The organism is Streptomyces sp. NPDC039424 (genome assembly GCF_055639495.1).
In genome coordinates this window covers 112,613-167,774 of the sequence record NZ_JBVKAI010000018.1, presented here as the reverse complement: position 1 = coordinate 167,774, position 55,162 = coordinate 112,613, and the positions used below count along the sequence as shown (strand labels likewise).

Below are 55,162 nucleotides of genomic sequence, written 5' to 3'. Positions count from 1 at the left end.
CAGGCGGTGGTTCACCCGGTGAACCACCGCCTGCCGCCTTATGCGGGCAAGGGACGGTCCTTCACCACGTGCTTCATCACGAGCGTGGACGTCAGCCGCTGCACGCCCGGCAGGGTGGCCAGCCGCTCGTCGTACAGCCGCTGGAAGGCGGCGAGGTCGGCGGTGGCGACCCGCAGCAGATAGTCGGGGTCGCCGAAGAGGCGCTGGGCGTCCAGGACGTACTCCACCTCGCTCACCGCCCGCTCGAACTCGGCCACGGTGTCCCGGTCCTCCTGCCGCATGGACACGAAGACCAGCGCCTCGAAGGTCAGCCCGAGGGCCGCCGGGTCCACCACCGCGCGGTACCCCCGGATGGCGCCGGACCGCTCCAGCTCGCGCAGCCGCCGGTGGCACGGCGAGACGCTGAGGCGCACCCGCGCGGCCAGCTCGGTCACGGTCAGCCGCCCGTCCTGCTGGAGCTCGGCAAGAATCTTCTGGTCCAGATCGTCCATGAAGAAGATATTTGCTCAGGAAAGACGATCATGGGCAAATTTCGGGAACACATTCGGGCCATTCACGCCTAATGTCCCCAGCATGGACTCCGCAACCCTCCTCTCCTTCCTCGCCGTGGACCTGCTGCTGGTGTGCGTACCGGGCGCCGACTGGGCGTACACGATCGCGGCCGGGCTGCGCGGCCGGTCCGTACTCACCGCCGTCGCCGGTCTGGTCGCGGGGTACGCGCTGCACACGGCGCTGGCGGTGGCGGGTCTGGCGGTCCTGGTCGCGGGCTCGCCCCGGCTGCTCACCGCGCTGACGGTGGCGGGCGCCGGATACCTGGTGTGGCTGGGGTGGGGCGTGCTGCGCCGGCCGGGCGTGCCGGGGGCGGGCGAGGCCCTCGACAGCAGCGGGCCGCGCGTCTTCCTGCGCGGGGCCACGATCAGCGGCCTGAACCCCAAGGGCCTGCTGCTCTACCTCTCCGTCCTCCCCCAGTTCCTCACCGTCCGGGGCGCCCACCTGCCCATACCGGTCCAGACGGCCACCCTCGGCCTGCTCCACATGGCGTGCTGCGCGGCCGTCTACCTCACCGTCGGCGCCCTCTCCCGCGCCCTGCTGACCGCCCGCCCGGTGGCGGCCCGGGCGGTCACCCGGACGTCGGGGGCGGCGATGCTGGGTGTCGGCGCGTTGCTGCTGGTGGAGCGGCTGGCGACGCTGTAGCGGTCACTTCCGTACGATCCTGAACACCCGTATCTCCCGCTCCACCCGCGCCTGGTACGTCGCGTACGGCGGCCAGAACTCCAGCAGCGCCCGCCACGCCGCCGCCCGTTCCTCCCCCGCCAGCAGCCAGGCCGTGACGGGGATGTCCTCGCCCCGCAGGCTGACGGAGGCGTCGGGGTGCGCGAGGAGGTTGGCGGTCCAGGCCGGGTGGCCGGTGCGGCCGAAGTTGGAGCCGACCAGGAGCCAGCTGTTCCCGCCCTTCTCCGGCATACAGGCGAGCGGCGTCCGGCGGGGCAGCCCGCTGCGGGCCCCGGTGGAGGTCAGCACGACGCCGGGCAGCAGCTGGGCGCTGAGCAGCACCCTGCCCCGGGTGAGCCGGTGGACGGCCCGGTCCAGCGCCGGGATCACATGCGGGGCGATCTTGGCGAAGCCCCGGGTGGAGGACACCTTCTGCACCAACCGCACTCCGACGGCCGCCATCAGACCGTCACCTCCCGTCGCCCGAAGAGCCGGGCCGCCTCGGCCGCCCGCGCCCGCAACCGGTGCACCGGCCCGAACAGCAGCTCGTCCCCGGCCGCCCGCTTGAAGTACAGGTGAGCCTCGTGCACCCAGGTGAAACCGATCCCGCCGTGCAGCTGGATCGCCTCGCCCGCCGCGTACCGCAGCGCCTGAAGGGCCTGCGCGAGCGCGAGCCCGCCCACGTTCTCGCCCTGGGTGGTCGCCCAGGCGGCGTAGTAGGCGGCCGACCGGGCCGCCTGCACCTGGACGTACACGTCCGCGAGGCGGTGCTTGACCGCCTGGAAGGAGCCGATCGCCCGCCCGAACTGTTCCCGCTGCCCGACGTACTCCACGGTCCGCTCCAGCACCCGGTCGGCGGCCCCGACGGCCTCGGCGGCGAGCACGGCGGCGGCGGTGTCACCGACGGCGGCGAGGGCGGGCAGTACGCCGGTCTCCTCGTCGCCCAGCAACTCTCCCCGCACCTCGCGCAGTTGGACACGCCCCTGCGGCCGGGTGGCGTCGAGAGCGGTCCGCCGGGCCCGTACGACCCCCGCGGCGCCCCCTTCCACCAGGAAGAGGAGAGTCCGGGACCGCGCGAACCCCCCGGTGTGCGCGGCGACGACCAGCAGCCCGGCGCTGTGCCCGTCCAGCACCTGATCCGCCTCCCCGTACAACCGCCACCCGCCCCCTGTCTTCCGGGCCTGCACACCACCCGCCCGCCCCCCGCCTGCCCACTCGCCGCCGTTGCCGCCGGTGAGGGCGAGGGCGGTGGTGAGGGCGGCGGCGGGGACGGCGAGGGCGGCGGTGAGCGTGCCGGCGGCCAGGCGGGGCAGCAGGGCGGCGCGCTGGGCGTCGGTGCCGAGGGCGAGGATCAGCGGGGCGGCGAGTACGGAGGTGGCGAGCAGCGGGGAGGGGGCGAGGGCGCGTCCGGTCTCCTCGCAGGCGAGGGCGAGTTCGGTGGCCGAGCAGCCGACACCGCCGTAGGTCTCGGGGAGGGCGAGCCCCGGCAGGCCGAGCTGGTCGGCGAGGGCGGCCCACAGGGCGGGGTCGTGCCCGGCTGGAGTGTCGAGCGCGGTCCGCAGCTCCGGCGCCCCGCAGCGTTTGTGCAGCAGCTCGCGCAGCGTGCGGCGGATCTCGTCCTGCTCGGCGGTGAGGCGCGTGTCCATGACCCATCCCTCCGACCTGATCTGACGGTCCGTCATGTTAGGGCGGGAGGGGAGGGAAGCCCAGGGGTGCGACGGCCCCACGACACCTGCCGCCGACCCTCGAATCTGATGTACCGTCAGATTCATGACGCCAGGGAGCCGGAAAGTCGCCGTGGTCGGCGTCGCCCTCTCCGACTGCGGCCGGGTGGACGACGCGACCCCCTACGCCCTGCACGCCCAGGCCGCCCGCCGCGCGCTGGCGGACGCGGGTCTGGACCGCGCCCACGTGGACGGCTTCGCCTCCGCCGGACTGGGCACGCTGGCCCCGGTGGAGGTGGCCGAGTACCTGGGCCTGCGGCCCACCTGGGTCGACTCCACCTCGGTCGGCGGCTCGACCTGGGAGGTCATGGCGGCCCACGCGGCGGACGCGATAGCCGCCGGCCACGCGAACGCGGTGCTGCTGGCCTACGGCTCGACGGCGCGGGCGGACGTCAAGGCGGGCAGACGCACCGGCACCCTCTCCTTCGGCGGCCGGGGCCCGCTCCAGTTCGAGGTGCCGTACGGCCACACGCTGATCGCCAAGTACGCGATGGCGGCCCGCCGGCACATGATCGAACACGGCACGACCGTCGAGCAGTTGGCGCAGGTCGCGGTGCAGGCCCGGGCGAACGCCGCGCTGAACCCCGAGGCGATGTTCCGCGACCCCGTCACGGTCGACGAGGTCCTGTCCGGCCCGATGATCGCCGATCCCTTCACCAAGCTGCACTGCTGCCTGCGCTCCGACGGCGGCGCGGCGGTGGTGCTGGCGGCCGAGGAGTACGTGCGGGACTGCCGCACCGCCCCCGTCTGGATCCTCGGCACCGGTGAGCACGTCTCGCACTCCGCCATGTCCGAGTGGCCCGACTTCACGGTCTCCCCGGCGGCGGTCAGCGGTCGCCTCGCCTTCGCACGGGCCGGGGTGCGCCCCGAGGAGATCGACTTCGCCGAGATCTACGACGCCTTCACCTACATGACGCTGGTGACCCTGGAAGACCTCGGCTTCTGCGGCAAGGGCGAGGGCGGCGCGTTCGTGGAGAAGGGCCGGCTGCTGGTGCGGGGCGGGGAGCTGCCGGTGAACACGGACGGGGGCGGCCTGTCGGCCCAGCACCCCGGGATGCGCGGGCTGTTCCTGCTGGTGGAGGCGGTGCGGCAACTGCGGGGGGAGGGCGGGGAACGCCAGGTGCGGGGCGCGGACGGGGAGCTGCCGCGCCTGGGGGTCGCCTCCGGGACCGGGGGGTGGTTCTGCTCGTCGGGGACGGTGGTGCTGGGGCGGGAGTGAGAGGCGGCCTCACCGGTGCACGTCCCGGACCGCGACCGGGGATACTCGCCCCATGGCACCAACCGATCTCCACGAGCTCCTCAGGTCACTGCGGGTCTGGGACCCCGAGGTCACGGAGCTGCCCCCCTTCGACCCGACGACCGCGCCCCCGACCCCGCTCCCCCTCTTCACCGCCTGGTTCGCCGAGGCGGTGGCCGCCGGGCAGACCGAGCCGCACACCATGTCGCTGGCGACGGCGGACGAGGACGGCCACCCGGACGTGCGGATCGTGATGCTGCACGGCGCCGACGCCGACGGCTGGTCCTTCGCGACCCACGCCACCAGCCGCAAGGGACGGCAGCTCGGCGCCCACCCGCACGCGGCCCTCGCCTTCTACTGGCCGGTGCTCGGCCGCCAGGTCCGGCTCCGGGGGCCGGTCACCTCCGCGCCCTCCGAGGAGAGCCAGGCGGACCTGCACGCCCGCTCGACCGGCGCGCTCGCGGCGGCGCTGACCGGGCGGCAGAGCGAGGTGCTCACGTCGGTGGAGGAGCTGCGGCGCGTCTCGGAGGCGGCCTGGGAGCAGGCGCGGGCCGACCCGGCCGCTCCCTCCCCGACGTGGACGCTGTACCGGATCCGCCCGGAGGAGGTGGAGTTCTTCCAGGGTGATCCGGAGCGGCGGCACGTACGGCTCGCCTACCGGCGCACCGGGTTCGGGTGGGAGCGGACCCTACTGTGGCCGTGACTGCGGCCGTGACGTGAACCGGTACACGGCGAAGTCGGCCACGGGCCGGTAGCCGATCCGCTGGTACAGCCCGTTGCTGGTCGGGTTCGCGAGGTCGGTGAAGAGCAGCACCTCGTCCACCCCGGCCGACCGGGCGGCCCGGCTCACCTCGGCGGTCACGGCACCGGCGTATCCGCGTCCGCGCAGGTGGGCCGGGGTGTACACGGGCGCCACCCGGACCTGCCCGGCGACCGGCGGGGTCACGCCGGCCATGGAGACGGGGGTGCCGTCGGGGGTCTCCCAGAGGGTGACCCCGCCCTGGGCGATGCGGGCGTCGGCCCAGGCTCCGGCGTCGAAGAACCCGCGTGCGTCGGTCGCGTCGGCGAACTCCGCGGCCCAGCGGGCCAGCAGCTCCCGGTCCGCCGCCCCGGCCACCCGCGCCCGGCCGTCGGGCACCGGTGCGGGTACGGTCAAGTCGCCCAGCCGGTAGAGCCGTTGCCGTTGACGCAGCCTGCCCTCGGCTCCCGCGCGCCGCTGCCAGGCGTCCACGAACGCGTCCGCAGAATCCCGCTCGGCGAAGACACCGGGGACGGGGTGACCGAGGGCGAGCAGCCGGGCGGCGAGGGCGTCGGCCTCCTCGGCGGTCACCGGTGTGATGTGCACCGGGTGCGGAGGCGTCTGGAACAGCACCGCGCGTACGGTGCCGTCCGCCTGCGCCAGCGTTCCGAACAGGGGCGCCCCGTCCCCGTAGAAGTGTGGCCCCTGTCTGCGCAGCGTGTCGGTGACGGTCAACGCCACCGTGTGCGGCGCGGGCCGTGAGCGCAGGAAGTCACCGGCGCGGGAGAGAAAGCCGTCCAGGTCTTCGGTGAGGTGCCAGTCGTCGGGACGCATGCCCCCATGATCTCGCCGGCTTCCGGGCCGTGCCCGGGAATTACGGCATGGCCGGCTCCGGGTCCGTAGCGATCCGCGCATGCAGATGCACGTCCCGGAACGCGTCCTGCCGCCCGGCCTCGAACATCGCCCCGCGCAGGGTCCCCTCACCGGGGAACCCGCACCGCTGGGCGATCCGGCAGGACGCGTCATGCCCGACGGCGTGCCCCAACTCCAGCCGGTGGAGGTCGAGTTCCGTGAACGCCCAGCGAGCGGCGAGGGTGAGCGCCCGGGCGGCGACCCCCTGCCCGCGCGCCTCCGGCAGCACCCAGTACCCGACGCGCGCGACACGGAACACCCGGTCCATCGCGTTGATCCCGATGTGGCCGAGCGTCGTACCGCTGCCCGCGTCGGTGACCCGGAAGGGCACGCAGTCGCCGCGAGCGGCGCTCTCCGTCTGCGCCCGCAGGGACTCCCGCGCGCCGTCGAAGCCGGTGACCGCGTTCAGCGGGGTGTTCCACCGCCGGAACTCGGGATCGTCCCGGCCGCGCATCCAGTCCGCCACGTCGGCGTCGGACTCCGCGTCCCAGCGGCGCAGGCGCAGGCCGTGGCCGGTCGGCTCGGGGACGGGGTGGACGGGGGAGTGCTCACGCGTGGAAGCCATGACATCCATTGAATCCCGCGCCCCTGGTCACTCCACCACCGGCCGGAACACCGGCACCCCCGCCCGGAACACCACCTCGACCGCCATCCCCGCGCGGAGCTCCCCCGCCGGGCACTCCACCAGTTCGGTCATCATCCGGGGGCCCTCCGCGAGGTCGACCACGGCGGCGACGTACGGGGTGCGGGTGTCGAAGGGCGGGAGGTCGTTGCGGTGGACGACGGACCAGGTGTAGAGGGTGGCACGGCCGGTGGCGTGGGTCCAGGTGACGTCTTCGCTCCAGCAGTGGGGGCAGAACTCGCGGGGGTAGTGGTGCGCCCGGCCGCACGCATCGCAGCGGCGCAGGAGGAGGCGGCCTTCCGTCGCCGCGTCCCAGTAGGGCCGGGTGAAGGCGTCGGGCTCGGGGACGTCGAACCGGGCCGCGTTCATCAAAGCCACCCCAGCACGTGGTCGACGGACCACACCTGCCAGGACATGGCGAACAGCGCGACCAGCGAGATCAGGGCCATCATCGAGTTCTGCCCCTGCTCGGCCCAGTCGTGGATCATGAGGGTGAGGTAGAGGAGGTTCAGGAGCAGGCCGCCGACCAGCGCGACCGGCGTGAGGAAGCCGGCCACCAGGCCCAGGCCCAGGGCCAGCTCCGCGTACACCACGACGTACGCCATCGTCCGCGGGCGCGGCTTGACCACGGTGTCGAAGCCGGAGCGGACGGCGTTCCAGCGGTGTTTCGCCGCGACGTCCGCCGCCCAGGCGATGCCGGTGCCGCGCTCGAACCAGGCCTTCTTGTCCTTGTGCCGCCAGCTCTCCAGCCACCACAGGCCGAGCCCGATGCGCAGTACGGCCACCCACTCGGCGCCACTGAGCCAGATCGAGTCCATGACATCTGACGGTACGTCAGATCCACGGGTAAGCCGAGAGGCGGTTCGGAAAATCCTGTGCGCCCGCCGTGAAGCTGTGGGTCCCCCTTGAATCCCCGGCAAATTGTTGACGATTTTGTTCACGCACAACTACGTTCGCAAGCGCAAGGCCAAGGCCCCGAAGGACGAGAGGCAGCAAGGTGAAGCACAGGGCAGTCAAGCGCAGGACGGTAGTCATGGGCATCGGCGCCACCGCCGGTGTCGCGGCGGTCGGCGGCATCGCCCTGAACGCGCAGGCGTCGAGCGACTCGTCGGCCTCGTCCGCCTCGGACCCGCTGGTCTTCGATCCGGACGGCTACACGGTGCTGACGGCCACGGTCACGGACACGGACGGCACCGAACACGAGGTGAAGTACCACTTCTGGAAGGCGATCACCTACGTCGCCAAGCCGGTGGACGAGAAGTACCAGAGCCTGAACGTCAGCGTGCCGGTGGAGATCGACGGCGAGGTGATCGACGCGAGCGACGCGCCGATCCTGCTCGCGAACTCCGTTGGCGGGTACATGCCGTCCACGGTGGCGGACGCGACCGGGATCGGCGGCGGCATGGGCGGCGGCCTGCCGGGAGGCCCGCCCTCCGGCAGCGCCGCGCCGAGCGCCTCGGCATCGGCCCCGGGCGCCAACGGCAACACCAACGCCACCGGTGGCGCCCTGGCGAGCAACCAGCTCCTGGCCCTGGCCGCCGGGTACGTCGTCGTCGAGCCGGGCGCCCGCGGCCGTACCCTCAAGGACTCCGACGGCGAGTACTACGGCGTGGCCCCGGCCGCGATCGTCGACCTCAAGGCGGCGGTGCGGTACGTGAAGTTCAACAAGGGCCGCATCCCCGGCAACGTCGACCGGATCGTCTCCGCGGGCACCAGTGCGGGCGGTGCCCTCTCCTCCCTCCTGGGCGCCTCTGGCGACAGCCCCCTCTACGACAGGTACCTCAAGGAGATCGGCGCCGCCGACGCCTCCGACGCGATCTTCGCGACCGGCGCCTGGTGCCCGATCACCGACCTTGAGCACGCCGACGGCGCCTACGAGTGGAACTGGGGCACCAACGCCGTCCAGTCCACCGGCAAGGCCGTCGACCAGACCGTCTCCAAGGAACTCCAGTCGCAGTTCGCCGAGTACCAGGCCGCCCTGAAGCTGAAGGGCCTGGGCGGCTTCGGTCCGCTGACCGCGCGCAACTACGACGCGTACCTGGTCAGGCAGTACCTGGAGCCGTCGGCCACCCGGTACCTCACCGGCCTCTCGGACTCCGCGCGCGAGACCTACCTCGCCGCCAACACCTTCATCACCTGGAAGAACGGCAAGGCCACCTTCTCCTGGGCGGACTTCCTCACCTACGTCGGCGCCCGCAAGAAGACCACCCCTGCCTTCGACGCCTTCGACCTGTCGACGGGCGAGAACAACGAGTTCGGCAAGGGCACCACCGGGACCCGCCACTTCACGGCGTACAGCCTGAAGAACGACACCACCGGCCTCACCGCCAAGCGGCTCGACAGCGACATCTCCGAGCTGCTGCGGCTGATGAACCCGATGCCCTTCCTCACCGGGAAGGCCAACCCCGGGCGCACCAGGCACTGGTGGATCCGCCTCGGCACCAAGGACTCCGACACCTCGCTGACGGTCTCCGCCAACATCGCCGCCGCGGCGGCCGGCCTGGGCGACGACGTCAACCACCTCTACTACTGGGACCAGGGCCACGGCGCCAACACCGACCCGGGCGACTTCATCAAGTGGATCGCCAAGGTGACCGGCCACAAGACAAAGAAGAAGTAGCCCGATCCCCGCCCGCTCTTCGCCCGTTCCCGGGCCGGAGGATCCCCCCAGCCGCGGTGTCCGTTTCCCGTCTGTCCCGGACACCGCCCACCCGCGACGCCGGGCTCCCGCGCACCGGGGCCCGGCGTCGCGGGCCTTCCGCTTCCGATCACCTCGTGCACGTTCCCGATCACTTCGCTCACGACCGGACCGTCTACGACACCGGTTCCCCCCACTCCTCCCACAGCCGTGATCAATCCGCAACCAATTCCGGTCTTGACCGAGACCCATCAACCCGGTGCGTGATTACGCTCGCGCTCATGGCCGACTCTCCCGTGTCCCCGACCCCCGCCGACCGCCCCGTCTACGTCATAGGCGCCGGGCCCGGTGGCCTGGCCGCCGCGTACGCGCTGCGCGCCCGGGGCATACGGGCCGTCGTGCTGGAGAAGTCCGACCGCGTCGGAGCGTCCTGGCGCCGCCACTACGACCGGCTGCACCTGCACACCACGCGCCGCCTGTCGGCGCTGCCCGGGCTGCCGATGCCGCGCCGGTTCGGGCGGTGGGTGTCCCGGGACAACGTGGTGCGCTACCTGGAGAAGTACGCCGAGCACCACGAGCTGGAGATCGTCACCGGTGTGGAGGTCTCCCGGATCGAGCGCCTGGCCGACGGCACGGGCTGGCTGCTGCACGCCTCCGGCGGGCGGGAGCTGACCGGTGGCGCGGTGGTGGTGGCCACCGGCTACAACCACACCCCGCGGGTGCCCGACTGGCCGGGCCTGGAGACGTACGGCGGCGAGTTCCTGCACGCGGGCGAGTACCGCAACGCCGAGCCCTACGCCGGGCGGGACGTGCTGGTCGTCGGTATCGGCAACACCGGTGCCGAGATCGCCGTGGACCTGGCGGAGGGGGGCGCCTCGCGGGTACGGCTGTCGGTGCGGACCGCGCCGCACATCCTGCGCCGGTCGACCGCCGGGTGGGCCGCGCAGTACACGGGCGTGCTGGTACGGCGGCTGCCCGTCGCCCTCGTGGACCGGCTCGCGGGACCGGTGGGCAAACTGAGCGTGCCCGACCTGTCGGCCCATGGACTCCCCCGCCCGGACACCGGGCTGTACAGCAGGGTCCGGGAGGGGTCGATCCCGGTGCAGGACGTCGGTCTGATCGACGCCGTGCGCAAGGGGAAGGTGGAGATCGTGGCCGCCGTCGACGGTTTCGAGGACGGCAAGGTGGTCCTCGCCGACGGCACGCGCCTCTCGCCCGACACCGTGATCGCCGCCACCGGGTACGTCCGCGCGCTGGAGGGCCTGGTCGGCCACCTCGACGTGCTCGACGGCCGCGGCAGACCGGTCGTTAACGGCCCCCGCACCCCGAAGAACGCCCCCGGCCTGTACTTCACCGGTTTCACCAACCCCATCAGCGGCATGTTCCGCGAGCTCGCGATCGACGCGCAGAAGATCGCCAAGGCGGTGGCGAAGCAAGGGGCGGGGCAGCTGTCGGGGCTGCCGGGCTGAGCGCCCGCGAGCCGTTGCGCCCGGAACGCTACCGCGCCACCGCGTAACCGGGCACGGACGGCCATCGAACGGTCAGCACCACCGAGTCCTCCTCGGCGAACCAGGAGTGGTCGACTCCGCGACCCCACAGGACGTAGTCGCCCTGCTGCTCCAGGACCACGCTGCGGCCGGGGAGTTCGACACGGAAGCGGCCGCTGATGAGCACCAGGAAGGCCGTCCGCTCCTCCCCCTCCACCCACCGCGCCCTCTCGTCGCCGCGCGGGTGGACACCCCATTTGATCTCCAGAGCCCCGCTGTGGCGCGGATCGTCGGCGTCCTTGAAGTGCCCGAGCAGCCAGCCTCGGTCCAGCGCCGCGTCCTTGCCCGCGTTGCCCACGTACACAACATCGTCCATCACCTGAACGTACCGCGTCACAAACGCTCCCTCGGCGGCGCCGTTCCCGCAGCGCACGCGCCGTCCGGGAATAGGGCGTGCACGACCATTTCCTGACGCTTCGTCAGTTCAGTAACCTGACAGAGCGTCAGTTTAATGGCTGTCACACAGGAGCGGGCGGACCGATGCTTGGATCAACCCACGGCACTCTCACCACCGACTCCCGCCGGGCCCGGGTCATCGCCTGCGGTGAGCCACGGCCCGGGCCCGCCGTCCACGGCCGGGCGGCCGACGTGGACGAGCTCGATGTCAGCGGGCGTCCGCTGCACAAGGACGTACCCGATCTGGACCGGTTCTTCCGGCCGGAGTCCGTCGCCGTGATCGGCGCCTCGGACGCGGAGGGGAGGCCGAACACCGGCATCACCGGACAGCTGCTCTCCTGGGCCGAGCGGGTGGGGGCGCGGGTGCACCCGGTGCATCCCACCCGGGCGGCCGTCTTCGGCATCCCCTGCGTACCGTCCGTCGCCGACCTGCCCGAGCAGGTCGACCTCGCCGTGCTGCTGGTCGCCGACCCGTTGCCGGTGATCGGGGAACTCGCCGAGGCCAAGGTCAAATTCGCCGTGGCGTTCGCCTCCGGGTTCGCGGAGACCGGTGAGGAGGGCGCCCGCGCCCAGGCCCGGCTCGCGGCGGCCGTCCGGCGGGCCGGGCTCAGGCTGCTCGGGCCGAACACCAACCTCAACGCCTTCGAGCGCTTCCGGGACGACCTGGACGGCCCGGCCATCGCCCTCATCACCCAGTCCGGGCACCAGGGGCGGCCCGTCTTCGCCCTCCAGGAACTCGGCATCCGGCTCTCCCACTGGGCGCCCACCGGCAACGAGGCCGACCTGGAGACCGCCGACTTCATCTCCTACTTCGCCGAGCGGCCGGAGGTCGGCGCCATCGCCGCCTACGTCGAGGGACTCAAGGACGGCCGCTCCTTCCTGCTCGCCGCCGACCGGGCCGCCCGCCGCAAGGTGCCGGTCGTCGCCGTGAAGGTGGGGCGCACCGAGGCCGGGGCCCGTACGGCCGCCTCGCACACCGGCAAGCTGACCGGCGCCGACGAGGTCGTGGACGCGGCCATGCGGCAGTACGGCGTGATCCGGGTCGACGGGCTCGACGAACTCCAGGACACCGCGGCCCTGCTGGCGCGGGCGAAACCGCCGCGCGCCGACGGCGTCGTCGTCTACTCCATCTCGGGCGGCACGGGCGCGCACGTCGCCGACCTGGCCGCCGGTGCGGGCCTGCGGCTGCCCACCCTCTCGGAGGCCCGGCAGACCGAGCTGCACCAGTGGATACCCGAGTACCTGAGCGTGGCCAACCCGGTCGACAACGGCGGCCACCCGGTCGGTGACCGGCGCGGCCGGAAGATCATCGACGCGATCCTGGCCGACCCCGAGGTGGGCGTGCTGGTCTGTCCGATCACCGGCCCCTTCCCGCCCCTGAGCGACAAGCTGGTGCGGGATCTGGTGGACGCGGCGGAGAGCACCGACAAGCTGGTGTGCGTGGTGTGGGGGTCGCCGGTCGGTACCGAGCCCGCGTACCGGGAGGTGCTGCTCGGATCCTCCCGGGTGGCCACCTTCCGTACCGTCGGCAACTGCCTCACCGCCGTCCGCGCCTACCTCGACCACCACCGCTTCGTACGCGCCTACCGCTCCCCCTTCGACGAGGCGCCCCTCACCCCCTCCCCCTCCTTCCGCAAGGCCCGCATGCTGATGCGGCCCGGGCAGCAGCTGAGCGAGCACGCCGCCAAGCAGCTGCTGCGCGCCTACGGGATCCGGGTACCGCGCGAGCAGCTGGTGACCAGCGCGGCGGCGGCCGTACGCGCGGCGGGCCAGGTCGGCTACCCGGTGGTGATGAAGGCGTCCGGCGGCCAGATCGCCCACAAGACAGAGCTCGGACTTGTGAAGATCGGCCTGACCTCGGCCAGCCAGGTCCGGGACGCCTACCGCGAACTGACCGACATCGCCCGCTACGAGGGCGTCTCACTGGACGGTGTCCTGGTGTGCCAGATGGTCGAGCGGGGCGTGGAGATGGTCGTCGGTGTCACCCACGACGAGCTGTTCGGGCCGACCGTGACCGTCGGGCTCGGCGGGGTGCTGGTCGAGGTGCTGCGCGACGCCGCCGTACGCGTGCCGCCCTTCGGTGAGGACCAGGCCCGGGACATGCTCGCCGAACTGCGCGGACGGGCCCTGTTGGACGGGGTCAGGGGCCGGCCGCCGGCCGATCTGGACGCGCTGGTCGAGGTCGTCCTGCGGGTGCAGCGCATGGCGCTGGAGCTCGGGGACGAGCTGGCGGAGCTGGACATCAACCCGCTGGTGGTACTGCCGAGGGGGCAGGGCGCGGTGGCGCTGGACGCGTTGGCGGTGTGCCGGTGACGGCCGCGGTGGAGCATGTGACGTGCGACCACGTCTCGCGCATCGTCCTCAACCGCCCCGAAGCCCTCAACGCCCTCACCCCCGACCAGCGGGACCGCGTCATCGAGCTGCTGTCGTCCGCCTCCGCGGACCCGGACGTACGCGCCGTCGTGCTCACCGGCACGGGGCGCGGTTTCTGCGCGGGCGCGGATCTGCGGGGCGGGTCGGGTACGGGTGAGCGGATCCCCGGTGACGTGGCGCGCACCCTGCGCCTCGGTGCCCAGCGGCTGATCGCGGCGGTGCTGGACTGCGAGAAGCCGGTGATCGCCGCCGTCAACGGTACGGCCGCCGGGCTCGGCGCCCATCTCGCGTTCGCCTGCGATCTCGTACTCGCCGCGGAGTCCGCCCGGTTCATCGAGGTCTTCGTGCGGCGCGGGCTCGTACCGGACGGGGGCGGTGCCTATCTCCTCCCCCGGCTGGTCGGGCCGCAGCGCGCCAAGGAGCTGATGTTCTTCGGGGACGCGGTGGACGCGGCGGACGCCGAGCGGCTCGGGCTGGTCAACCGGGTGGTGCCGGACGGGGAGCTGGACAAGACGGCCCGCGAGTGGGCGGCCCGGCTGGCCGCCGGGCCCACCCGGGCGCTGGCCCTGACCAAGCAGTTGGTGAACGCCTCCCTCGACACCGACCGCACGTCCGCCTTCGCCGCCGAGGCCGCCGCGCAGGAGATCAACATGACGACTCAGGACGCGCGGGAGGGGGTGGCCGCCTTCGTGGAGCGCAGGAGTGCCGGGTTCGAGGGGCGGTGAGTTCGGGGGGGGGGGGCGGTGAGAAGCCTTCCCATCTGACGTACCGTCAGCTTCAATGGAGGTGTGATGGGACACGCAGGGATGGCGGCAGCCGCCGTCCGCTACCTCAGGTCGGAACAGCGGCCCCCTCGGGTCGACCCGCTGCCGCGCCCCGAACTGCGGTGTGTGCGGGAGGACGAGCGGGCGCCGGTCGACCAGGGCGAGTTCCGGCGCGTCCTGGGGAACTTCGCGACCGGCGTGACCGTGGTCACGGCACCCGCCGCCGGCGCCGAGCACTCCCCCGCCGGGTTCGCCTGCCAGTCCTTCTCCTCCCTCTCCCTCGATCCGCCCCTCGTCGCCTTCATGGTTGGCCGTACGTCGACGACGTGGCCGCGCATCGCCCGCGCGGGCGTCTTCTGCGTCAACGTGCTGAGCGCCGGCCAGGACGAGCTGTGCCGCGCCTTCGCGGTGCGCGGCGCGGACAAGTTCGCGGACGTGGCGTACGACGCGGCCCCCGCCTCCGGCTCCCCGCGCCTCGACGGCGCGCTCGCGTGGATCGACTGCACGATCCACGCGGTGCACACCGGCGGCGACCATCTGATCGTGGTGGGGCGGGTGGACGCGCTGGGGACGGGCGACCAGGACGCGGCGCCCCTCCTCTTCCACAAGGGCCGGTTCCTTCAGGACAGGCCCTAGGTGACCGCCACGGCGTCCCGGACCGGGGAGGCCGGCCGCCGCCGGATCACCAGCGCCATCAGGGCCGCCGCCGCGCAGAGGGCGCCGGAGGCGTACCAGACGACGTCGTAGGAGTCGAAGACGTCCCGGGCGACGCCGCCGAGGTAGGCGACGAGGGCCGCGCCGACCTGGTGGGAGGCCAGCACCCAGCCGAAGACGATGGCGCTGTCCTCGCCGTACTGCTCCCGGCACAGGGCGAGGGTGGGCGGGACGGTGGCGACCCAGTCGAGGCCGTAGAAGACGATGAAGAACAGCATCGGCGGGTGCACGCTCGGCGCCAGCAGCACCGGCAGGAACAGCAGGGAGACCCCCCGCAGCGCGTAGTACACGGCGAGCAGCCGGCGCGCGTCGAAGCGGTCGGTGAACCAGCCGGAGGCCACCGTGCCGACCACGTCGAAGACGCCGATGACCGCGAGCAGCGAGGCCGCCGCCGTGACCGGCATGCCGTGGTCGTGGGCGGCGGGCACGAAGTGGGTCTGGACCAGGCCGTTGGTGGAGGCGCCGCAGATCGCGAAGGTGCCGGCGAGCAGCCAGAAGGGGCCGGTGCGCACGGCGGAGGCGAGGACCGTGAGCGTGCGGCGGGCGGCACCGGTGACCGGGGGCGGCTTCGGTACGAACTCCGTGGCGCCGTAGGGCTTCTGGCCCACGTCGGCCGGGTGGTCGCGCAGCAGCAGCCAGACGAAGGGGACGACGGCGAGGGAAGCGAGCGACACCGTGACGGCGGCCGGGCGCCAGTCATGGGTCTCGATGATCCAGGACAGCAGCGGCAGGAAGATCAGCTGGCCGGAGGCGGAGGCGGCGGTGAGGATGCCACTGACCAGGCCGCGGCGTTCGGTGAACCAGCGGTTGGTGACCGTCGCGGCGAAGGCCAGCGCCATGGCGCCGGTGCCGAGACCGACCAGCAGACCCCAGCACAGCAGCAGTTGCCAGGCCGCCGTCATCCACACCGTCAGGCCCGAGCCGAGCGCGATCACGGTCAGCGCGACGGCCACCACCCGGCGAATGCCGAAGCGGTCCATCAGCGCGGCGGCGAACGGCGCGGTGAGCCCGTACAGCGCGAGGTTGACGGAGACGGCCGCGCCGATCGTGCCGCGCGACCAGCCGAACTCCTGGTGGAGCGGGTCGATGAGCAGACCGGGCAGCGAGCGGAAGGCCGCCGCGCCGATGATCGTGACGAAAGTGACGGCGGCGACGAACCATGCCCGGTGCGCCGACATGGTGCGGCGCCGCCGCGGGCTGGGCTTGTCGGCGGACCGGGTTTCCTCTGCGGTGGCCGTGGCCTCGGTTGTCTGGGTCACGCCATAAAGCCTCCGCCGCGGGGCCGCGCCCATCGAGTGGCCCGAAGGACAGCGTTCGCTAGGATCGGGCCATGCCCCGTGTCGAGGAGTTCCGCCCCCACCGCGTCGTCGTCCTCGCCCTGGACGGCCTGCTCCCCTTCGAGCTGGGCATCCCGCACCGCATCTTCGGCCGCCCCAAGGACGCCCGGGGGCGGCATCTGTACGAGGTCGTGACCTGCTCGGTCCGGCCGCCCGGGCCGGTCGACACCGACGCCGACTTCGCCATCCACGTCGCGCACGGCCCGGAGGCGCTGGCCACCGCCGACACGGTGCTCGTCCCGGCCCTCTACGAGCTGGGCCCGCTGTTCGAGGAGGGCGTGCTGACCGAGGAGCTGGCCGCCGCGCTCGCCCATGTCCGCCCCGGCACCCGGCTCGCCTCCATCTGCACCGGCGTCTACGTCCTGGCCGCCGCGGGCCTCCTCGACGGCCGCCCCGCCACCACGCACTGGGCCGACGCCGACCGCTTCCAGCGCCTCTTCCCCCATATCCAGGTGGACGCGGACGTGCTGTTCATCGACGACGGCGACATCCTCACCTCGGCGGGCGTCGCCGCCGGCATCGACCTGTGCCTGCACATGGTGCGCCGCGACCACGGCACGGCCGTCGCCAACGAGGTGGCCCGCCGTACGGTCGTACCGCCGCACCGCGACGGCGGGCAGGCGCAGTACATCGAGCGGCCGGTGCCCGACCCCCAGCAGGCCACCACGACGGGCGCCCGCGCCTGGGCGCTGGGCCGGCTGCACGAGCCGATCCAGCTGCGGGACATGGCCGAGCAGGAGTCCATGTCGGTACGGACCTTCACCCGCCGCTTCCGTGAGGAGGTCGGCGTCAGCCCCGGCCAGTGGCTCACCCAGCAGCGGGTGGAGCGGGCCCGGCATCTGCTGGAGTCCACCGGCCTGTCCGTCGACCAGGTGGCCCGGGACGCGGGCTTCGGCACCGCCCAGTCGATGCGGCAGCACCTCCAGGCGGCGCTGGGCGTGACGCCGACCGCGTACCGGCGGACGTTCCGGGCGAGGGCCGGCACATGAGCCGCGCTCAGAAGGTGAGCACCGCCCGCGCCACCCGCCCCGCCTCCGCGTCGGCCCGTGCCTTCTCGAAGTCCTCCACGGGGTAGGTGGCGGTCACCAGCTCGTCCAGGAGCAGGCGGCCCTGGCGGTACAGCTCGGCGTAGAGCGCGATGTCGTGCTGGGGGCGGGAGGAGCCGTAGCGGCAGCCGAGGATGGACTTGTCCAGGTACATCGAGGAGACCAGGAAGGACGCCTCCGCCGTGGCCGGGGGCACGCCGAGGAGGATCGCCCGCCCCTCCCGGTCGAGCAGGTCGATGGCCTGGCGGATCAGCTCGACCCGGCCGACGCATTCGAAGGCGTGGTCGACGCCGGTGGGCAGCAGGTCCTTGACGCCCTCCGTCGAGGTCAGGAAGTCGGTCGCGCCGAACCGCCGGGCCACCGCCTCCTTCTCCGGGTTGGCGTCCACCGCCACGATCCTGAGGGCGCCCGCGAGCCGCGCGCCCTGGAGGACGTTCAGCCCGATCCCGCCGGTGCCGATCACCAGCACGCTGTCCCCGCGCCCCACCCGGGCCCGGTTGAGCGCCGCCCCCACCCCGGTCAGCACCCCGCAGCCGATCAGCGCGGCGGACGGCAGCGGGATGTCCTTCGGGATGCGGACCGCCTGCACGGCCTTCACCACCGTGCGCTCGGCGAAGGCGGAGTTGGAGGCGAACTGGTAGAGCGCGTCGCCGCCCCGGAGGAACGGCCGCCCCGGCCGCCCGATCGCCTTCCGGCACATGGTCGGGCGGCCCCGGTCGCACTCCGCGCAGGTGCCGCAGTTGGCGAGCGTGGACAGGGCCACGTGGTCGCCGGGCGAGACATGGGCGACACCCGCGCCGACCGCCTCCACCACCCCGGCCCCCTCATGGCCCAGCACCACGGGAACGGGGAAGGGTATGGTCCCGTCTACCACCGACAGGTCGCTGTGGCACAGCCCGGCCGCCGAGATCGCCACCCGCACCTCGCCGGGCCCCGGATCCCGTACGTCCAGATCGTCCACGACCCGTACCCGTTTGCCGTCGAACACCACACCGCGCATGGCTCCAGCCCCCTCAGCCCTTCGGTTCCCTCGGCAGGCCGAGCACGCGCTCGGCGATGATCGTGCGCTGCACCTGGTCCGAGCCGCCGTAGACGGTGTCGGCCCGGGAGAACAGGAACAGGTGCTGCAGCGCGTCCAGTTCGTACGGCGCCGCCGGCGACCAGTCCGCCGGGCCCGCGCTCGCCGCCGCCCCGCGCACCAGCATCGCCAGCTCCCCGAGCCGCTGGTGCCAGCCCGCCCACAGCAGCTTGGCCACGCTCGGGGCGCCCGGGTCTCCCGAACCGCCCAGTGTGCGCAGGGCGTTCCAGCGCATCACGCGCAACTCCGCCCACTGGCCCACCAGACGGTCGCGTACGACGGGATCATCGGCGGCACCCGTGTCGAGCGCCGTCCGCACCACCCGCCCCAACTCCTCGGCGAACCCGATCTGCTGCGCGAGCGTCGACACTCCCCGCTCGAAGCCGAGAAGGCTCATCGCCACCCGCCAGCCGTTCCCCTCACCCCCCACGACGTGCTCCACGCGCGCGCGTGCCCCGTCGAAGAACACCTCGTTGAAGTCGCTCGTGCCCGTCATCTGCCGGATGGGACGCACCTCGATCCGTCCCGGCTGGTCCATGGGCACCAGCAGGAAGCTCAGGCCGTGGTGACGGCGGGAGCCGGGATCGGTGCGCGCGAGCACGAAGCACCAGTCGGCCTCGTGGGCGAGCGAGGTCCAGATCTTCTGGCCCGTGATCCGGTACGACGCCCCCTCCCGCACCGCCGAGGTGCGCACGCCCGCCAGATCCGAACCGGCGCCCGGTTCGCTGTAGCCCTGACACCAGAGTTCCTCACCGGCCGCCACGGGCGGCAGGAACCGGGCCTTCTGCTCCCCGGTGCCATGCGCGATCAGCGTCGGCGCGAGAAGGTTCTCACCGATATGCCCCGACCGCGGGGGCGCCGCGGACCGTGCGTACTCCTCCGCCCAGGCCACCTGCTGAGTGAGAGTCGCGGCCCGGTTGCCGTATCCCGACTCGCCCCAGCCGAGCCCGATCCAGCCGGCCGCACCGAGGGCGCGTTCCCAGGACCGGCGATCCTGGCCGCGATCGGCATGCCGGGCGAGCCAGTCCCTCGCTTCCACCCGGAACGCCTCGTCTTCGGCGGTGAATCCATAATCCACGGGGGGTCTCCTTCAGATGCCGGTCGCGAGCCACCTACCTCAGGGGCGCGGGGAACTGCGCGACCAGCCACAACGAATCCGCAGCCGCCAGACCACGCATCCCCCCGAGCTATTGGGCGTTCGGCCGAGCCCCCTCCCGAGCCGCCCTCTCCATCCCCTCCAGCCGGGACAGCATCGGCATCGGATCCACCCCCACCGACCCCGGCAGAAATTCAGCAAGCCGCTCCGGCGTCCAGTGACCGTCCGTATAAGCCGAGCGCAGCTCCTGCGGCTGCGCCCACACCGCGATCTTCGGCCCCGCGATCGTGTACACCTGCCCGGTGATCCGCTGCTCCCGCGCCCGCTCCGACAGCAGGTAGACGACCAGCGCCGCCACGTCCTCCGGCTCCCCGATCTCCGTAAGCTCCATCGGCACGCCCGCGGACATCCGGGTACGGGCGACCGGCGCCACCGCGTTGGCGGTCACCCCGTACTTGTGCAGGCCGAGGGCGGCGCTGCGGACGAGCGAGATGACGCCGCCCTTCGCGGCGCTGTAGTTGGCCTGCGAGACGGAGCCCTGGTGGTTGCCGCTGGTGAAGCCGATGAGCGTGCCGGACTTCTGCCCCCGCATGACCGCGGAGGCGGCCCGGAAGACGGTGAACGTGCCCTTGAGGTGGGTGGCGACGACCGGGTCCCACTCCTCCTCGGCCATGTTGAACAGCATCCGCTCGCGCAGGATCCCGGCCACACAGACGACCCCGTCGAGGCGCCCGTACGCCGACAGGGCGGTGTCGACCACCCGCTGTCCGCCCGCCATGGTGGAGATGTCGTCGGCGACCGCGACCGCCTCGCCGTCCGCCGCCTCGATCTCCTTGACCACGGCCTCGGCGACCTCGCTGGTGGGTGAGGTGCCGTCGGTGGCGACCCCGTAGTCGTTGACGACGACCTTCGCCCCCTCGGCCGCCGCCGCGAGCGCGACCGCCCGGCCGATGCCCCGCCCGGCGCCGGTCACGGCAACGGTCTTGCCTGCCAAGAAGTTCCCCACGCCCGGCCCCTTCCCGCGGTTTCTGACGGACCGTTAGATTTTATGGCGCGTCGGACGCACGGAGACAAGCCCCGGGGAGGACCGAGATGTCACTGGCCGCACTCCATCCCGAGTTCCACGACATCGCGGGACGCGTGAACAACTGGGGACGCTGGGGGGCCGACGACGAGATCGGCACCCTGAACCTGATCACCGGCGAGGTGGTGCGCGAGGCGGCGGCCACCGTCCGCACCGGGCGCCGCGTCCCCCTCGCGCTGCCGCTCCAGCAGGACGGCGTGCAGACCGGGATGATCCCGGGCCGGGTCAATCCGCTGCACGCCATGGTGCAGGTCAACCAGGAGCTGTTCGGGCCCGGGACGGTCGCGTGCAGCGACGACGCCGTGACGATGGGGCTGCAGGCGGGGACCCACTGGGACGCGCTGACCCATGTCTCGCACTCGGGGAAGCTCTACAACGGCCGCCCGGCCGGCACCGTCACCGCCCACGGCGGCGCCGAGTTCAGCGGGATCGACAAGGCCCGGCACATCGTCTCGCGCGGGGTGCTGCTGGACGTGGCACGCGCGCGGGGCGTGGACCGCCTGGAGGGCGGACACGCGGTCACCCCGGAGGACCTGGAGGCCGCCGAGGAGCTCGCGGGTACGCGGGTGCGGGCGGGGGACATCGTGCTCGTACGGACCGGGCAGGTCCAGGTGTATCTGGCGGGCGACAAGCACGCGTACGCCTATCCGTCCCCGGGTCTGTCGGTGCGCACGCCGGAGTGGTTCCACGCGCGTGATGTCGCCGCGGTCGCCAACGACACCATGACCTTTGAGATATTTCCGCCCGAGATAGAGGATCTGTGGCTGCCCGTGCACGCCCTGGACCTGGTGGAGATGGGGATGCTCCAGGGGCAGAACTGGAATCTCGAAGAGTTGTCCACAGCCTGTGGAGAAGAGCGGCGGTACGCGTTCCTGCTCTCCGCGATGCCCGAGCCGTTCGTGGGCGCGACCGGTACTCCGGTGGCGCCGGTGGCGATCCTGTGACGTCGACGGCATCCGACGACGCCCCGCACCGTCCGGTGGTGTCCGGCTGGCGGCGCGCCGGCACCCGCCCCGAGCACGGTCCCGCACGCCGCCATCCGACTTCGACCCGCACTCGCCAAGGGCTCCGTCCCCCACGGACCCTCGCCGTCCCCTCGCGGCGAATCGTTGAACACCAGAGTGATCAAATGAACACGAGGCGTCAACACCCTTACGGGGATTTGTTGCTTACGCCCGATTCGCGGCGGACGCGCACGGGTGCACATCCCGGCGCACCGATCCGCGGTCGCCATGTCCCGGCGGTCTTCCCTGCGCCCGTGCTCCGGGGCTACACCGCCTCGAACGCCAGCCCCTCGAACGTGGTCACATGGGCCCCGTACGCCCTCGCCGCGCTCTGCCGGGCCTGCGTGCAGCGGTCCAGTTCGCACCAGATGCGCTTGCCCGCGCCCTCGGCGCTCCAGCCCCAGCGGTCGGCGAGACCGTCGACGAGGGCCAGCCCCCGGCCGCCGGTCGCGTCGTCGTCCGCGCACCGGGGCACCGGGGCGCGGGTGCTGGTGTCGGCCACCTCCAGGCGCACGGTGGCCGACTCGGCCGCCACGCCGGGCAGGGAGAGCCGCAGCACGGCCGGACTCCCGGTGTGCACCACGGCATTGGTGACCAGCTCTGAGACGAGCAGAATCAGGGTCTCGGCGAGCGACTCGTCGTCCGCCATCCCGGAACCGGCGAGCCGCGAGCGGGCCCACCTCCTGGCGCGCCCCACCTCCGCGGGGTCGGGCCGGATCTCCAACTGCACTTGAAGCACCTGCACCGCTCACACCATCCGAACCGGCGGACACATGACCCCACGCCATGCGGGGGCCACGATCGTAGCCATTTTCTGCATGGCCAGAACAACGGCCAGAGCAGGGGTCACGGAACGTGATTCCCTTGAAAGACAGCATGGTTGACGTACAGTCACCTCAACAAGCGCTTCAGGCATATTCCAGCGCGAAGGAGTACGTGTACGGCATACTGTGCGACGGTCATCACGGGGAGTCGAACAAGCCGGTTGCGAGGCCGACTCGGGGGCCTCACCGGCGTGGCTCGGGCTCTGGACCACTCGCATCTCACACAAGGTACCGGAGCGTTCACCGACTCCGAGGGGTGACGAGTGAGCCGCGGGACACCATGCGGCACCCACGCTCCGTGATCACGGCGCGCCACGATCCGCGACATCCCCGGCGGGCGGTGCGCCGACCTCCCAGCGCAGGCGCCCTCCGGGCGGTTCAGGCGAGGAGGTCGACGGCGAGCAACTCCTCACTCTCCGTCACTCCACCGGCGCGTTGGGCTCGCACCCACGTTCGCTTCAGATGCAGGTGGACCTCTGCCTCCCAGGTGAAGCCCATTCCGCCGTGCACCTGGAGGCAGTCGCGGGCGCCGCGCACGGCCGCCTCGTCGGCGAGCAGCCGGCCGGCCGCGATGTCCACCGGGTCGCCGGTGACGGCCGCCGCGTAGACGGCGGCCCGGGCGGTCTCGACCCGGACCAGCATCTCGGCACACAGGTGCTTGATCGCCTGGAAAGCCCCGACGGGCTGCCCGAACTGCTCTCGCGCCCGGGCGTGTTGCACCGCCAGCTCGCACACGCGCGCGGCCGTGCCCAGTTGTTCGGCGGCGGTGAGGAGCACGGCGACGGGATCCGGCGCGCGGACCGCGCGGACCCGGTGCAGCGGCGTCAGCGGGTCCACCGACCGCAGGGGCAGGGCCCCGGAGGCGCCCCCGAGCACGGTGTCGGCCTCGGCCAGCCACTCCACCAGACCGCTGTCCACGGCGGTCACCACCGCCTCCCCAGTGGCCGCCCCCGGTACGGTCCCGGCCGCGAGGTGGGTGGCCACCAGCGGGCCCGGCAGCAGTGCCCGCCCCGCCTCCTCGAAGGCCAACACCGCCTCGGGCAACCCGAGTCCGACCCCCCCGTCCGCCTCCGGCAGCCGCAGCGCGAAGAACCCGGCCTCGCCCAGTTCCCGCCACAGCGCCCGGTCGAGGCCGGGGGCCGTGACCGCCGCCCGCAGCGCCTCGCCGTCGAAGCGCCGGGCCAGCAGTTGCCGTACCCCGTCCCGCAGGGCCCGCTGGTCGTCCGTCAGCCGGAAGCGCATACGCCGGCTCACCGCCCTTTCGGCAGGCCGAGGATCCGCTCGCCCACGATGGTGCGCTGGATCTGCGAGGTGCCGGCCGCGATGGTGTACGAGAGGGAGGAGAGCCGGTCGAGGACCCAGGGCCGGTCGAGGTCGAGGCAGTCCGGGCCGAGGACGTCGGCGGCGGTGTCGTACAGCTCCTGCCGCGCGTGCGAGTACCTCAGCTTGAAGACCGAACCCCCGACGCCGGGCACTGCGCCGCTCGACTCGGCCTCGCTGACGTTCCACTGCGTCAGCCGCCACAGCGCGCGGAACTCGGCGTTCAGCCGCCCGAGCCGCCGCCGCACCACCGGATCGTCCCACCGGCCACCGCGCCGGGCCTCGCGGGCCAGCTCCCCCAGGACCCGGCGGCAGGCGACGACCTCGCCGACGAACGCCGTGCCGCGCTCGAAGGACAGCGTCACCATGGTCACGCGCCAGCCGTCGTTCTCGTCCCCGACCCGGTTGGCCACCGGCACCCGCACCTCGTCGAGGAACACCTCGGCGAACTCCGCCGACCCCGCGAGTGTCCTGAGCGGCCGTACGGTCACGCCCGGGGCGTCCATGGGCAGCGCGAGCCAGGTGATGCCCCGGTGCTTGGGCGCCCCGGGGTCCGTGCGCACCAACAGCTCGCACCAGTCGGCGACTTCGGCGTGCGAGGTCCAGATCTTGGACCCGCTCACCACGTAGTCGTCGCCGTCGCGCCGGGCGCGTGTGCGCAGCGAGGCGAGGTCGGACCCGGCGTCCGGTTCGCTGAACCCCTGGCACCACACCTCGTCCCCGCGCAGGATCGGCGGCAGCCAGCGCGCCCGCTGTGCGGCCGTGCCCTCGGCGGCGATCGTCGGCCCCGCGTGCAGCAGCCCCACGAAGTTGGCGCCCACGTAGGGGGCGCCCGCCTTCTCGGTCTCCTCCAGGAAGATCAGCCGCAGGGTCGGGGAGGCGTCCCAGTGGACGTCGGCGTACCCGGCGTCGTACAGCGTCCGCTGCCAGCCGAGGTCGTAGGCGCGGCGTCCCGGCCAGTCGTCCGGGGAGGGCTTCGGGGGCAGCGTGGGCAGCACCTTGCCCAGCCAGTCCCTGAGCCGGGCCCGGAAATCCTCCTCCTCGGGCGTGTACGTCAGGTCCATCAGCGGTCGAGGTCCAGGTCCAGCATGCGGATCGCGTTGCCCCGCATCAGCTTGTGGACCGTCTCGTCGTCGAGGCCCTTGACGTGGTCGAGGGCGACCTCCTTGGTGTGCGGGAAGGTCGAGTCGACGTGCGGGTAGTCGGTCTCGAAGGTGGCGTTGTCGCGGCCGACCACGTCCAGGGACGCGACGCCGTGCTTGTCGCGGAAGAAGCAGCAGAAGATCTGCCGGTAGTAGTACGTCGACGGCGGTTCCGGGATCAGGTCGCGCACCCCGCCCCAGGCCCGGTGCTCCTCCCAGACGTCGTCGGCGCGCTCCAGGGCGTACGGGATCCAGCCCATCTGGCCCTCGGAGTAGGCGAGTTTGAGCGCCGGGAATTTCACCAGCACCCCGCTGAAGAGGAAGTCCATCATCGAGGCCATGGCGTTGTTGAAGGACAGCGAGGCCTGCACGGCCGGGGGCGCGTCGGGGGAGGCGGCGGGCATCTGCGAGCTGCTGCCGATGTGCATGTTGACGACCGTCCCGGTCTCCTGGCAGACCGCGAAGAACGGGTCCCAGTAGCCGGAGTGGATGGAGGGCAGCCCGAGGTAGGTGGGGATCTCGGAGAAGGTCACCGCCCGCACGCCCCGGGCCGCGTTGCGCCGGATCTCCTCGACGGCCAGTTCCACGTCCCACAGCGGGATCAGGCACAGCGGGATCAGCCGGCCGCCGCTGTCCCCGCACCACTCCTGCACCATCCAGTCGTTGTAGGCCCGTACGCAGGCCAGCGCGACCTCCTTGTCGTGCGCCTCGGCGAAGGTCTGTCCGCAAAAGCGCGGGAAGGTGGGAAAGCAGAGGCTGCCCTCGACGTGGTTGAGGTCCATGTCCGCCAGCCGGGCCTTCGGGTCCCAGCAGCCGCGCCGCATCTGCTCCCGGGTGATGCCCTCCAGGGTCATCTCGTCGCGGTCGAAGCCGACGGCGGCGATGTTGCGCTTGTACGGGAACTTCAGGTCCTCGTAGATCCACCAGTCGGTCGGCGGGCCGTCGGGGTCCATCGTGATCTGGTACCGGCCGCCGACGTAGGCGAGTTCCCCGATGCCGGCGGTGAGCGGCTTGGGGCCGCGGTCCCGGTACTTCGCCGGCAGCCAGGTCTCGAAGAGGTGCGCGGGTTCGATCACATGGTCGTCGACGCTGATGATGCGGGGCAGTTCGGTCATGGTCCCCTCCGCCTGGCGGACTTATCTGATGGATCGTCAGATTCTCCTCGGCAAGCAGGCTAGTGGCGCACCCCTGGACCGACAAGGCGCACCGCCCTACGCTCTGCCGCACGATCTGACTGTCCGTCAGTTATTTGGGGGCCGCCGTGAACGACACCGCACACGCGCTCAGCACCTCCCGCACCCTCTGGGAGCTGGTCGCCCGCCGCGCCGAGCTCACCCCCGACCGGCCGGTCCTGCTCCAGGACGACCGCGCCCTGACCTTCGGCGAGCTGCGCGAGGGGTCCGAGCGGGTGGCGGCGGGTCTGTACGGCATGGGCGTACGTCCCGGCACGGTGGTCGCCTGGCAGCTGCCCACCCGGATCGAGACGGCCCTGCTGTCCTTCGCGCTGGCCCGGCTGGGCGCGGTGCAGTCGCCGGTCATCCCCTTCTACCGGGACCGGGAGGTCGGCTTCGCGCTGCGGGAGTCCAGGGCGGAGTTCTTCGCGGTGCCGGGGACCTGGCGGGGGTACGACCACACGGAGATGGCCCGGCGGCTCGGCGCGAAGGGCGTCTTCGAGGCGTACGGCGACCTGCCCGACGGCGACCCCGGGGTGCTCCCCGCCCCGCCCGCCGAGGGCACCTCCGTGCGCTGGATCTACTGGACCTCGGGCACCACCTCCCACCCCAAGGGCGTGCTGCACACCGACCGTTCGCTGATCGCGGGCGGCTCGTGCCTCGCGCACGCGCTGCACCTCACCGCGGACGATGTGGGCTCGATGGCCTTCCCGTACGCGCACATCGCCGGGCCCGACTACACGGTGATGCTGCTGCTGTACGGCTTCCCCGCGGTGATGTTCGAGCAGTTCGCGCTGCCGGAGGCGCTGGAGGGCTACCGCAGGCACGGGGTGACGGTGGCCGGCGGGTCGACGGCGTTCTACTCCATGTTCCTCGCCGAGCAGCGCAAGCGGCCGGGGGCGAAGGTGATCCCCACGCTACGGCTGCTCGCGGGCGGCGGGGCGCCCAAGCCGCCGGAGGTCTACCACGCCGTGGTCCGGGAGATGGGCGTGCAGCTCACCCACGGATACGGCATGACCGAGGTGCCGATGATCACGATGGGCTCGCCCGACGACACGGCCGAGAACCTGGCGACCACGGAGGGACGGCCGCCGCGGGAGATGGAGATACGGATCGTCGACGGGGAGGTCCGGCTGCGCGGGGAGGCCGTGTGCCAGGGCTACCTCGATCCGGCGCAGACGGCGGAGGCCTTCGACGAGGAGGGGTTCCTGCGCACCGGCGACCTCGGCCATCTGACCGGTTCCGGGCACCTGGTGCTCACCGGGCGCCGCAAGGACGTGATCATCCGCAAGGGCGAGAACATCTCGGCGAAGGAGATCGAGGACCTGCTGCACCGGCACCCGGCGGTGGGCGACGTGGCCGTGATCGGACTCCCGGACGCCGAACGCGGGGAGCTGGTCTGCGCGGTGGTGGAGCAGCCCCCCGGCGCCGAGCGACTGACCCTGACCGCCGTCACCTCCCACCTGCGCGCCCAAGGACTGTCCGTACACAAACTGCCCGAACGACTGGAGGTGGTGGACGCCCTTCCGCGGGGCGAGACCCTGCGCAAGGTACTCAAGTACCGGCTCCGCGAACGCTACTCGGGGACCGTGAAGTAACGGGCGAAGGAGGGCACGATGTCCGCCTCGGCCACCTTGCCGTCGCCGTCGGTGTCGAGGGTGGCTGCCACTGCCTGGGCGGTGTCGTCCGGGACGCCGAGGGCTCGCAGCACGCGTGCGGTGTCGGTGACGGTGGCCCTGTCGTCCCCGTCGGTGTCCACGATGTCCAGGGCGGCGTGCAGGAAGGGGCGGGCGATCTCCGCGAACCGCTCGGGGTTGTCGCGCAGCCGCTTGACCGCTCCGGTGACGAACTCCTCGCGGGTGATGCGCTGGTCGCCGTCCCGGTCCGCGATCCCCGCCATGCCCTGCCAGAAGGCCTCGGCACCGGCGTAGAGGGCCTGTCCCTTGTCGGAGCGGGCCGCCACACCGAACTCGGCGAGCAGCGCCTTGGCCGCGCCGCTGAAGTCCAGCCGGTCGATGTAGCCGTTGCCGTCCTGGTCGAAGGTGGCGAACCGGGCGGCGATCCTGCGCTCGTATTCGGTGCTGACCATGTCTTTCGGGCCGCCTTACACGTGGGGGTACGTCCGCACGGAGCGTACGACGCCGCGACCGGTTCGGGGGCGGGAAAGCGGCGCCTGTACCAAGACCGGGGAAATTCTGGTGGAATTCCGCGACAAACGTCACGCGCTGAGCGGGTCGGGCTCGTCGCTCACCGCGCTGTCCACATCGGCGTACACCTCGAACAGGCGCCGGACACCGAGCGCGCCGAGGACCCGGTTGACGTGCGAGCCGTCGACGGCGCCCCGGGCCGGGAGGATCAGCCGCAGCCGACCCTGGCAGGAGCGGATCAGCCGGCGGGCCGCGATGAGCACGCCGACGCCGCTGGAGTCGCAGAAGAAGACCTCCGAGAGGTCGAGGACGAGGCTGTGATGACCCTCGGCCACCATGTCGTGCACCCGCTGGCGCAGCACCGGCGAGGTCATCAGGTCCAGCTCGCCCACCACCCCGAGCACGGCCCACTCACCCCGTTCGACGCCCGTCACCTTGAATGCCACGGCCATGCCCTCCGCTCGCCGGATCTTCCGGAACCGCCCGGACCGCCTGGAAACGGAAGCAGTTCCTACGCTTCTTTCCGCGCAGCTGCCCAGCGGCCGTTCCCGGAAACCCTGAACGGCAAACGACAGGCGATCATCAAGGGACTTGTTTCGGTCACCTCCGATCCTGTTCGATCGGAGATTGTCATGGCGTGCCCGCCCCGTGGTTTCCGAGTGGAGGTCCCGTGAGGTACGGCGAAGGCCCACTACCACTTGGGGGCCGTCAGGGGGCGCGCATTGAGACAAAGGGGCGTGCGTTGTCCGAAGTGCCGACTACATTCGATGACACGGCGGATCCACGCTGGACACGGCACGGAGAGGGGGGAGGGAGCCGGATGGTGAAGAAGGACACACCACCCCGCTGGGACCGCAGGATGCAGCAGCGGCTCGCCCACGGAGAGGCGGCCGCCCTCGGCGAGCTCTACGACCGGTTCGCCTCGCTCGTGCACGGCCTCGCCCACCGCGTCCTCGGAGACGAACGGGCCGCCGACCGCATCACCCGCGAGGTCTTCGCCCACGTCTGGGAACACCCCGACACCTACGACCCCCGGCAGGGCCCCTTGCGCTCCTGGGTCGCCGCGCTGACCCACCGGCTCGCCGTGCAGCGGCTGCGCGCCACCGAGACCGCCGCGCTCACCCAGGGCGGGACCGGTACACCGGAGGACCGCACGGCCGAGCTGGAGCGCAAGGTGCGCCGCGCCTCGGTCGCCGCCCGCGCCGACTACATCGTCCACTCCATGCCCGCCCCGCTGCGCGCCGCCCTCGAACTCGCCTACGTCCAGCGCCGCGACTACCGCCAGACCGCCGCCGACCTGGGCGTCACCGAGGACGAGGCCCGCCGTCGGCTCCGCCTGGGCCTGCAACTGCTGTCCACCGCCCACGACGCGGCGGCACCCGGAGCACCGCCCGGATACGGAGGTGCGGTGTGACGGACTTCGAGAAGGGCGAGCACCCGGAGCACGACGGCACGGGCACCGGCGGCGGCGACGCGCGCCCGCCGGAGCCGGACGGCTCCGACCCCGGCCCGTCGCCGCGCATCCCCCTGCCCCGCGCCTCCGTGGAGGACAGCGGACTGCCGCTGCCCGACCTCGACGACCTCGCGCCCGTACCGCTGGACCTGCCGCACGACGTCCTGAAATCGCTGCTCGGGGCATGGGCGCTGGCCGCCTGTTCGGCCGCGGAGACGGCGGCCGTCGAGGTGCACCTGGGCGAGTGCGGCGACTGCGCGGACGAGGCGCTCCGGCTGCGCGAGGCGGTGGGTCTGCTGCACCAGCCCGAGAGCCTGGACCTGGACCCGGGGCTGCGCACCCGCGTCCTGCGCAACTGCCTCGACCGGCGTCCGCCGCGCATCCCGGTACCCGAGTGGGCGGCGCCGTACGACGCCGAGACCGCGCGCCTGGACGCGCTGCTGCAGGACTTCGGGGACGCGGAGTGGCACGCGCCGGTGCGGCTGCGGTGGTTCGCGCGGGACGCGGCGACCAGCCGCCGCACCACCGTCGCCGGGGTGATCGCGCATCTGCTGTCCGTCGACGGGCTGGTGGCCGTGGCGCTGGGCCTGGACGACCCGCTGGCCGACGCGGGTGCCCCGGGCGAGGAGGCCGCCGGTCCCGCCGCACGGACGGAGGCCTACTGGCGGGCCTCGCACTTCCCGCCGAACCGCGCCGTGCGGGCACCGTGGCGGGAGCAGAGCCACCACCTGGTGCGGACCGTGTCCTTCACCGGGGGCGGCGCCGGGCAGCTGGAGGTGTCCTACGGCGACTTCACGCTGCCGCTGCACCACGCGATGCTGGACCGGGCCTTCGAGTGCTGGGTGCACGCGGAGGACATCGCGGAGGCGGTGGACTACCCCTACGAGCCGCCCGCGGCGCCCCATCTGCACAGCATGATCGACCTGGCGGCCCGCCTGCTGCCCACCGTGCTCGCGGCCCGGCGCCGCTCGGGGCTGGCCTCCCCCGGCCCGACCCGGCACCTGGTCCCGGCGGGCTCACCGGGCCGCAGCCTCCGCCTGGAGATCGAGGGCTCGGGCGGCGGCGAGTGGCTGATCCCCCTGGACTCCCCCGCCGCCGTGGGCTCCGCCGACCACGAGGTGGCCCACGTCGCCCTCGACGGCGTCGAGTTCTGCCGTCTGGCCGCGGGCCATGTGTCTCCGGCGGAAGCGGCGGCGGGCCAACTCGGCGACCGCGACGCCATCAGGGACGTACTGTTCGCGGCGGCGTCGCTGAGCCGGATGTAGGTTTCCGGCACCGGCGGGGGCTACGCGAAGACGACCGTCCGCCGGCCGTTCAGCAGGATCCGGCGCTCCGCATGCCACTTCACGGCCCGCGCCAGCGCCTGGCACTCCACGTCCCGCCCCACGGCGACCAGCTGATCCGGCGTCGCGTCGTGGCCGACCCGCTCGACCTCCTGCTCGATGATCGGCCCCTCGTCGAGGTCGGCCGTCACATAGTGCGCGGTGGCCCCGATCAGCTTCACACCCCGCGCATGCGCCTGGTGGTACGGCTTCGCGCCCTTGAAGCTCGGCAGGAAGGAGTGGTGGATGTTGATGATCCGCCCGCTGAGCTTCTTGCACAGGTCGTCGGAGAGCACCTGCATGTAGCGGGCCAGCACGACCAGTTCGACGTTCTCCTCGCGCACGATCTCCAGGACCCGCGCCTCGGCCTGCGCCTTGGTGTCCTTGGTCACGGGGATGTGATGGAAGGGGACGTTGTAGGACCCCACCAGTTCCTCGAAGTCGGTGTGGTTGGACACCACCGCCGCGATCTCCACCGGCAGGGCCCCGATCCGCGCACGGAAGAGCAGGTCGTTCAGGCAGTGCCCGAACTTGCTGACCATGAGCACGATGCGCATCTTCTCGTCGGCCCGGTTGATCTGCCAGTCCATGTGGAAGGAGTCACCGATCGCCGCGAAGCTCGCGCGCAGCTTGTCCAGCATCACCGGCGCCTCCGCCGAGAAGTGGACCCGCATGAAGAACAGTCCCGTGTCGTGGTCGCCGAACTGCTGGCTGTCCTCGATGTTGCAGCCGGTCATGAACAGAAAGCTCGACACGGCGTGCACGATGCCCTGCTTGTCCGGGCACGAGAGGGTGAGGACGTACTGGTCGGCCGGCGCGGCCACGGCTCGGTTGGACTGCTCGTTCATGCAGGACAGGGTCCCATATCCCCCTCCGCCGCGGCGCGCCGTCCGCTACGCGGACCGCGTCATGATGCGCAGGACCTCCAGCGTCCGCGGGGATGTGTCCGGGTCCTCGCCGTCGCTCGCCGCCATGCGTACGTGGGCGTCCCGTGCCGCCCGTACCGCCTCCGGCCACGCGTGGTGGTCGACGTAGGCGGAGACCGGGGCGTCGGGGCCCACCTGGTGCATGATCCGCAGCACCCGCAGCACGGCCGTGTCGACCAGCGCCGCCTCCTGCGAGTCCCGGAAGATCGTGCCGACGTACTTCTCGGCGGACCAGTTGTCCAGCCAGGTGTCCTCGACCAGCCGGTACACGGCGTCGGTGACGTCGCCGTACCCGTCGACACCCGCCAGCCAGACATCCCGCTGGAAAACCGGATCGGAGAGCATGTGCAGCGCCGAGCGCACATTGCTGCGCCAGCGCCACCACGGCATGTCGTTCAGGGGCATGCCGCCCATGGTGGAGGAGCGACGGCCGCGACGGGAAGAGTTCTCCGAACCTTGCACGGTCACCGATCGTACGTTCCCCGTCCCAGGCGCCTCACCGGCCCCTGCTGTTCACCCGCGCGTCACCGGTCGTTGACCCACGGTCACTCCCAGGTTAGCGGTGTGACGGAATCGTGTGGGTCCATGACCGGCAGGCGACGCTTCCGCAGTTCCCTCTCCCGCTTCCTCCACCGGCCCGCCAGAGCCACCGTCCTGTCCGCCGGCGCGCTGGCCGCGTGTGCGTCGCTCGCCGCCGGATGCGGGGCCGTCCCTGGTGCCGCGGGGGGCTCCGGGGGCGGCCCGATCAAGGTCATGACGTGGGCGCCGGACGGGACCGACGCCACCAACAAACCCGGCATGCCCGCCATGGCGCTGGCCTACGCCCGCTGGATCAACGCCCACGGCGGCATCAACGGCCGCAAGCTCAAGGTCCTGACCTGCAACGACCACAACGACAGCGTGGCCGCCGCGAAGTGCGCCCGGCGCGCGGTCGACGAGGACGTGGTGGCGGTCGTCGGCTCCTACAGCCAGTTCGGCGACTCCTACTTCGCCCCGCTGGAGGGCGCCGGCATCCCGTACATCGGCGGCTTCGGCGTGACGAACGACGAGTTCACCCGCGCCTACTCCTACCCCGTCAACGGCGGCCAGCCCGCGCTGCTGGCCGGCCTCGGCAAGGCGCTCTCCCAGAACTGCGGCCCCATCGCCCTGGTCCGCCCCGACAGCATCGCCGGCGACGAACTGCCGGCCCTGCTCGACGCTGGCCTGAGAACGGGCGGCCACGAGGTGGCGGACGACCTGCTGGCGGCCGAGAACGCCACCGAGTACGGCACGATGTCGGAGCGCTCGCTGCGGGCGGCGACCGTCGACCCGGTGAAGCGGGGATGCGTGGTGCCCGCCCTCGGGGACCGCAACGACATCTTCATGGACTCCTTCCGGCGCAGCCGCGAGGACTACCCGGCGGTGCGCACCGCGACCGTCATGGGCAGCGTCGACCAGACGACGATCAACGCGACGGGCGGCGCGTCGGGGCCGTACGAAGGGGCGTACATCACCGGCTGGTACCCGGTGGCCTCCGACGCGCGCTGGAACGCGATGAAGAGGGTGATCAACGAGGAGGCCTTCGGCGACAACCGCATCGACCCCGCGGACGCCGGAGTGCAGACCACCTGGATCGCCTACGCCGTCCTGAAGGCCGTCCTGGAGCGCATCGGCACCGGCGACATCTCCGCCGACACCGTGCGCCGCACCCTCGACGACGGCATCAAGGTCGGCACCCGCGGCCTCACGCCCACCCTCCAGTGGCCCCGCACCACCAGGCTCGCCGACGTGGGCCTCACCCGGCTGGTCAACGCCACCGTGACCCTCCAGGTCGTCAAGGACGGCCGGCTGGTCCCGGCCGGCAAGAACGGGCCCGAGGACGTGACGTCGACGCTGGAGAAGGCGGACCTCGGCTGAAGCCCGCCTACCACCGGCTCACAGCTGGGTCGGCTGGCGCTGGGTGAGCCCGTACGTCTTCGCGATCGCGTTCCACAGCTGGGCGGCCTTGATCTTCTGGGCGCTGGCGGTGCCGCTCGCGCGGTTGCCCGCCTGAGTCTGGCCGGTGGAGCGGGCCTGGCCCTTCCGGCAGCCCTTCTTGCCGGCGACCTGGTCGGCCCACGCCGCGTAGTGGCTGTCGGCGGACGCCGAGGCCTGCCACGCGCTGGTGAGCGCGCTGGTCAGCGCGGCGTTGTTCGGCAGCTTGTCGACGGACAGCTTCGACAGCCGGGTGACCAGGTCGGTGCGCTGCTTGGCGGCGTCGCGCAGGTCGGAGGCGGCGTCGCCGAGGTTGTTGCAGGCCCGTACGTTGCCCACCGCCTTGATCACCGAGGCGCGGCTGCTGCCGCTGTCGGCGAGCAGCTTGTCCAGGGCGACGGCCTGCTGCTCGGCCGGGTCGGCGGAGGCGGACGCGGACGCGGAGCCCTCGGTCGCGGGCGCCGACGCGGCGACGGGCTTGTTCTTGTCGGCCTGGTCATCGCCGCCACCGCCGCCGAGCAGCGCGCCGGCGCCGACCCCGATGACGACGAGGCCGATGCCGATGGCCGCGATCAGCGGCACCCGGGATCCGGTACGGCCTCCCCGGCCGCCCCCGTTCTCCTCGGGCTCCGGACCGCCCCGCCCGCCGCCCGGGCCCTGCGGGGCGTACGAGGGCTGCGGCTGCCCGGGATGGCCGCCCGGCGGCTCCTGGAAGCGCGGCATCTGCTGCGTGGCCGGGCTCTCGCCGCCCGGTCCGCCGCGGAAGAGGTTGTCGAACTCGGCGGGCGGCTGCCGGTCCCCGCCGGGCGCGCCGGTGTAGGGCGGGATGTACTGGGTGGCCTCGGCGTCCGGGTGCGGCGCGGCGGGCTGCTGCTGCACCGGCCGTCCCAGGTACCGGGTCTCCTCTGCCCCCGTCTCGGCCGGCAGCGCCCCCGGGGTGACCGGCGGCAGGTACTGGGTGGCGCCCTCGTCGGCGGGGGCGGGCCCGGCGGTGACCGGCGGCAGGTACTGGGTGGCGCCCTCGTCGGCGGGGGCGGCGGCCGGGGGAACCGGCGGAAGGTACTGGGTCGCCCCCTCGTCGGCCGGGGGCAGGGGCGCGCCGGGGGCGCCATGGCCGTACGACTGCTGGGGGGCGGGGGCGCCGTACGCCGGGTTCTGCGCGCCGCCCTGGCCGCGGGCGCCGTACGCCGCGCCGTAGCCCTGGTTGTCCGGTATCTGCCCGCCGTACGCGGGCGCCGGCGCTCCCTCCGGGGGGAGCGGGCCCGCACCGGGCGTGCCGGGGCTCTGGCCGGCCCACGGGTCGGACTGCTCGGGGGCGCTCCACTGCTGGGCGCCGGCCGGGGGCCAGCCCTGGTCCTGCTGCGGCGCCTGCTGCTGGCCGGGGCCCCACGGCTGGCCCCAGGTCTGACCGCCGGACGGGCCGGCCGGGGGCTGGGCCGCCGGGGCGGCCGGGTGGGTGGCGGGTCCGCCCGTCATGCCCGGCAGCAGCGGCTCGCCACCGTCGGAGGGCAGCACGACGCCTTCGCGCGCGGGCCGCGCCGAGGGCTCCTCGCCCTGTCCACTCTGCGTCACCGGGACTCCTACGATTGGGGGACCTTCGGAACGTCGGCTCACGCTACCGGGTCCCCCGAGCCTGGTGCCACGCAGCTCAGGGCGTGACCTCCTGCCCTGTGACAGCCGTAACAAAACCGCCCCGCGATGCGCTGTTCACATCACCTCCCGCCCGCGCCCGGCTCGTTCTCCGTCCGTTCACGCGACCGCGGGGCAGCCGTTCACGCGGCCTGCTGCAACTCCAGCCGCGCCCCGAACTCCCGTACCACCGCCTCCTCCCGGTACGGCTGCAGGCGCTGCTGGAAGTCCTCCAGGTACTCGGCACCCCGGTTGGAGCGGAGCGTCTCCAGGAGCGCGACCGCCTTCATCCCGGTACTGCACGCCTGCTCGATCTCGCGCTGCTGCACCTGTGCCGTGGCGAGCAGCACATAGCCGATCGCCCGCCGGCGCGCCCGGGTCTCCGGATGCCCGGCGAGGGACTCCTGCGCGCACCGGGCCGCCGCCTCGGCCTGTCCCAGGTCGCGGTGGCAGTGCGCCAGTTCGTCGGCGAGGTAGGCCTCGTCGAAGTGCGCGATCCACCCCGGGTCGTCCCCGGAGTCGGCGTCGGCCCCTTCCATCGCCGTCACCGCCCGCCCGGACGCCAGCTGGGCCGCGCGCGCGTCGCCCAGCAGGGCGTGCCCGCGTGCCTCGGCCGCGTGGAACATCGCCTCCGCGCGCGGGGTCACGCGCCCACGCGCCCCCTCCTGCGCCGCGCGCGCCAGCTGCGCGATCTCCCGTGGGTTGCCGAGCTGCGCCGCGAGGTGGCTCATCGAGGCCGCGAGGACGTAACCGCCGTAGCCGCGGTCGCCCGCCGCCTGCGCCAGCCGCAGCGACTGGATGTAGTAGCGCTGAGCCAGCCCGGGCTGCCCGGTGTCCACGGCCATGTACCCGGCGAGTTCGGTCAGCCGGGCCACCGCGGCGAACAGGTCGCGGCCCACGGCCTCCCGGTAGGAGCCGGCCAGCAGCCCCGAGACGACGCTGTTGAGGTAGTGCACGACCACCGGGCGCACATGCCCGCTGCCGTACTGGTGGTCGAGATCGGTCAGCGCCTGGGTCATCGCGCTGACGGCGGCCACGTCGGACTGCCCCACGCGCGGCCCCGCCGAGCGTGCCACCTGCGCGTCCGGCGCGGAGATCAGCCAGTCGCGGCTGGGCTCGACCAGCGCCGAGGCGGCGACGGACGAGCCGGACAGGAAGTCCCGGCGGCCCACGTCGCTGCGCCACAGCTCGCAGACCTGCTCGATGGCCCCCAGCACCGTCGGCGAGAACTGGAGACCCACGCCCGAGGCGAGGTTCTTGCCGTTGGCCATGCCGATCTCGTCGATCGTGACCGTACGGCCGAGTTTGCGTCCGAGGGCCTCGGCGATGATCGCCGGGGCCCGTCCGCGCGGCTGCTGTCCGCGCAGCCAGCGGGCCACGGATGTCTTGTCGTACCGCAGATCGAGCCCGTGCTCGGCGCCGCACATGTTGACCCGGCGGGCGAGCCCGGCGTTCGAGCAGCCCGCTTCCTGGATGAGCGCCTGCAACCGTTCGTTCGGCTGCCGCGCGACGAGAGGCCTGGCGGCCATGGCGTACCCCCTGGCGAAGCGAAATGATCCGGCCGGGAAGATCACTGCCCAGCGGACATACCGAAAATGCGAGGCATGCGAAGTTTGCCGGGGAAAGGCTGGCGCCGACCCCACCCGTGGCTACCCAGCCCGGGCCCCGCTTCCTCCCGCGCGCCCCCGCACATGCACCCATGCGCCCCGGCCGGGGAACCGATGCTCTCCCCCGCGCGCGGCACGCCCGTAACCACGGGTGGACGCGGGAGTTGAGTGGAGCGTGGAAGAGACGATCGCGGGTACCCAAGCCAGTCAGACTGTCGGTCAAATCCCTCAGCAGCGTGGGGAATCGCTGCTGGACACCGCTGTCCGCTACGCCGAGGAACGCCACTGGGACGTGGTCCCGGGCACCTGGCTGGAGCCCGTCGACGGGGTACAGCGCTGCTCCTGCGGGGACGCCGGGTGCCCTGCGCCCGGGGCGCATCCGGCGCGCCCGGACTGGGCGGCCCACGCGACCGGCAGCGCGACCGTCGTGCGCCGGATGTGGCAGCGGCAGCCGACCGCGTCCATCCTGCTGCCCACGGGGCGCACCTTCGACGCGCTGTCCGTCCCGGAGACCGCGGGGTTCCACGCGCTGGCCCGGATGGAGCGGATGGAGCTGACGCTGGGGCCGGTGACGCTCACCCCGGACCGGAGGATGAACTTCCTCGTGCTGCCCGGGGCGTCGGTGAAGCTGCCGGACCTCGTGCGCAAGCTGGGCTGGTCGCCGGGGGCGCTGGACCTGACGGCGCTGGGCGAGGGCGACTACGTCGCCGCGCCCCCCACCCGCTTCGGCTCCCGCGGCGCCGTCCAGTGGGCCTGCCGGCCCACTCCGGCGAACCGCTGGCTCCCCGACGCGGAGGAGCTGATCTCCCCCCTCGCCTACGCCTGCGGACGCGACCGCTGAACCAACTCCCCAAAGGCCCTAGGGTTCCCGTATGACGCAAGCGGGAGTCGACGCGGTTGCCGTGCGTGTGCGGGGGCTGTGGAAGCGGTTCGGGCAGCAGGTGGCCGTGGGCGGGATCGATCTCGACCTGCCCGCCGGGAAGTTCATCGGGCTGGTCGGGCCCAACGGGGCCGGGAAGACCACCACCCTCTCCATGGTGACCGGGCTGCTCCGGCCCGACGACGGGTCGGTCGAGGTCGTCGGGCACGACGTGTGGCGTGATCCGGTGGCCGTGAAGGCGCGGATCGGGGTGCTGCCGGAGGGGCTGCGGCTGTTCGAGCGGCTGTCGGGCCGGGAACTGCTGGGCTACACCGGCCGGCTGCGCGGGCTGCCCGGGGCCGAGGCGGACCGGCGGGCCAACCAGTTGCTGGACGTGCTCGACCTGGCGGGGGCCCGGCACAAGCTGGTCGTCGACTACTCGACCGGCATGCGCAAGAAGATCGGACTCGCGGCGGCCCTCCTCCACAACCCCGAAGTGCTCTTCCTCGACGAGCCGTTCGAGGGCGTCGACCCGGTGTCCGCGCAGACCATCCGGGGCGTCCTGGAGCGGTACACCGCCTCCGGCGCCACCGTCGTGTTCTCCTCCCACGTCATGGAGCTGGTCGAGTCGCTGTGCGACTGGGTCGCGGTCATGGCCGCCGGCCGCATCCGGGCACACGGCACACTGGCCGAGGTGCGCGGCGAACACCCCACTCTCCAGAGGGCGTTCCTGGAACTGGTCGGCGCACCGGGCCGCGACGCCGGATCCGACCTGGACTGGCTGGGCGGCGGGGCCCGATGACCGGCGTCACCTCCACCGTCGTACGGCTGAAACTGTCCCTGCTGCGGGGCGGGCTCAGGCAGTCCGGCGGACGGCGCGCCGCGTTCGCCGTGTCGGCCGTCGTCGCGCTGCTCTTCGCCGCGCTGCAACTGCTCGGCCTGCTCGCGCTGCGCGGGCACGCGCACGCCGACGCCGTCGCCGTCCTCGGCACGGCCGTACTGGCGCTCGGCTGGGCGGTGATGCCGCTGTTCTTCCCCAGCGGCGACGAGACCCTCGACCCGACCCGACTGGTACTGCTCCCGCTCCGGCCGCACCCGCTGGTACGGGCCCTGCTGGCGGCCTCACTGGTCGGCGTCGGGCCGCTGTTCACGCTGATCCTGCTGGCGGGCTGCGCGCTCTCGGTCGCCGAGGGAGCGGTGGCGTACGTGCTCGCCGTCGTCGCCGTCGTCCTCGCGCTGCTGGTGTGCGTGGCCCTCGCGCGGGCCGTCGCCGCCGCCAACGTACGGCTGCTGACCAGCCGCAAGGGACGCGACCTGGCCGTGCTCAGCGGACTGCTCGTCGCGGTCGGCGCACAGCTGGTCAACTTCGGCGCCCAGCGCCTGGGGTCGGCCGGGCTCGGACAGCTCGCCCCGGTGGCCGACGTGCTGCGCTGGGTGCCGCCCGCGTCGGCGGTGGGCGCGGTACAGGCGGCGAGCGAGGGGGCGTACGGGATCGCGGTCGCCCAACTGCTCGTGACCGCCGGGGCGTTGGTGCTGCTGGTCGCGGTGTGGGCGCGCAGTCTGACCCGGCTGATGGTCTCGCCCGACCGGTCCACCCTCCAGACCGTCGACGCCCGGACCCGGGACCGTTCGTCGAGCGGACTGGGACGTCTGCTGCCGGCCGGGCGCACGGGCACGGTCATGGAGCGCAGCCTGCGCTACGTCTGGCGCGATCCCAAGACCAAGGCCGCGTGGGCGACCTCGCTGGCCATCGGACTGATCGTGCCGGTGTTCAACGCGGCGCAGGGCACCGGGTCCGTCTACTTCGCGTGCTTCGCCGCCGGGATGCTCGGCATCCAGATGTACAACCAGTTCGGACAGGACACCTCGGCCTTCTGGATGGTCGCGACGACCATCTCCTCGGCCCGGGACGCGTACGTGGAGCTGCGCGGGCGGGCGCTGGCGCTGCTGCTCATCACCCTCCCGTACGCCACCCTCGTGACCGTGCTGACCACGGCGATGCTGGGCGACTGGGCCCGGCTGCCGGAAGCCCTCGGCCTGTCCCTGGCGCTGCTCGGCGCGATGCTGGCGACCGGCGCGTGGACCTCGGCCCGCTTCCCCTACTCCATCCCGCAGGAGGGCTACAAGAACGTGGCCCCCGGGCAGGCGGGCCTCGCCTGGATCTCCATCTTCGGCGGCATGGTCGCGGCGGCCCTGCTGTGCGCCCCCGTCATCGCGCTGACGATCTGGCTGAACGTGAGCGCGGACGGCCCCACGTGGACATGGATCCTGCTGCCGCTGGGGGCGGCCTACGGAGCGGCGGTCACCCGGGCGGGCCTACGACTGGCGGCCCCGCGTACGGCGCGAAGGCTGCCGGAGATCCTCGCGGCGGTAAGCAAAGGCTGACGCGACAGGCCCACACGGCACCCGCACTCGCCATCGGGCTGAAGCCCGCGGACGAGAAGGCGCTCAAACCCCGAGCACCTCGTCCAGGAACGGCTCGACAGCCGCCCGCCAAGCCTCCGGCTGGTCATAGTGGACCAGGTGACCGGCGTCCGCGACCTCCGCGTACTGCCCGCGAGGCAGCACCCGGACCATCTCCTGCGCCTCCGCCCGCCCCAGCTCCCCGTCGAGGCCGCGCACGACCAGGGCGGGGCACTGCACCTGGGCGAGCTCCTCCCAGTGGGCGTCGAACACCCAGGTCTCGCGGGACTTGAGCATCTGCTCGGGCTCGAAGACGGGGCGCCAGCCGTCCGGGGACTCCTGCATCACCTCGGCGTAGAACGCGCCCCGGCACGGGTTCGGGCGCTCCACCCACGGGTCGTCCTCGCCGAACCACTTGCGTACGTCGGCGAGTGTGGCGAAGGGGACGGGCCAGGACTTGAACCAGTCGGCCCACTCGCGCTGCGAGGCCGCGCCGAGCGCGGAGGCCCGCATGTCGCAGATGATCAGACCGCGCACCAGGTCGGGGCGCTTGGCGGCGAGCTGCCAGGCGGTCAGCGCGCCCATCGCGTGGCCGATGAGGACGGCGGGCGCGAGGCCCAGCTGCTCGACGGCGGCCTCGGCGTCGTCGGTGTACGCCTCGCGGGTGTAGGCGGCCTGCGGGGGCTTGTCGCTCTGGCCGTGGCCGCGCTGGTCCAGTGCGACGGCGCGGTGGCGCTCGGAGAGCCAGCGGGCGGTGGACGCCCAGTGCGAGGCGCGGCCCATCAGGCCGTGCAGTAACAGCACGCCGGGCTGGGAGCGGTCCGGATCGTCCTTGGGAGGGTCGGCGAACTCCCAGGCGGCGAGCCGTACGCCACCCGCTCCCGTCACATCGATGCGCCGTGCCATGGGTCTGGCCCCCCTAGCTCCGCTCGGACACCCGCACACTATCGAATGTTTATTCGAAAATTCCGTTCCTGCGGTCAACACCCCTCATTCGAGTGACACCTCTCAAGGCATGATCGCCGCCACCGAGGGGATCTTCTCAGCGGGAGGCGGACCGCTCGGGGAAAGAGGTCCGAGGGGAATGACCCTGAGAGCTCGGGGCTCCGGGTCAGCACAGGGGAGGACAGGCCCCGGCGCCACAGAGCGCCGGGGCCATCCCCATGTCTGCGGCCACATCGTCCCCCGCCCCCCTCAGGTCATATGCCTCGCGGCACAGCCTGGCACGTGAAAAGTCAGCCCGCTGCGATTCGACGCAGTCGGTTCGGCCCTCGCCGCGTCAGCGCTTCGCGACGAACACGTGGGACGCCACATCCGCCTCCAGCTCGGCCGCCTCGCCGCCGCTGCCCACCAGCACACCGCCCGCCGACTCCGTCACGCTCACCACCGAACCGGGCTGCACGCCCGCCCGGCGCAGCGTGTACATGAGCTGCGCGTCCGTCTGGATGGGCTCGCCGATCCGGCGGACCACGACCGTCTTGCCGTCGGCACCCGGATCCAGGTCGGCCAGCGAGACCATGCCCTCGTCCAGGAACGGATCGGCATGGTCCTTCTCGCCCAGCTCCTCCAGACCCGGGATCGGGTTGCCGTACGGCGACTCGGTCGGGTGGCGCAGCAGCTCCAGCACGCGACGCTCCACGGCCTCGCTCATCACGTGCTCCCAGCGACACGCCTCCGCGTGCACCTGCTCCCACTCCAGGCCGATCACGTCGACCAGCAGACACTCCGCGAGCCGGTGCTTGCGCATCACCCGCGTGGCCAGCCGACGGCCCTCGTCCGTCAGCTCCAGATGCCGGTCGCTGGCCACGGCCACCAGGCCGTCGCGCTCCATCCGCGCCACCGTCTGACTCACCGTCGGCCCGCTCTGGTCGAGCCGCTCGGCGATCCGGGCGCGCATGGGGACCACGCCTTCCTCCTCGAGCTCGAGGATGGTGCGGAGATACATCTCCGTGGTGTCGATCAGTCCGGACATACGTGCCCCTCGATTGCTTCTGCCGGAAGCTCGCCGCTCTCCGGCGCGTGCGCTGGCCCTGGCTTCAATTCTGACGCATACCACTGACAACCGTGCCGTGCCGCCGAAACCACGCGGCGCCGACCCCGTATTGACAGCACACTGGTCCAGACCGCACGGTGATCCGCGACACAGACGCTGCGAAGGGGCACCGCATGAGCGACGGCACAGCCGCCGACCAGTTCTTCGACGCCGCCATCGGTCTGCTGCGGCGGGTCAGGGACGAGGAGTCGCAGGCCGTCAAGGCCGCCGGGACGCTCCTCGCCGACACCGTCGAGGCGGGCGGCCGGCTGTTCGCCTTCGGCGCCGGCCACTCCTCGCTCGCCGCACAGGACGTCGTCTACCGCGCGGGCGGACTCGCCCTGATGAACCTGCTCGCGGTCCCCGGCGTCGTCGGCGTCGACGTCGTCCCCGCCACCCTCGGCTCCGCCCTGGAACGCGTCGACGGCCTGGCCGCAGCCGTCCTGGACACCTCCCCGCTCCGCGCCGGCGACACCCTCGTCGTCATCTCGCTCTCCGGCCGCAACGCCCTCCCAGTGGAGATGGCGCGGGGCGCCCGCGCCCTCGGCGTCCACGTCATCGGCGTGACGTCCGTGGCCTACGCATCCGAGACGACGTCCCGGCACACCTCGGGAACCTTCCTGAAGGACAACTGCGACGTCGTCCTCGACTCCAAGATCGCGGTCGGCGACGCCGAGCTCACCCTCGACACCGTCCCCGCCCCCTTCGCCCCCGCCTCCACCGTCGTCACCGCCGCCCTCCTCCAGGCGGTCATGGCCACGGCAGCCGCCACCCTCGCCGACCGCGGCATCGAACCCCCGCTGCTGCGCTCCGGGAACGTCGACGGCGGCCACGAATGGAACGGCCGCGTCCTGGAGCAGTACCGCGACCGGATCTTCTACCGGCACTGAGCACCCCTCCCCGGGCTGCGGGGCTCACCCCTCCGCCGACGTCCCCGCCGCCCCCGGCTTCCCCGTCACTCCCGGCTCGCCCGCCAGATCCAGCGCCGAGGCGATCCGCACCGCCACGTCCTCCGCGTACGTCGCGTCCGACCGCTCGAAACGACTGCGGCCACCCCCGCGCAGAAACGTCACCACGCCCAGCGTCCGGCCCCGGCTGCGCAGCACCGCGCACAGGGCGTGCACGCTGTCCGCCGGCCACTGCCGGGCCAGCGCCCACTCCCTCGCCCGCTCGGCCGGCACGTCACCGGCGTCCGCGCGCACCGCCCCGGCCCGCTCCACGCACTGCAGCGCCGGATGCCCCTGCTCGTAGCGCACGGGCAGCCCGGCGGCGCCCGTCAGCAGGCTGGGACCGGGCGCCCCGGAGGGTGTCGCGGCGATCCGCACCAGCCGCACCGGACCGGACGCCTCCCCCTCCGCCACGGGAGCGCCCGCGAGCCGGTCGATCAGGGCATGGTCGGCGAACCCGGCCAGCGCGAAGTCCAAGTGGACGGTGGCCGCCTCCGCCGGGTCCTCGCACTCGGCCGCCGCCCGCGCCGCCCGGTGCAGCTGGTTGGTGCGGAAGCGCAGCAGCGCGGCCTCCTGCTCCCCCTGCTTGGCCTCGGTCACGTCCTGGAACATCCAGCTCACCCCGAGCGGCACCGGCTCCTCCGCGAGCGGCGAGGCCAGCCGCAGGAACCAGCTCCGCCAGCACCGCCGCTTCTCACCCTCCGGCGTCCGCACGCTCACCCACATCTCCGCGGGCGCCGGCGGCGCACCCTCGGCCAGTACGTGCGTGAGCGCGCCCTCCAGCTCCTCCACGCCCTGCGCCAGCAGCTCGCCCAGCGGCCGTCCCAGCACGGACGTACGCCCGATGCCCAGTGCGCGCGCCGCGTGCGCGTTGACGACGGCCGGCCGCAGATCGGCGTCGACCAGCACCACACCCCACGAAGCGTCCTCGAACAGCGCCTCGCTCAGCGCGATGGACCGCTCCAGGTCCATCTGCGCGTGCACCTCGCTGAACGCGCAGTACAGGCCCGCGGGCTTGCCGTCCGGCCCGGGCACCGCGGCGGACTGGGTCCGTACGAGGACCCGCCCGCCGTCCTTGGTGACCAGTGCGAACTCGTGCACCTGCCGCCCGGGCGCGTGCATCGCGGACAGCAGCCGCCCCTCGACCTCCTCCGCGTCGGCGGTGCGCACCGCCCAGCCCGCGAACCCCTTGCGTCCCACGGCCTCCGCGGCCGTCCAGCCGAGGATCCGCTCCGCCTCACGGTTCCAGTGCGTGACGATTCCGTCCGCGTCGAAGGCGCACAGGGCCGCGTCCATCCCGTCGAGGAGGGCGGCCAGCAGATCGGCGCCGTCCCGCTCGGGCTCGTCGGGCCCCAGCTCATCGGTGGTCCCACTACGCCGGGAAGCACTCACCTGGACCCCCTGCAGGCTGCGTCCGCGGTTACGGCACGACGGTTCGCTCACTCACCTTCATTCAACTCGAACGTGACGCAGCGCACACTTGGTTCCCGCAAGATTGTGGGAATCGTTGTAGATCAACCGCTCACTTCAAGAGTGCCCAGCCTGAGGTCGATCCACTCGTCGCTCCCGCCGTCCAGCACATACCGATCGATCTCCGCGAAGCCGCACTTCCCGGCGAACCGCACCCCGTCCTCGTTCGCGGCCAGTACACACGTCTCGACGGCCTTCGCCCCGAGCACGCGCGCGTGGGCCAGACCGTCCTCGTACAAGGCCCTGCCGTACCCCCGCCGCCGGTGCTCGGGCAGCACCCGCGCGATCACCGTGGCCACCCCGTCCTCGTCCCTCGGCGGCCGCACGGTGGAATTCCCGACGAGCACGTCCCCCACATACGCGTTCACCAGCCGATTGCGCCCCAGCCGCCCCCGCGCGTCCTCCAGCGACATGGCCGCGGGCGGCACGATCACGTTGTGCACGTGCCGCCACTGCTCCAGCCCGAGCTCGCTGCCCACGGGCTCGATCCGCAGCCCCCGCCGCCGCGCGTACACCTCGATCTCGACCTTCATCCGCGGATCCGACAGCCCGCACACCATCATCGTCGCCGCCGGCCGCACCTCCCCGAACGCCCGCCGCAACACCGGCCAGCACGGCTCGAAGTCCTCCCGCTCGGGCAGCAGATACCGCACCCGCACGACATCGGCGAGCGTGGCCCCGGCCTCCGCCAGCGCCGCCCGGATGTTCCGCAGACACTGCTCGGCCTGCTCGGCCACGTCGTCCGGGATGGTCATGGTGGCGTAGTCGAACCCGGTCGTCCCCGACACGTGCACCCAGTCACCGTCGACCACGGCCCGGGCGTAACCGATCTGCTCCTCGAACACCGAACCGCTGCGTATCGCGCGTCGCTCTGTCATGCGGGGAACGCTAGGTGAGCAGCGCAAACGTGTTCAACGAAAAAAAGCGGTTGATCCGGGGCCGAGCGGTTCTTAGTGTGTGGAGCACACGAGAAGGGAGGTGGTTCGGCAGATGTATGACAACCGGACGCGTGAGGTGGCTGCGGGCTAGGGCCCGTCACCACATCCAGTGCGGTGCCGGACCCGCACGTGACAAGTCGCGTGCAGCCGGCCCAATCTCAAGCAGTCACCCGACCCGCGAGCTCGCCGGTACGTCCGGCCGGCTCCCCCGCCCTGAGGCGGGGGAACCTGAGCTCGCGGGTCGTCTGCGTTTCACAGGCCTCAGGGGCTGAGCCGCTCCACCCGCCAGCTCCCGTCCGCCTCCGCCACGTACCGCAAACGGTCGTGCAGACGGTTCGCGCGGCCCTGCCAGAACTCCACCGACCGCGGGGCGACGCGGAAGCCGCCCCAGTTCGGGGGGACGGGGACCTGTTCGCCCTCGGGGTAGCGCGCGCTCAGGTCGGCGTAGGAGGCGTCCAGGTCGGTGCGGGAGGCGATGACCGAGGACTGGGCGCTGGCCCAGGCGCCGAGCTGGGAGCCGTGCGGGCGGGTACGGAAGTAGGCGGCCGTCTCGTCGCGGCCGGTGCGGCGGGCGGTGCCGGTCACGATGACCTGGCGGGCGATGGGGTGCCAGGGGAAGAGCAGCGAGACGTGCGGGTTCTCCGCGAGGTCGCGGGCCTTGCGGGAGTCGTAGTTGGTGAAGAAGACGAAGCCCTGGTGGTCGTACTGCTTCATCAGGACCGTGCGTGAGCTGGGGCGGCCGGCGGCGTCGGCAGTGCAGACGATCATGGCGTTCGGCTCGTGGAGCGTGCCCTGGAGGGTGGCCTGCGCGGCGTCCTCGAACCAGTGGGTGAACTGGTCCATGGGGTGCGGGGCCAGCTCGTGCTCGTCCAGGCCCTCCGCCCGGTACTGCTTGCGCATGGCGGCGGGATCGCGGAAGGTGTCACGGTCGGTCACGTCACGGTCGGTCACGCGGTCATCTTGCCGTATCCACCTACGGTGTTGTGTGGCACTGAGTGCCGTACGGTCTCCCCAACGGTGGCACTCGCGGATATCGTGCGAGTGGGACCGTGGAACCGTGGCGGCTCATGCGCCGCACACCTCACTAGGAGCCGCCTGATGTCCGACTTCGTACCCGGGCTCGAAGGAGTCGTCGCGTTCGAGACGGAGATCGCCGAACCGGACAAGGAGGGCGGCGCCCTGCGGTACCGGGGCGTCGACATCGAGGATCTGGTCGGCCACGTCTCGTTCGGGAACGTGTGGGGGCTGCTCGTCGACGGCGCCTTCAACCCCGGCCTGCCGCCCGCCGAGCCGTTCCCGATCCCCGTGCACTCCGGGGACATCCGCGTGGACGTGCAGTCGGCGCTCGCCATGCTCGCCCCCGTCTGGGGCCTGAAGCCGCTCCTGGACATCGACGCCGAGCAGGCCCGCGACGACCTCGCCCGCGCCGCCGTGATGGCCCTGTCGTACGTCGCCCAGTCGGCGCGCGGCCAGGGGCTGCCGATGGTGCCGCAGCGGGAGATCGACAAGGCGCACTCCGTCGTCGAGCGGTTCATGATCCGCTGGCGCGGGGAGCCGGACCCCAAGCACGTCGCCGCCGTCGACGCCTACTGGACCTCCGCCGCCGAGCACGGCATGAACGCCTCCACCTTCACCGCCCGCGTCATCGCCTCCACCGGCGCCGACGTGGCCGCCGCGCTCTCCGGCGCGGTGGGCGCCATGTCCGGGCCGCTGCACGGCGGTGCCCCCTCCCGGGTGCTGCACATGATCGAGGAGATCGAGCGGACCGGGGACGCGGAGGCGTACGTACGGCACGCCCTGGACCGGGGTGAGCGGCTGATGGGCTTCGGGCACCGGGTGTACCGGGCCGAGGACCCACGCGCGCGCGTGCTGCGCCGTACCGCCCGCGAGCTGGGCGCGCCGCGCTTCGAGATCGCGGAGGCGCTGGAGAAGGCGGCCCTGGAGGAGCTGCACAACCGGCGCCCGGACCGCGTGCTGGCCACGAACGTGGAGTTCTGGGCGGCGATCATCCTGGACTTCGCCGAGGTCCCGGCGCACATGTTCACGTCGATGTTCACCTGCGCCCGTACGGCGGGCTGGTCGGCGCACATCCTGGAGCAGAAGCGCACGGGACGGCTGGTGCGGCCGTCCGCGCGGTACATCGGCCCGGGTCCGCGCGGCCCCCAGCAGATCGAGGGCTACGCGGACATCGCGCGCTGAGGCCGGCCTTTTGGCGGGGTCACGCGGGGCTGAGCAGCTCCGCGTGGTGCCGCTCGGCGACCAGGGGGTGGGCCCGCAGTTTGCCCTTCAGCTCGTTGTAGCCGTATTCGGCGAACAGCGGGTTGGCCGGGTCGTCGGTGATGCCGGGCGCGGTGGAGGCGTGCGGGAAGGGCAGCGGCTCCACGCGCGCGTCCAGGCGCGGGTTGTAGAAGAACGGCACGGAGAAGCGTTCGGTGGCGCCGGGCGGGCTGACGACGCGGTGGTTGGTGGCGATCAGGTAGCCGTCGGTGGCGACCTCCAGCAGCTCGCCCAGGTTGACTACGAAGGCGCCCTCCAGCGGCGGCACGTCGTGGAACAGTCCGTCCTCGCGCTGCACCTGGAGTCCGCCGACGGTGTCCTGGAGCAGCAGGGTCAGGAAGCCGTAGTCCTTGTGCGCCCCGACGCCCTGGTCGGTGCCGTCGCCCGCGCTGCCCGGGTAGCGCACGAGCTTCAGGTGCGGGTGGGCGTGGTCGCCGAAGACCGGGTCGTAGAAGCCGGCGGGCGCGCCGATGGCGGTGAGCAGCTCGTGCAGCAGGCGCCGGGCGACACCGCTGAGCCGGTCGATCCAGGCGAGCGCGGCGCTGCGCAGTTCGGGCAGGGCGGCGGGCCACTGGTTGGGGCCCTGCAGCCACCAGTACGCGGGTTCGCCGGGCCCGGGGATCCGGGCTGGTCTCTCCGCCCCTATGTCGAGCTGGTCGCGCCAGTCGCGGGCGCCGGCGGTGCGCTCGTCGCCGGTGCGGGTGTAGCCCCGGAAGTGCGGTGAGCGGACGTTGTCGAGGGCGAGCCGCTCGGCCTCGGGCAGCGCGAAGAAGGCCCGCATGGCGCTGGTCAGCGCGTCGGTCTCGGCGCGGGTCACGCCGTGTCCGATGAGCTGGAAGAAGCCCACGTCGTGCGCGGCGCTGTGCAGCTGCGCGTGGAGCAGCGCACGGGCCTGGGGGCCGCGGTCGGCGGCGGAGAGGTCGATGATCGGCAGCTGGGCGTACGACGGGTTCGCCGTGGGGTGGGTCATGAGTGCGTCCGCAGGGTGTACGGGGGCACGGGCGGCCGCCGGGGTAGGGCGGAACCCCGGTGCCACGGAAGGATGGAGAAGGCAGGAAGGGGGCTGGATCGGGGTTCAGAGGGAACGCCGACAGCCCATGCTCGTGACGCGCACGTAGTCCACGTGCCGGCGTCGGACGAGCATCGGAAGCATGCGGACAGGGTACTGCTGTCAGCGCCCGGAACCAGTCCCCGCGTCCCCCCGGATCAGCCCAGCACCCCGTCCAGGATCTGCGCCCACTGCGCCACCACCCGTTCCCGCCGCGCCCGGTCGTCGGTGAGGAGGTTGGCGAGGCCCAGTCCGCGGGCCATGTCCAGGAGGCCCTGGACCGTTTCCCGTACGCCGGGGCGGGACTCGTCGGCGTCCAGGAGGTCGACCGCTATGCGGTGGGTCTCGCGGCCGACGTGGGCTTCGAGTTCGGTGACGCGGGGGCGGAGCTGGTCCTCGTCGGAGGCGGCGACCCAGAGGTGGAGGGCGGCGCGGAAGAGGGGGCCGGTGTAGAGGTCGACCAGGGCGGAGACGACGGCGCGGCGGTCGGTGGCGCCTTCGGGGAAGAGGGCGCGCAGGGCGGTGGAGCGTTCTTCGGCGACGTACTCGACGGCCGCGGTGAAGAGGTCCTCGCGGGTGCGGAAGTGGTGCTGGGCGGCGCCCCGGGAGACGCCGGCGCGTTCGGCGACGACGGCGACCGTGGAGCCGACCCAGCCGTATTCGGCGAGGCAGGCCACGGCGGCCTGGAGGAGCCGCTGCCGGGTGGCCCGGCTGCGGTCCTGTTTGGGGACGCGTTCGGCGCGCTCGACCTGCTCGTCCGTGCTCACAGCACCCATGAGGGATCCCGTCGTTCCAGGAAGGCCGTCATCCCCTCGCGGGCCTGTGCGGAGGAGAACAGCCGGGCCGAGAGCGCGGTCAGGTCGGCCGCGTCCCGGTCGAAGGTTTCCAGCACCCTAGCCGTGAGCAGTTGCTTCGTCTCCGCCAGGGCCTGGGGGTCGGCCCGGCGCAGTCCGTCCAGGATGGGGGCGAGTACGGCCTCCACGTCGTCGCCGGTGGCGGTGAGCAGGCCGATGCGGGCGGCCTCGGCCGCGTCGAGGCGTTCGCCGGTGAGGTAGTAGCGGGCGAGGGCGCGCGGGTCGGTGCGGGGCAGCAGGGGCAGGGAGATGACCGCGGGGGCGACGCCGATGCGCACTTCGGTGAACGCGAACGTGGCCTCGTGGGCGGCGGTCGCGATGTCGCAGGCGGCCAGCAGGCCGAGGCCGCCCGCGCGTACGTGCCCGGTGACCCGGGCCACGACCGGTTTGCGCAGTTCGACGATCTGTCGCAGCAGCCGGACCAGCGCGTCGGGGTGCGGGGGGTCGCGCAGGTCGGCGCCGGCGCAGAAGGTGTTGCCGGTGTGGGTGAGGACGGCCGCGCGGACGTCGTCGTCCTTCGCGCAGTCGGTCAGCGCGTTCGCCAGTTCGCCGACGAGCGCGGCGGACAGGGCGTTGCGGGTGCCGGTGGAGTCCAGGCTGAGTGTCTCGATGCCTCGCGCGCGGGTGCGGCCTATCAGTGTCATGGCCGCTCCCTCAGTTCCCGGCGCAGGATCTTGCCCGAGGCGGCCCGGGGCACCCCGTCGATGAAGGTGACCCGGCGGACCCGTTTGTAGGGGGCGACGCGTTCGGCGACGTACATCATGACCTCCCCTTCGGTGAGGCCGGGCGCGGTCGGCCGGCGGACCACGTAGGCGTGCGGGATCTCGTTGCCGTCGTCATCGGGGGCGCCGACGACGGCCGCGTCCGTGATGTCCGGGTGGGTCAGGAGCAGGGCTTCCAGTTCGGCCGGGGCGACCTGGAAGCCCTTGTACTTGATGAGTTCCTTGACGCGGTCGACGACGAACAGCCAGCCGCCCGCGTCGACGTGGCCGACGTCTCCGGTGTGCAGCCAGCCGTCGCGGTCGATCATGGCGGCGGTGGCGTCGGGCCGGCCCAGGTAGCCCTTCATCACCTGGGGTCCCCGGATGAGGATCTCACCGGGCTCGCCGATGCCGAGGTCCTTGTCGGGGTCGTCGAGGGAGACGATCCGCATCTCGGTGCCGGCGATGAGCCTGCCGACGGTGCCGGGGGGCGCGTCCCGCATGGCGTCCAGGGGGACGATGTGTGTGCCGGGGGACAGTTCGGTCATGCCGTAGGCCTGGCCGACCGGTGGCAGGCCGAGGCGCTGTGAGCAGGCGGCGGCGAGGGCCGCGTCCAGGGGTGCGGCGGCGCTGATGATGTATTTCAGCGAGGACAGGTCGTACCGGGCGACGGCGGGGTGCTTGGCGAGGGCGAGCACGATCGGCGGGGCCACGTAGAGGCCGGTGATGCGGTGGTCCTGGATGGCCGCGAGGAAGGACTCCAGTTCGAAGCGGGGCAGGACGACGACGGTGGCGCCCTTGCGCAGGGGCGCGTTCATCAGGGCGGTCAGCCCGTAGATGTGGAAGAAGGGCAGTACGGCGAGGATGCGGTCGCCTGGTCCGGCGGGGAGGGCGGGTTCGAGCTGGGCGAGGTTGGTGGCGATCTGGCGGTGGGTGAGCATCACGCCCTTGGGGATGCCGGTGGTGCCGGAGGAGTACGGCAAGGCCGCCACGTCCTGTGCCGGGTCGATGGCGATCACCGGCTCGGGCGCGCTGGTGGCGAGCATGTCGATGAGCGAGCGGTGTCCGGTCGCGCTGTCGCAGACGAATATCTCCTTCACGCCGCCCGCGAGTTCGGCGGCCCGGCGGGCGGTCTCCAGCAGCGGTGAGACGGTGACGATCCAGTCGGTGCCGGAGTCCCGCAGCTGTTTGGCGAACTCCTCGGCCGTGACGAGCGGGTGCACGGTGGTGACGACGGCACCCGCGCGCGTGGCGGCGTAGAAGGCGGTCGGGAAGGCGATGGTGTTCGGGCTGTGCAGGGCGAGTACGTCGCCCTTGCGCACGCCCGCGTCGGCGAACGCGGCGGCCAGGCGCCGGTGGAAGCGGTCCACTTGTTCGTACGTGAGGGTGGTGCCGTCGGTCCCGTCGACGAGGGCGGGCAGGTCGCCGAAGCCGGCGGCATGGCCCAGGACGGCCTCGTGGATGGGGAGTTCGACGGCCGGGACGTCTGCGTACTCGCTGCGGAACACGGTTCCTCCTCGCACGGCGGCGGGTGGTCAGTACGACTTGGGCAGGCCCAGGGTCTGGTGGGAGACGTAGTTCAGAATCATCTCCCGGCTCACCGGAGCAATACGAGCCACGCGTGCCGCGGTTATCAACGAGGCGAGCCCGAATTCCCGGGTGAGGCCGTTCCCGCCGAGGGTGTGCACGGCCTGGTCGACCGCCTTCACGCAGGCCTCCCCGGCCGCGTACTTGGCCATGTTGGCGGCCTCGCCCGCGCCGGCGTCGTCCCCGGTGTCGTAGAGGTGGGCGGCTTTCTGCGTCATCAGGCGAGCCAGTTCCAGGTCGATGTGCGCCTGTGCGAGGGGGTGGGCGATGGCCTGGTGGGCGCCGATGGGGGTCTTCCAGACGGTGCGGTCACGGGCGTACTCGACGGCGCGGGCGAGCGCGTACCGCCCCATGCCGATCGCGAAGGCGGCCGTCATGATCCGCTCCGGGTTGAGCCCGGCGAACAGCTGCAGCAGCCCCGCGTCCTCGTCGCCGACCAGTGCCTCGGCGGGCAGCCGTACGTCGTCCAGGACCAGCTCGAACTGCTTCTCTGCGGCCTGCAGCTCCATGTCGATGGGGCGGCGCGTGAAGCCCTCGGCGTCGCGGGGGACGATGAACAGACAGGGTTTGAGGGTGCCGGTACGAGCGTCCTCGGTGCGGCCGACGATCAAGACCGCGTCCGCCTTGTCGACGCCGGAGATGAACACCTTGCGGCCGGTGAGCAGCCAGTCGGCGCCGTCGCGGCGGGCGGTGGTGGTGATGCGGTGGGAGTTGGATCCGGCGTCGGGTTCGGTGATGCCGAAGGCCATCGTGCGGGTGCCGTCCGCGATGCCGGGGAGCCAGGTCTGCTTCTGCCGCTCGGTGCCGAAGCGGGCGATGACGTTTCCGCAGATGGCCGGTGAGACGACGAGCATGAGGAGCGGGCAGCCGGCGGCGCCGAGCTCTTCGAGGACGATGGAGAGTTCGGTGATGCCGCCGCCTCCGCCTCCGTGCTCCTCGGGGAGGTTCACGCCGAGGTAGCCGAGCTTTCCGGCTTCGGACCAGAGTGCGTCGGGGTGGCCGCCTTCGGCGACGACCCGGGTGATGTAGTCACGGCCGTAGCGCCCCCCGAGGGCGGCGACGGCGGCTCGCAGGGCCTTGTGCTCTTCGGTTTCCAGGGTGGTGCTCACTGATTCCGAACCTCCTCCGGTGCGGCCTGTACGACGGCGAGCAGCGCGCCGACCTCGACCTGCCGGCCGGGCGTGGCGTGCAGGGCCGTGAGCGTCCCGGTGGCCGGTGCGGTGATGTGGTGCTGCATCTTCATCGCCTCCAGCCAGATCAGGGGCTCTCCGGCCCGTACGGCAACTCCCTCGGCCAGTCCTTCGGCGACGCGGACGACCGTGCCGGGCATGGGGGCGAGGAGGGAGCCGGGGGCGTGGTGGGTGGTGGGGTCGGGGAAACGGGGGAGGGCGGTGAGGGCGCCGGCGTTGACGTACACCTGGTCGTCGCCGTACCGGGCCACCTCGAACTTCCGCCGTACTCCGTCGACTTCGAGTACGACCAGACCGGCGTCCGCGTGCAGGACCCGCACCCCGTCCGCCGTCAGGCCCTCCCGTGTGTGCCGGTAGTGGACCTCGTGCTCCTCGCCCGCCGTGAGATAGCGCTTGGTCTGCGGCTGTGAGGGCAGGTTGCGCCAGCCGCCGAAGCGGGAGCGGCCGTGGGCGTCGGCGAGGGCGGCGGCCAGGGGCGCGTACGGGTCGGGGGCCGGGCGGGTGAGGTCGGTGAGGTGGCGGTCGTAGAAGCCGGTGTCCATGCGGGCCGACGTGAACTCCGGGTGCCGCAGGGAGCGGACGAGGAGGTCGCGGTTGGTGACCGGGCCGTGGACGGCCGCCCGGTCGAGGGCGCCGGCGAGGGTGCGGACCGCCTCCGCGCGGGTGGGGGCGTGGGCGACGGCCTTGGCGAGCATCGGGTCGTAGTGGACGCCGATCGTGTCGCCGTCGGTGTAGCCGGTGTCGAGGCGGACGCCGTCGGGTACGGCGAGGCGGTGCAGGGTGCCGGTCTGCGGGGCCCAGTCGCGGGCGGGGTCCTCGGCGTAGAGGCGGGCCTCGATCGCGTGGCCGTGCGCGCGTGGGGGCTCGGTGGCGAGGGCGTGGCCCTCGGCGACACGGATCTGCAGGGCGACCAGGTCGATGCCGAAGACGGCCTCGGTGACGGGGTGTTCGACCTGGAGGCGGGTGTTCATCTCCAGGAAGTGCGCCTTGCCGTCGGCGACCAGGAACTCGACGGTTCCGGCGCCGGTGTAGGAGACGGATCGGGCGGCGCGCTCGGCCATCCTGTACAGCTCGCGGGTGAGCCGGGAATCCAGGCCCGGTGCGGGGGCCTCCTCGATCACCTTCTGGTGGCGGCGCTGGAGGGAGCAGTCGCGGGTGCCGAGCGTCCACACCGTGCCGTGCGTGTCGGCGAGGACCTGCACCTCCACATGGCGGCCGTTGTCCACATAGGGCTCGACGAAGACCTCACCGTCGCCGAAGGCGCTCGCCGCCTCCGCGCGCGCGGCGGCCAGTTCCGCGTCCAGGTCCGCGAGCCGCCGTACGACCCGCATCCCGCGCCCGCCGCCACCCGCCGCCGCCTTGACCAGCACCGGCAGGTCGGCGTCGGTGACCTCCCCCAGGGGCGCGAGGCCCATCAGTTCCTTGGCGCGGGTCTTGGACGCCATGGCCTCGATGGCCTCCGGCGGCGGGCCGATCCAGACCAGGCCCGCGTCCAGGACGGCGCGCGCGAAGTCGGCGTTCTCGGAGAGGAACCCGTACCCCGGGTGCACGGCGTCGGCGCCGGCCGCCACGGCGGCCTTCACGATCAGGTCGCCGCGCAGATACGTCTCGGCGGGCGCCGCTCCCGGCAGCCGTACGGCCGTGTCGGCCACGCGCGCGTGCAGGGCGTTCTCGTCGGCGTCCGAGTACACGGCGACCGTTCGGATGCCCAACTCCCGGCAGGTGCGGAAGACACGGCAGGCGATCTCGCCCCGGTTGGCGACGAGGAGCGTCGAAATCACCGGGTCGGTCGCTGGGGCGGTCACTGAGTCGATCACTGGGTTCCTCACATCCGGAAG

Annotated in this window: 53 protein-coding genes (1 of these 53 only partly in view); 19 read left to right on the top strand and 34 right to left on the bottom strand. The window is 72.6% G+C overall.

What is annotated here, in order from left to right:
- Positions 1–38: 38 nt before the first annotated feature.
- Positions 39–491, bottom strand: a complete 453-nt coding sequence (locus tag ACZ7L0_RS34045) for an Lrp/AsnC family transcriptional regulator (RefSeq protein ID WP_471246398.1) — start codon at positions 489–491, stop codon at positions 39–41.
- Positions 492–573: 82 nt separating this feature from the next.
- On the opposite strand from ACZ7L0_RS34045, the gene ACZ7L0_RS34040 reads away from it, so the two are divergent.
- Positions 574–1,194 carry a LysE family translocator gene (locus ACZ7L0_RS34040; protein WP_471246397.1) on the top strand — a complete coding sequence of 207 codons (621 nt, stop codon included), beginning with the start codon at positions 574–576 and terminating at the stop codon, positions 1,192–1,194.
- Between the two features lie 3 nt (positions 1,195–1,197).
- On the opposite strand, the gene ACZ7L0_RS34035 is transcribed toward ACZ7L0_RS34040, so the two are convergent.
- The gene (locus tag ACZ7L0_RS34035; protein ID WP_471246396.1) at positions 1,198–1,674 is read right to left on the bottom strand and encodes a nitroreductase family deazaflavin-dependent oxidoreductase; all 477 of its coding nucleotides are present in this window, start codon (positions 1,672–1,674) and stop codon (positions 1,198–1,200) included.
- Complete coding sequence (locus ACZ7L0_RS34030; RefSeq protein ID WP_471246395.1) at positions 1,674–2,858, bottom strand: acyl-CoA dehydrogenase family protein; 1,185 nt, start codon at positions 2,856–2,858, stop codon at positions 1,674–1,676. The genes ACZ7L0_RS34035 and ACZ7L0_RS34030 overlap by 1 nt, the downstream gene beginning before the upstream one ends.
- A gap of 124 nt (positions 2,859–2,982) precedes the next feature.
- Between ACZ7L0_RS34030 and ACZ7L0_RS34025 the strand changes: the two genes are divergently transcribed.
- Both ACZ7L0_RS34025 and ACZ7L0_RS34020 read left to right on the top strand, forming a co-directional pair.
- Entirely contained in the window at positions 2,983–4,155 is a 1,173-nt protein-coding gene (locus ACZ7L0_RS34025) for a thiolase C-terminal domain-containing protein (protein ID WP_471246394.1), read from the top strand.
- Between the two features lie 52 nt (positions 4,156–4,207).
- Complete coding sequence (locus ACZ7L0_RS34020; RefSeq protein WP_471246393.1) at positions 4,208–4,876, top strand: pyridoxine/pyridoxamine 5'-phosphate oxidase; 669 nt, start codon at positions 4,208–4,210, stop codon at positions 4,874–4,876.
- Here ACZ7L0_RS34020 and ACZ7L0_RS34015 read toward each other — a convergent pair.
- The 4 genes from ACZ7L0_RS34015 to ACZ7L0_RS34000 are packed head-to-tail and all read right to left on the bottom strand — an operon-like array spanning position 4,862 to position 7,264.
- Positions 4,862–5,746 carry a GNAT family N-acetyltransferase gene (locus tag ACZ7L0_RS34015; protein WP_471246392.1) on the bottom strand — a complete coding sequence of 295 codons (885 nt, stop codon included), beginning with the start codon at positions 5,744–5,746 and terminating at the stop codon, positions 4,862–4,864. The two genes, ACZ7L0_RS34020 and ACZ7L0_RS34015, sit on opposite strands and share 15 nt — an antisense overlap.
- A 40-nt stretch (positions 5,747–5,786) precedes the next feature.
- Positions 5,787–6,389, bottom strand: coding sequence for a GNAT family N-acetyltransferase (locus ACZ7L0_RS34010; RefSeq protein ID WP_471246391.1), 603 nt, complete (start codon positions 6,387–6,389; stop codon positions 5,787–5,789).
- 27 nt (positions 6,390–6,416) lie between these two features.
- Positions 6,417–6,815, bottom strand: a complete 399-nt coding sequence (locus ACZ7L0_RS34005) for a Zn-ribbon domain-containing OB-fold protein (RefSeq protein WP_471246390.1) — start codon at positions 6,813–6,815, stop codon at positions 6,417–6,419.
- Positions 6,815–7,264 carry a DoxX family protein gene (locus ACZ7L0_RS34000; protein ID WP_471246389.1) on the bottom strand — a complete coding sequence of 150 codons (450 nt, stop codon included), beginning with the start codon at positions 7,262–7,264 and terminating at the stop codon, positions 6,815–6,817. The genes ACZ7L0_RS34005 and ACZ7L0_RS34000 overlap by 1 nt, the downstream gene beginning before the upstream one ends.
- 215 nt (positions 7,265–7,479) lie before the next feature.
- Between ACZ7L0_RS34000 and ACZ7L0_RS33995 the strand changes: the two genes are divergently transcribed.
- Positions 7,480–9,066, top strand: a complete 1,587-nt coding sequence (locus tag ACZ7L0_RS33995; RefSeq protein ID WP_471246388.1) for a subtype B tannase — start codon at positions 7,480–7,482, stop codon at positions 9,064–9,066.
- Positions 9,067–9,365: 299 nt separating this feature from the next.
- A complete protein-coding gene (locus ACZ7L0_RS33990; RefSeq protein ID WP_471246387.1) occupies positions 9,366–10,553 on the top strand; it encodes a flavin-containing monooxygenase in 1,188 nt (395 codons plus the stop codon).
- A gap of 28 nt (positions 10,554–10,581) precedes the next feature.
- Here the strand turns inward: ACZ7L0_RS33990 and ACZ7L0_RS33985 are convergent, their stop codons facing one another.
- The gene (locus ACZ7L0_RS33985) at positions 10,582–10,947 is read right to left on the bottom strand and encodes a cupin domain-containing protein (protein WP_471246386.1); all 366 of its coding nucleotides are present in this window, start codon (positions 10,945–10,947) and stop codon (positions 10,582–10,584) included.
- Positions 10,948–11,111: 164 nt separating this feature from the next.
- On the opposite strand from ACZ7L0_RS33985, the gene ACZ7L0_RS33980 reads away from it, so the two are divergent.
- The 3 genes from ACZ7L0_RS33980 to ACZ7L0_RS33970 all read left to right on the top strand — a co-directional run bounded on the left by ACZ7L0_RS33980 (position 11,112) and on the right by ACZ7L0_RS33970 (position 14,800).
- Entirely contained in the window at positions 11,112–13,340 is a 2,229-nt protein-coding gene (locus tag ACZ7L0_RS33980) for an acetate--CoA ligase family protein (protein ID WP_471246385.1), read from the top strand.
- A complete protein-coding gene (locus tag ACZ7L0_RS33975; protein WP_471246384.1) occupies positions 13,331–14,125 on the top strand; it encodes an enoyl-CoA hydratase/isomerase family protein in 795 nt (264 codons plus the stop codon). Before ACZ7L0_RS33980 ends, ACZ7L0_RS33975 begins: the two co-directional genes overlap by 10 nt.
- 66 nt (positions 14,126–14,191) lie before the next feature.
- A complete protein-coding gene (locus tag ACZ7L0_RS33970) occupies positions 14,192–14,800 on the top strand; it encodes a flavin reductase family protein (RefSeq protein ID WP_471246383.1) in 609 nt (202 codons plus the stop codon).
- Here ACZ7L0_RS33970 and ACZ7L0_RS33965 read toward each other — a convergent pair.
- On the bottom strand, positions 14,797–16,137 hold the full coding sequence (locus ACZ7L0_RS33965; RefSeq protein ID WP_471246382.1) for an MFS transporter: 1,341 nt from the start codon (positions 16,135–16,137) through the stop codon (positions 14,797–14,799). The genes ACZ7L0_RS33970 and ACZ7L0_RS33965 overlap by 4 nt on opposite strands.
- A 71-nt stretch (positions 16,138–16,208) precedes the next feature.
- On the opposite strand from ACZ7L0_RS33965, the gene ACZ7L0_RS33960 reads away from it, so the two are divergent.
- Positions 16,209–17,204 carry a GlxA family transcriptional regulator gene (locus tag ACZ7L0_RS33960; RefSeq protein WP_471246381.1) on the top strand — a complete coding sequence of 332 codons (996 nt, stop codon included), beginning with the start codon at positions 16,209–16,211 and terminating at the stop codon, positions 17,202–17,204.
- Between the two features lie 7 nt (positions 17,205–17,211).
- Here ACZ7L0_RS33960 and ACZ7L0_RS33955 read toward each other — a convergent pair whose 3' ends face one another.
- From ACZ7L0_RS33955 to ACZ7L0_RS33945, 3 genes are all read right to left on the bottom strand, one after another.
- A complete protein-coding gene (locus tag ACZ7L0_RS33955; protein WP_471246380.1) occupies positions 17,212–18,261 on the bottom strand; it encodes a Zn-dependent alcohol dehydrogenase in 1,050 nt (349 codons plus the stop codon).
- A 13-nt stretch (positions 18,262–18,274) separates the two neighbouring features.
- Positions 18,275–19,417, bottom strand: a complete 1,143-nt coding sequence (locus ACZ7L0_RS33950) for an acyl-CoA dehydrogenase family protein (RefSeq protein WP_471246379.1) — start codon at positions 19,415–19,417, stop codon at positions 18,275–18,277.
- Between the two features lie 109 nt (positions 19,418–19,526).
- On the bottom strand, positions 19,527–20,441 hold the full coding sequence (locus tag ACZ7L0_RS33945) for an SDR family NAD(P)-dependent oxidoreductase (protein WP_471246378.1): 915 nt from the start codon (positions 20,439–20,441) through the stop codon (positions 19,527–19,529).
- A gap of 86 nt (positions 20,442–20,527) precedes the next feature.
- On the opposite strand from ACZ7L0_RS33945, the gene ACZ7L0_RS33940 reads away from it, so the two are divergent.
- Positions 20,528–21,463, top strand: a complete 936-nt coding sequence (locus ACZ7L0_RS33940) for a cyclase family protein (RefSeq protein WP_471246377.1) — start codon at positions 20,528–20,530, stop codon at positions 21,461–21,463.
- A gap of 325 nt (positions 21,464–21,788) precedes the next feature.
- Here ACZ7L0_RS33940 and ACZ7L0_RS33935 read toward each other — a convergent pair whose 3' ends face one another.
- The 4 genes from ACZ7L0_RS33935 to ACZ7L0_RS33920 form a co-directional block, all read right to left on the bottom strand.
- Entirely contained in the window at positions 21,789–22,253 is a 465-nt protein-coding gene (locus ACZ7L0_RS33935) for an ATP-binding protein (protein WP_471246411.1), read from the bottom strand.
- 472 nt (positions 22,254–22,725) lie between these two features.
- Positions 22,726–23,589, bottom strand: a complete 864-nt coding sequence (locus ACZ7L0_RS33930) for an acyl-CoA dehydrogenase family protein (RefSeq protein ID WP_471246376.1) — start codon at positions 23,587–23,589, stop codon at positions 22,726–22,728.
- Positions 23,590–23,597: 8 nt separating this feature from the next.
- Complete coding sequence (locus ACZ7L0_RS33925; RefSeq protein ID WP_471246375.1) at positions 23,598–24,731, bottom strand: acyl-CoA dehydrogenase; 1,134 nt, start codon at positions 24,729–24,731, stop codon at positions 23,598–23,600.
- Positions 24,731–25,924, bottom strand: a complete 1,194-nt coding sequence (locus ACZ7L0_RS33920) for an amidohydrolase family protein (protein ID WP_471246374.1) — start codon at positions 25,922–25,924, stop codon at positions 24,731–24,733. The genes ACZ7L0_RS33925 and ACZ7L0_RS33920 overlap by 1 nt, the downstream gene beginning before the upstream one ends.
- A 146-nt stretch (positions 25,925–26,070) precedes the next feature.
- Between ACZ7L0_RS33920 and ACZ7L0_RS33915 the strand changes: the two genes are divergently transcribed.
- The gene (locus ACZ7L0_RS33915; protein WP_471246373.1) at positions 26,071–27,579 is read left to right on the top strand and encodes a class I adenylate-forming enzyme family protein; all 1,509 of its coding nucleotides are present in this window, start codon (positions 26,071–26,073) and stop codon (positions 27,577–27,579) included.
- On the opposite strand, the gene ACZ7L0_RS33910 is transcribed toward ACZ7L0_RS33915, so the two are convergent.
- The gene (locus ACZ7L0_RS33910; protein WP_471246372.1) at positions 27,558–28,070 is read right to left on the bottom strand and encodes an EF-hand domain-containing protein; all 513 of its coding nucleotides are present in this window, start codon (positions 28,068–28,070) and stop codon (positions 27,558–27,560) included. The genes ACZ7L0_RS33915 and ACZ7L0_RS33910 overlap by 22 nt on opposite strands.
- Before the next feature lie 129 nt (positions 28,071–28,199).
- Entirely contained in the window at positions 28,200–28,580 is a 381-nt protein-coding gene (locus ACZ7L0_RS33905; protein WP_471246371.1) for an STAS domain-containing protein, read from the bottom strand.
- 368 nt (positions 28,581–28,948) lie between these two features.
- On the opposite strand from ACZ7L0_RS33905, the gene ACZ7L0_RS33900 reads away from it, so the two are divergent.
- Both ACZ7L0_RS33900 and ACZ7L0_RS33895 read left to right on the top strand, forming a co-directional pair.
- On the top strand, positions 28,949–29,542 hold the full coding sequence (locus ACZ7L0_RS33900; protein ID WP_471246370.1) for a sigma-70 family RNA polymerase sigma factor: 594 nt from the start codon (positions 28,949–28,951) through the stop codon (positions 29,540–29,542).
- Positions 29,539–30,846 (top strand): maleylpyruvate isomerase N-terminal domain-containing protein, encoded by a 1,308-nt coding sequence (locus ACZ7L0_RS33895; RefSeq protein ID WP_471246369.1) that lies wholly within the window; start codon positions 29,539–29,541, stop codon positions 30,844–30,846. The genes ACZ7L0_RS33900 and ACZ7L0_RS33895 overlap by 4 nt, the downstream gene beginning before the upstream one ends.
- Before the next feature lie 20 nt (positions 30,847–30,866).
- Here the strand turns inward: ACZ7L0_RS33895 and purU are convergent, their stop codons facing one another.
- Both purU and ACZ7L0_RS33885 read right to left on the bottom strand, forming a co-directional pair.
- Positions 30,867–31,751, bottom strand: a complete 885-nt coding sequence (gene purU, locus ACZ7L0_RS33890) for a formyltetrahydrofolate deformylase (RefSeq protein ID WP_471246368.1) — start codon at positions 31,749–31,751, stop codon at positions 30,867–30,869.
- Between the two features lie 45 nt (positions 31,752–31,796).
- Positions 31,797–32,297 (bottom strand): SCO4402 family protein, encoded by a 501-nt coding sequence (locus ACZ7L0_RS33885; protein ID WP_471246367.1) that lies wholly within the window; start codon positions 32,295–32,297, stop codon positions 31,797–31,799.
- 117 nt (positions 32,298–32,414) lie between these two features.
- On the opposite strand from ACZ7L0_RS33885, the gene ACZ7L0_RS33880 reads away from it, so the two are divergent.
- Entirely contained in the window at positions 32,415–33,725 is a 1,311-nt protein-coding gene (locus ACZ7L0_RS33880; RefSeq protein ID WP_471246366.1) for an ABC transporter substrate-binding protein, read from the top strand.
- Positions 33,726–33,743: 18 nt separating this feature from the next.
- Here ACZ7L0_RS33880 and ACZ7L0_RS33875 read toward each other — a convergent pair whose 3' ends face one another.
- Together ACZ7L0_RS33875 and ACZ7L0_RS33870 are read right to left on the bottom strand one after the other, a co-directional pair.
- Entirely contained in the window at positions 33,744–35,354 is a 1,611-nt protein-coding gene (locus ACZ7L0_RS33875; protein ID WP_471246365.1) for a hypothetical protein, read from the bottom strand.
- Positions 35,355–35,554: 200 nt separating this feature from the next.
- Entirely contained in the window at positions 35,555–36,940 is a 1,386-nt protein-coding gene (locus ACZ7L0_RS33870) for a transcriptional regulator (RefSeq protein WP_471246364.1), read from the bottom strand.
- Positions 36,941–37,193: 253 nt separating this feature from the next.
- Between ACZ7L0_RS33870 and ACZ7L0_RS33865 the strand changes: the two genes are divergently transcribed.
- Genes ACZ7L0_RS33865 through ACZ7L0_RS33855 form a run of 3 tightly spaced genes read left to right on the top strand, consistent with a single transcriptional unit; the run spans position 37,194 to position 40,262 of the window.
- A complete protein-coding gene (locus tag ACZ7L0_RS33865; RefSeq protein ID WP_471246363.1) occupies positions 37,194–37,859 on the top strand; it encodes a bifunctional DNA primase/polymerase in 666 nt (221 codons plus the stop codon).
- 31 nt (positions 37,860–37,890) lie between these two features.
- Positions 37,891–38,679, top strand: a complete 789-nt coding sequence (locus ACZ7L0_RS33860; protein WP_471246362.1) for an ABC transporter ATP-binding protein — start codon at positions 37,891–37,893, stop codon at positions 38,677–38,679.
- Entirely contained in the window at positions 38,676–40,262 is a 1,587-nt protein-coding gene (locus ACZ7L0_RS33855; protein WP_471246361.1) for a transporter, read from the top strand. The genes ACZ7L0_RS33860 and ACZ7L0_RS33855 overlap by 4 nt, the downstream gene beginning before the upstream one ends.
- A 63-nt stretch (positions 40,263–40,325) precedes the next feature.
- Here ACZ7L0_RS33855 and ACZ7L0_RS33850 read toward each other — a convergent pair whose 3' ends face one another.
- A complete protein-coding gene (locus ACZ7L0_RS33850) occupies positions 40,326–41,186 on the bottom strand; it encodes an alpha/beta fold hydrolase (protein ID WP_471246360.1) in 861 nt (286 codons plus the stop codon).
- A 373-nt stretch (positions 41,187–41,559) separates the two neighbouring features.
- Positions 41,560–42,252, bottom strand: a complete 693-nt coding sequence (locus tag ACZ7L0_RS33845) for a metal-dependent transcriptional regulator (protein WP_471246359.1) — start codon at positions 42,250–42,252, stop codon at positions 41,560–41,562.
- Positions 42,253–42,446: 194 nt separating this feature from the next.
- Between ACZ7L0_RS33845 and ACZ7L0_RS33840 the strand changes: the two genes are divergently transcribed.
- Positions 42,447–43,202: an SIS domain-containing protein gene (locus ACZ7L0_RS33840; protein ID WP_471246358.1), complete on the top strand. Its 756-nt coding sequence runs from the start codon at positions 42,447–42,449 to the stop codon at positions 43,200–43,202.
- A gap of 24 nt (positions 43,203–43,226) precedes the next feature.
- Here ACZ7L0_RS33840 and ACZ7L0_RS33835 read toward each other — a convergent pair whose 3' ends face one another.
- From ACZ7L0_RS33835 to pdxH, 3 genes are all read right to left on the bottom strand, one after another.
- Entirely contained in the window at positions 43,227–44,651 is a 1,425-nt protein-coding gene (locus ACZ7L0_RS33835; RefSeq protein ID WP_471246357.1) for a PAS domain-containing protein, read from the bottom strand.
- Positions 44,652–44,773: 122 nt separating this feature from the next.
- Positions 44,774–45,607 carry a GNAT family N-acetyltransferase gene (locus tag ACZ7L0_RS33830; RefSeq protein ID WP_471246356.1) on the bottom strand — a complete coding sequence of 278 codons (834 nt, stop codon included), beginning with the start codon at positions 45,605–45,607 and terminating at the stop codon, positions 44,774–44,776.
- A gap of 321 nt (positions 45,608–45,928) precedes the next feature.
- Positions 45,929–46,603 carry a pyridoxamine 5'-phosphate oxidase gene (gene pdxH, locus ACZ7L0_RS33825; RefSeq protein ID WP_471246410.1) on the bottom strand — a complete coding sequence of 225 codons (675 nt, stop codon included), beginning with the start codon at positions 46,601–46,603 and terminating at the stop codon, positions 45,929–45,931.
- A gap of 162 nt (positions 46,604–46,765) precedes the next feature.
- Between pdxH and ACZ7L0_RS33820 the strand changes: the two genes are divergently transcribed.
- Positions 46,766–47,866: a citrate synthase 2 gene (locus tag ACZ7L0_RS33820; RefSeq protein ID WP_471246355.1), complete on the top strand. Its 1,101-nt coding sequence runs from the start codon at positions 46,766–46,768 to the stop codon at positions 47,864–47,866.
- A 19-nt stretch (positions 47,867–47,885) separates the two neighbouring features.
- Here ACZ7L0_RS33820 and ACZ7L0_RS33815 read toward each other — a convergent pair whose 3' ends face one another.
- The 7 genes from ACZ7L0_RS33815 to ACZ7L0_RS33785 all read right to left on the bottom strand — a co-directional run.
- Complete coding sequence (locus tag ACZ7L0_RS33815; RefSeq protein ID WP_471246354.1) at positions 47,886–48,914, bottom strand: isopenicillin N synthase family dioxygenase; 1,029 nt, start codon at positions 48,912–48,914, stop codon at positions 47,886–47,888.
- Between the two features lie 236 nt (positions 48,915–49,150).
- Positions 49,151–49,768, bottom strand: coding sequence for a TetR/AcrR family transcriptional regulator (locus ACZ7L0_RS33810; protein ID WP_471246353.1), 618 nt, complete (start codon positions 49,766–49,768; stop codon positions 49,151–49,153).
- Positions 49,756–50,490: an enoyl-CoA hydratase family protein gene (locus tag ACZ7L0_RS33805; RefSeq protein ID WP_471246352.1), complete on the bottom strand. Its 735-nt coding sequence runs from the start codon at positions 50,488–50,490 to the stop codon at positions 49,756–49,758. The genes ACZ7L0_RS33810 and ACZ7L0_RS33805 overlap by 13 nt, the downstream gene beginning before the upstream one ends.
- Entirely contained in the window at positions 50,487–52,055 is a 1,569-nt protein-coding gene (locus ACZ7L0_RS33800; RefSeq protein ID WP_471246351.1) for a 4-coumarate--CoA ligase family protein, read from the bottom strand. The genes ACZ7L0_RS33805 and ACZ7L0_RS33800 overlap by 4 nt, the downstream gene beginning before the upstream one ends.
- Before the next feature lie 27 nt (positions 52,056–52,082).
- Complete coding sequence (locus tag ACZ7L0_RS33795; RefSeq protein WP_471246350.1) at positions 52,083–53,243, bottom strand: acyl-CoA dehydrogenase family protein; 1,161 nt, start codon at positions 53,241–53,243, stop codon at positions 52,083–52,085.
- Complete coding sequence (locus ACZ7L0_RS33790; protein WP_471246409.1) at positions 53,240–55,105, bottom strand: acetyl/propionyl/methylcrotonyl-CoA carboxylase subunit alpha; 1,866 nt, start codon at positions 55,103–55,105, stop codon at positions 53,240–53,242. Before ACZ7L0_RS33790 ends, ACZ7L0_RS33795 begins: the two co-directional genes overlap by 4 nt.
- Positions 55,106–55,149: 44 nt before the next feature.
- Positions 55,150–55,162, bottom strand: the end of a protein-coding gene (locus tag ACZ7L0_RS33785; protein WP_471246349.1) for an acyl-CoA carboxylase subunit beta. The gene runs 1,586 nt beyond the window's last position; the window shows 13 of its 1,599 coding nt (coding positions 1,587–1,599); the start codon falls outside the window, past its right edge; it ends in the stop codon at positions 55,150–55,152.

Bases quoted from the DNA above. Each gene is read 5' to 3' on its own strand.
- ACZ7L0_RS34045 (WP_471246398.1), bottom strand. From the start codon at position 491: ATGGACGATCTGGACCAGAAGATTCTTGCCGAGCTCCAGCAGGACGGG.
- ACZ7L0_RS34040 (WP_471246397.1), top strand. From the start codon at position 574: ATGGACTCCGCAACCCTCCTCTCCTTCCTCGCCGTGGACCTGCTGCTG.
- ACZ7L0_RS34035 (WP_471246396.1), bottom strand. From the start codon at position 1,674: ATGGCGGCCGTCGGAGTGCGGTTGGTGCAGAAGGTGTCCTCCACCCGG.
- ACZ7L0_RS34030 (WP_471246395.1), bottom strand. From the start codon at position 2,858: ATGGACACGCGCCTCACCGCCGAGCAGGACGAGATCCGCCGCACGCTG.
- ACZ7L0_RS34025 (WP_471246394.1), top strand. From the start codon at position 2,983: ATGACGCCAGGGAGCCGGAAAGTCGCCGTGGTCGGCGTCGCCCTCTCC.
- ACZ7L0_RS34020 (WP_471246393.1), top strand. From the start codon at position 4,208: ATGGCACCAACCGATCTCCACGAGCTCCTCAGGTCACTGCGGGTCTGG.
- ACZ7L0_RS34015 (WP_471246392.1), bottom strand. From the start codon at position 5,746: ATGCGTCCCGACGACTGGCACCTCACCGAAGACCTGGACGGCTTTCTC.
- ACZ7L0_RS34010 (WP_471246391.1), bottom strand. From the start codon at position 6,389: ATGGCTTCCACGCGTGAGCACTCCCCCGTCCACCCCGTCCCCGAGCCG.
- ACZ7L0_RS34005 (WP_471246390.1), bottom strand. From the start codon at position 6,815: ATGAACGCGGCCCGGTTCGACGTCCCCGAGCCCGACGCCTTCACCCGG.
- ACZ7L0_RS34000 (WP_471246389.1), bottom strand. From the start codon at position 7,264: ATGGACTCGATCTGGCTCAGTGGCGCCGAGTGGGTGGCCGTACTGCGC.
- ACZ7L0_RS33995 (WP_471246388.1), top strand. From the start codon at position 7,480: ATGGGCATCGGCGCCACCGCCGGTGTCGCGGCGGTCGGCGGCATCGCC.
- ACZ7L0_RS33990 (WP_471246387.1), top strand. From the start codon at position 9,366: ATGGCCGACTCTCCCGTGTCCCCGACCCCCGCCGACCGCCCCGTCTAC.
- ACZ7L0_RS33985 (WP_471246386.1), bottom strand. From the start codon at position 10,947: ATGGACGATGTTGTGTACGTGGGCAACGCGGGCAAGGACGCGGCGCTG.
- ACZ7L0_RS33980 (WP_471246385.1), top strand. From the start codon at position 11,112: ATGCTTGGATCAACCCACGGCACTCTCACCACCGACTCCCGCCGGGCC.
- ACZ7L0_RS33970 (WP_471246383.1), top strand. From the start codon at position 14,192: ATGGGACACGCAGGGATGGCGGCAGCCGCCGTCCGCTACCTCAGGTCG.
- ACZ7L0_RS33960 (WP_471246381.1), top strand. From the start codon at position 16,209: ATGCCCCGTGTCGAGGAGTTCCGCCCCCACCGCGTCGTCGTCCTCGCC.
- ACZ7L0_RS33955 (WP_471246380.1), bottom strand. From the start codon at position 18,261: ATGCGCGGTGTGGTGTTCGACGGCAAACGGGTACGGGTCGTGGACGAT.
- ACZ7L0_RS33940 (WP_471246377.1), top strand. From the start codon at position 20,528: ATGTCACTGGCCGCACTCCATCCCGAGTTCCACGACATCGCGGGACGC.
- ACZ7L0_RS33930 (WP_471246376.1), bottom strand. From the start codon at position 23,589: ATGCGCTTCCGGCTGACGGACGACCAGCGGGCCCTGCGGGACGGGGTA.
- ACZ7L0_RS33925 (WP_471246375.1), bottom strand. From the start codon at position 24,731: ATGGACCTGACGTACACGCCCGAGGAGGAGGATTTCCGGGCCCGGCTC.
- ACZ7L0_RS33920 (WP_471246374.1), bottom strand. From the start codon at position 25,924: ATGACCGAACTGCCCCGCATCATCAGCGTCGACGACCATGTGATCGAA.
- ACZ7L0_RS33910 (WP_471246372.1), bottom strand. From the start codon at position 28,070: ATGGTCAGCACCGAATACGAGCGCAGGATCGCCGCCCGGTTCGCCACC.
- ACZ7L0_RS33905 (WP_471246371.1), bottom strand. From the start codon at position 28,580: ATGGCCGTGGCATTCAAGGTGACGGGCGTCGAACGGGGTGAGTGGGCC.
- ACZ7L0_RS33900 (WP_471246370.1), top strand. From the start codon at position 28,949: ATGGTGAAGAAGGACACACCACCCCGCTGGGACCGCAGGATGCAGCAG.
- purU (WP_471246368.1), bottom strand. From the start codon at position 31,751: ATGAACGAGCAGTCCAACCGAGCCGTGGCCGCGCCGGCCGACCAGTAC.
- ACZ7L0_RS33880 (WP_471246366.1), top strand. From the start codon at position 32,415: ATGACCGGCAGGCGACGCTTCCGCAGTTCCCTCTCCCGCTTCCTCCAC.
- ACZ7L0_RS33870 (WP_471246364.1), bottom strand. From the start codon at position 36,940: ATGGCCGCCAGGCCTCTCGTCGCGCGGCAGCCGAACGAACGGTTGCAG.
- ACZ7L0_RS33860 (WP_471246362.1), top strand. From the start codon at position 37,891: ATGACGCAAGCGGGAGTCGACGCGGTTGCCGTGCGTGTGCGGGGGCTG.
- ACZ7L0_RS33855 (WP_471246361.1), top strand. From the start codon at position 38,676: ATGACCGGCGTCACCTCCACCGTCGTACGGCTGAAACTGTCCCTGCTG.
- ACZ7L0_RS33850 (WP_471246360.1), bottom strand. From the start codon at position 41,186: ATGGCACGGCGCATCGATGTGACGGGAGCGGGTGGCGTACGGCTCGCC.
- ACZ7L0_RS33845 (WP_471246359.1), bottom strand. From the start codon at position 42,252: ATGTCCGGACTGATCGACACCACGGAGATGTATCTCCGCACCATCCTC.
- ACZ7L0_RS33840 (WP_471246358.1), top strand. From the start codon at position 42,447: ATGAGCGACGGCACAGCCGCCGACCAGTTCTTCGACGCCGCCATCGGT.
- ACZ7L0_RS33830 (WP_471246356.1), bottom strand. From the start codon at position 45,607: ATGACAGAGCGACGCGCGATACGCAGCGGTTCGGTGTTCGAGGAGCAG.
- ACZ7L0_RS33820 (WP_471246355.1), top strand. From the start codon at position 46,766: ATGTCCGACTTCGTACCCGGGCTCGAAGGAGTCGTCGCGTTCGAGACG.
- ACZ7L0_RS33815 (WP_471246354.1), bottom strand. From the start codon at position 48,914: ATGACCCACCCCACGGCGAACCCGTCGTACGCCCAGCTGCCGATCATC.
- ACZ7L0_RS33810 (WP_471246353.1), bottom strand. From the start codon at position 49,768: ATGGGTGCTGTGAGCACGGACGAGCAGGTCGAGCGCGCCGAACGCGTC.
- ACZ7L0_RS33805 (WP_471246352.1), bottom strand. From the start codon at position 50,490: ATGACACTGATAGGCCGCACCCGCGCGCGAGGCATCGAGACACTCAGC.